Annotated in this window: 50 protein-coding genes and 1 tRNA gene (1 of these 51 running past the window's edge); 26 read left to right on the forward strand and 25 right to left on the reverse strand. The window is 71.9% G+C overall.

Features of this window, described 5'->3' with window-relative positions:
- Positions 1–5,459: type I polyketide synthase (locus tag MXD95_RS24695; protein WP_250643126.1), on the reverse strand; the 5,459-nt coding region annotated here is incomplete at its 3' end.
- A 2,172-nt stretch (positions 5,460–7,631) separates the two neighbouring features.
- Positions 7,632–8,417 (reverse strand): helix-turn-helix transcriptional regulator, encoded by a 786-nt coding sequence (locus tag MXD95_RS24700; RefSeq protein WP_248811344.1) that lies wholly within the window; start codon positions 8,415–8,417, stop codon positions 7,632–7,634.
- 1,013 nt (positions 8,418–9,430) lie between these two features.
- On the opposite strand from MXD95_RS24700, the gene MXD95_RS24705 reads away from it, so the two are divergent.
- Positions 9,431–10,129: a hypothetical protein gene (locus MXD95_RS24705; RefSeq protein ID WP_250643127.1), complete on the forward strand. Its 699-nt coding sequence runs from the start codon at positions 9,431–9,433 to the stop codon at positions 10,127–10,129.
- A 33-nt stretch (positions 10,130–10,162) separates the two neighbouring features.
- Here the strand turns inward: MXD95_RS24705 and MXD95_RS24710 are convergent, their stop codons facing one another.
- The 3 genes from MXD95_RS24710 to MXD95_RS24720 all read right to left on the reverse strand — a co-directional run bounded on the left by MXD95_RS24710 (position 10,163) and on the right by MXD95_RS24720 (position 15,395).
- On the reverse strand, positions 10,163–14,023 hold the full coding sequence (locus MXD95_RS24710) for a winged helix-turn-helix domain-containing protein (protein ID WP_250643128.1): 3,861 nt from the start codon (positions 14,021–14,023) through the stop codon (positions 10,163–10,165).
- Positions 14,024–14,238: 215 nt separating this feature from the next.
- Entirely contained in the window at positions 14,239–14,538 is a 300-nt protein-coding gene (locus MXD95_RS24715; protein WP_250643129.1) for a DUF4193 family protein, read from the reverse strand.
- Between the two features lie 464 nt (positions 14,539–15,002).
- Entirely contained in the window at positions 15,003–15,395 is a 393-nt protein-coding gene (locus MXD95_RS24720; protein ID WP_250643130.1) for a GroES family chaperonin, read from the reverse strand.
- Between the two features lie 460 nt (positions 15,396–15,855).
- Between MXD95_RS24720 and MXD95_RS24725 the strand changes: the two genes are divergently transcribed.
- From MXD95_RS24725 to MXD95_RS29750, 5 genes are all read left to right on the forward strand, one after another.
- Positions 15,856–16,515, forward strand: a complete 660-nt coding sequence (locus MXD95_RS24725; RefSeq protein WP_250643131.1) for a hypothetical protein — start codon at positions 15,856–15,858, stop codon at positions 16,513–16,515.
- 243 nt (positions 16,516–16,758) lie between these two features.
- Complete coding sequence (locus MXD95_RS24730; RefSeq protein ID WP_250643132.1) at positions 16,759–19,155, forward strand: hypothetical protein; 2,397 nt, start codon at positions 16,759–16,761, stop codon at positions 19,153–19,155.
- A 309-nt stretch (positions 19,156–19,464) separates the two neighbouring features.
- Positions 19,465–19,911: an ATP-binding protein gene (locus tag MXD95_RS24735; protein ID WP_250643133.1), complete on the forward strand. Its 447-nt coding sequence runs from the start codon at positions 19,465–19,467 to the stop codon at positions 19,909–19,911.
- A 426-nt stretch (positions 19,912–20,337) separates the two neighbouring features.
- Positions 20,338–21,384 (forward strand): lysylphosphatidylglycerol synthase transmembrane domain-containing protein, encoded by a 1,047-nt coding sequence (locus MXD95_RS24740; protein WP_250643134.1) that lies wholly within the window; start codon positions 20,338–20,340, stop codon positions 21,382–21,384.
- A 157-nt stretch (positions 21,385–21,541) separates the two neighbouring features.
- Entirely contained in the window at positions 21,542–21,721 is a 180-nt protein-coding gene (locus MXD95_RS29750; RefSeq protein WP_250643135.1) for a hypothetical protein, read from the forward strand.
- Positions 21,722–21,725: 4 nt separating this feature from the next.
- Here MXD95_RS29750 and MXD95_RS24750 read toward each other — a convergent pair whose 3' ends face one another.
- Both MXD95_RS24750 and MXD95_RS24755 read right to left on the reverse strand, forming a co-directional pair.
- Entirely contained in the window at positions 21,726–22,253 is a 528-nt protein-coding gene (locus MXD95_RS24750; RefSeq protein ID WP_250643136.1) for a cysteine hydrolase family protein, read from the reverse strand.
- A 247-nt stretch (positions 22,254–22,500) separates the two neighbouring features.
- Positions 22,501–22,584: transfer RNA gene (locus tag MXD95_RS24755), tRNA-Leu, on the reverse strand.
- Positions 22,585–22,893: 309 nt separating this feature from the next.
- On the opposite strand from MXD95_RS24755, the gene MXD95_RS24760 reads away from it, so the two are divergent.
- On the forward strand, positions 22,894–23,316 hold the full coding sequence (locus MXD95_RS24760) for a hypothetical protein (protein ID WP_250643137.1): 423 nt from the start codon (positions 22,894–22,896) through the stop codon (positions 23,314–23,316).
- Positions 23,317–23,382: 66 nt separating this feature from the next.
- Here MXD95_RS24760 and bcp read toward each other — a convergent pair whose 3' ends face one another.
- The 4 genes from bcp to MXD95_RS24780 form a co-directional block, all read right to left on the reverse strand.
- On the reverse strand, positions 23,383–23,874 hold the full coding sequence (bcp, locus tag MXD95_RS24765; protein ID WP_250643138.1) for a thioredoxin-dependent thiol peroxidase: 492 nt from the start codon (positions 23,872–23,874) through the stop codon (positions 23,383–23,385).
- Between the two features lie 92 nt (positions 23,875–23,966).
- Entirely contained in the window at positions 23,967–24,704 is a 738-nt protein-coding gene (locus MXD95_RS24770) for a DsbA family protein (RefSeq protein ID WP_250643139.1), read from the reverse strand.
- Positions 24,679–25,281: a MauE/DoxX family redox-associated membrane protein gene (locus MXD95_RS24775; protein ID WP_374122132.1), complete on the reverse strand. Its 603-nt coding sequence runs from the start codon at positions 25,279–25,281 to the stop codon at positions 24,679–24,681. Before MXD95_RS24775 ends, MXD95_RS24770 begins: the two co-directional genes overlap by 26 nt.
- A gap of 17 nt (positions 25,282–25,298) precedes the next feature.
- Complete coding sequence (locus tag MXD95_RS24780; protein ID WP_250643141.1) at positions 25,299–26,045, reverse strand: SCO family protein; 747 nt, start codon at positions 26,043–26,045, stop codon at positions 25,299–25,301.
- Between the two features lie 317 nt (positions 26,046–26,362).
- On the opposite strand from MXD95_RS24780, the gene MXD95_RS24785 reads away from it, so the two are divergent.
- Both MXD95_RS24785 and MXD95_RS24790 read left to right on the forward strand, forming a co-directional pair.
- Positions 26,363–26,731 carry a DUF3618 domain-containing protein gene (locus tag MXD95_RS24785; RefSeq protein WP_250643142.1) on the forward strand — a complete coding sequence of 123 codons (369 nt, stop codon included), beginning with the start codon at positions 26,363–26,365 and terminating at the stop codon, positions 26,729–26,731.
- A 7-nt stretch (positions 26,732–26,738) separates the two neighbouring features.
- Positions 26,739–27,341: a histidine phosphatase family protein gene (locus MXD95_RS24790; RefSeq protein WP_250643143.1), complete on the forward strand. Its 603-nt coding sequence runs from the start codon at positions 26,739–26,741 to the stop codon at positions 27,339–27,341.
- A gap of 90 nt (positions 27,342–27,431) precedes the next feature.
- Here MXD95_RS24790 and MXD95_RS24795 read toward each other — a convergent pair whose 3' ends face one another.
- Both MXD95_RS24795 and MXD95_RS24800 read right to left on the reverse strand, forming a co-directional pair.
- Positions 27,432–28,862: an esterase-like activity of phytase family protein gene (locus tag MXD95_RS24795; protein ID WP_250643144.1), complete on the reverse strand. Its 1,431-nt coding sequence runs from the start codon at positions 28,860–28,862 to the stop codon at positions 27,432–27,434.
- Positions 28,863–29,156: 294 nt separating this feature from the next.
- Positions 29,157–29,567: a winged helix-turn-helix transcriptional regulator gene (locus MXD95_RS24800; RefSeq protein WP_250643196.1), complete on the reverse strand. Its 411-nt coding sequence runs from the start codon at positions 29,565–29,567 to the stop codon at positions 29,157–29,159.
- A gap of 297 nt (positions 29,568–29,864) precedes the next feature.
- On the opposite strand from MXD95_RS24800, the gene MXD95_RS24805 reads away from it, so the two are divergent.
- From MXD95_RS24805 to MXD95_RS24815, 3 genes are read left to right on the forward strand one after another with little or no spacing between them, the layout of a single operon-like run.
- A complete protein-coding gene (locus MXD95_RS24805; protein WP_250643145.1) occupies positions 29,865–31,100 on the forward strand; it encodes a (4Fe-4S)-binding protein in 1,236 nt (411 codons plus the stop codon).
- Between the two features lie 38 nt (positions 31,101–31,138).
- Positions 31,139–31,663, forward strand: coding sequence for an NUDIX domain-containing protein (locus tag MXD95_RS24810; protein ID WP_250643146.1), 525 nt, complete (start codon positions 31,139–31,141; stop codon positions 31,661–31,663).
- Between the two features lie 43 nt (positions 31,664–31,706).
- Positions 31,707–32,636: an NAD(P)-dependent oxidoreductase gene (locus tag MXD95_RS24815; RefSeq protein WP_308301580.1), complete on the forward strand. Its 930-nt coding sequence runs from the start codon at positions 31,707–31,709 to the stop codon at positions 32,634–32,636.
- A gap of 57 nt (positions 32,637–32,693) precedes the next feature.
- Here the strand turns inward: MXD95_RS24815 and MXD95_RS24820 are convergent, their stop codons facing one another.
- Entirely contained in the window at positions 32,694–32,900 is a 207-nt protein-coding gene (locus MXD95_RS24820; protein ID WP_250643148.1) for a hypothetical protein, read from the reverse strand.
- A 702-nt stretch (positions 32,901–33,602) separates the two neighbouring features.
- On the opposite strand from MXD95_RS24820, the gene murI reads away from it, so the two are divergent.
- The 4 genes from murI to rdgB all read left to right on the forward strand — a co-directional run bounded on the left by murI (position 33,603) and on the right by rdgB (position 36,789).
- On the forward strand, positions 33,603–34,562 hold the full coding sequence (murI, locus tag MXD95_RS24825; protein ID WP_250643149.1) for a glutamate racemase: 960 nt from the start codon (positions 33,603–33,605) through the stop codon (positions 34,560–34,562).
- Entirely contained in the window at positions 34,559–35,305 is a 747-nt protein-coding gene (locus MXD95_RS24830; RefSeq protein WP_250643150.1) for an MBL fold metallo-hydrolase, read from the forward strand. Before murI ends, MXD95_RS24830 begins: the two co-directional genes overlap by 4 nt.
- A 96-nt stretch (positions 35,306–35,401) precedes the next feature.
- A complete protein-coding gene (gene rph, locus MXD95_RS24835; protein ID WP_250643151.1) occupies positions 35,402–36,160 on the forward strand; it encodes a ribonuclease PH in 759 nt (252 codons plus the stop codon).
- Positions 36,157–36,789 carry an RdgB/HAM1 family non-canonical purine NTP pyrophosphatase gene (rdgB, locus tag MXD95_RS24840; protein WP_250643152.1) on the forward strand — a complete coding sequence of 211 codons (633 nt, stop codon included), beginning with the start codon at positions 36,157–36,159 and terminating at the stop codon, positions 36,787–36,789. Before rph ends, rdgB begins: the two co-directional genes overlap by 4 nt.
- Before the next feature lie 28 nt (positions 36,790–36,817).
- Here the strand turns inward: rdgB and MXD95_RS24845 are convergent, their stop codons facing one another.
- The 7 genes from MXD95_RS24845 to MXD95_RS24875 all read right to left on the reverse strand — a co-directional run bounded on the left by MXD95_RS24845 (position 36,818) and on the right by MXD95_RS24875 (position 42,479).
- The gene (locus tag MXD95_RS24845) at positions 36,818–37,765 is read right to left on the reverse strand and encodes a PLP-dependent cysteine synthase family protein (protein WP_250643153.1); all 948 of its coding nucleotides are present in this window, start codon (positions 37,763–37,765) and stop codon (positions 36,818–36,820) included.
- A gap of 40 nt (positions 37,766–37,805) precedes the next feature.
- Complete coding sequence (locus MXD95_RS24850) at positions 37,806–38,093, reverse strand: MoaD family protein (protein WP_250643154.1); 288 nt, start codon at positions 38,091–38,093, stop codon at positions 37,806–37,808.
- Between the two features lie 164 nt (positions 38,094–38,257).
- Complete coding sequence (locus MXD95_RS24855; protein ID WP_250643155.1) at positions 38,258–38,662, reverse strand: M67 family metallopeptidase; 405 nt, start codon at positions 38,660–38,662, stop codon at positions 38,258–38,260.
- A 62-nt stretch (positions 38,663–38,724) separates the two neighbouring features.
- A complete protein-coding gene (locus MXD95_RS24860; RefSeq protein WP_250643156.1) occupies positions 38,725–39,264 on the reverse strand; it encodes a DUF2017 domain-containing protein in 540 nt (179 codons plus the stop codon).
- Between the two features lie 614 nt (positions 39,265–39,878).
- Positions 39,879–40,169: an ATP-dependent Clp protease adapter ClpS gene (gene clpS / locus MXD95_RS24865; RefSeq protein ID WP_250643157.1), complete on the reverse strand. Its 291-nt coding sequence runs from the start codon at positions 40,167–40,169 to the stop codon at positions 39,879–39,881.
- 219 nt (positions 40,170–40,388) lie between these two features.
- Positions 40,389–41,120: an NUDIX hydrolase gene (locus tag MXD95_RS24870; RefSeq protein ID WP_250643158.1), complete on the reverse strand. Its 732-nt coding sequence runs from the start codon at positions 41,118–41,120 to the stop codon at positions 40,389–40,391.
- A gap of 6 nt (positions 41,121–41,126) precedes the next feature.
- Positions 41,127–42,479 (reverse strand): nicotinate phosphoribosyltransferase, encoded by a 1,353-nt coding sequence (locus tag MXD95_RS24875; RefSeq protein ID WP_250643197.1) that lies wholly within the window; start codon positions 42,477–42,479, stop codon positions 41,127–41,129.
- A gap of 336 nt (positions 42,480–42,815) precedes the next feature.
- Between MXD95_RS24875 and MXD95_RS24880 the strand changes: the two genes are divergently transcribed.
- The 8 genes from MXD95_RS24880 (at position 42,816) to MXD95_RS24915 (ending at position 50,848) form a co-directional block, all read left to right on the forward strand.
- Complete coding sequence (locus tag MXD95_RS24880; protein WP_250643159.1) at positions 42,816–43,010, forward strand: hypothetical protein; 195 nt, start codon at positions 42,816–42,818, stop codon at positions 43,008–43,010.
- A 136-nt stretch (positions 43,011–43,146) separates the two neighbouring features.
- Entirely contained in the window at positions 43,147–44,643 is a 1,497-nt protein-coding gene (gene relB / locus MXD95_RS24885; RefSeq protein WP_250643160.1) for a type II toxin-antitoxin system RelB family anti-toxin, read from the forward strand.
- Between the two features lie 23 nt (positions 44,644–44,666).
- A complete protein-coding gene (locus MXD95_RS24890; protein WP_250643161.1) occupies positions 44,667–45,662 on the forward strand; it encodes an NAD-dependent epimerase/dehydratase family protein in 996 nt (331 codons plus the stop codon).
- Between the two features lie 27 nt (positions 45,663–45,689).
- Positions 45,690–46,016 carry a hypothetical protein gene (locus tag MXD95_RS24895; RefSeq protein ID WP_250643162.1) on the forward strand — a complete coding sequence of 109 codons (327 nt, stop codon included), beginning with the start codon at positions 45,690–45,692 and terminating at the stop codon, positions 46,014–46,016.
- Between the two features lie 514 nt (positions 46,017–46,530).
- Positions 46,531–46,956, forward strand: coding sequence for a transporter (locus tag MXD95_RS24900; protein ID WP_250643163.1), 426 nt, complete (start codon positions 46,531–46,533; stop codon positions 46,954–46,956).
- Between the two features lie 3 nt (positions 46,957–46,959).
- Positions 46,960–49,305, forward strand: a complete 2,346-nt coding sequence (locus tag MXD95_RS24905) for an ABC transporter permease (protein WP_250643164.1) — start codon at positions 46,960–46,962, stop codon at positions 49,303–49,305.
- Positions 49,302–50,150 (forward strand): ABC transporter ATP-binding protein, encoded by an 849-nt coding sequence (locus tag MXD95_RS24910; RefSeq protein ID WP_250643165.1) that lies wholly within the window; start codon positions 49,302–49,304, stop codon positions 50,148–50,150. Before MXD95_RS24905 ends, MXD95_RS24910 begins: the two co-directional genes overlap by 4 nt.
- Entirely contained in the window at positions 50,147–50,848 is a 702-nt protein-coding gene (locus tag MXD95_RS24915) for an ABC transporter ATP-binding protein (protein WP_250643166.1), read from the forward strand. Before MXD95_RS24910 ends, MXD95_RS24915 begins: the two co-directional genes overlap by 4 nt.
- A 756-nt stretch (positions 50,849–51,604) precedes the next feature.
- Here MXD95_RS24915 and MXD95_RS24920 read toward each other — a convergent pair.
- The 3 genes from MXD95_RS24920 to MXD95_RS24930 form a co-directional block, all read right to left on the reverse strand.
- The gene (locus MXD95_RS24920; RefSeq protein WP_250643198.1) at positions 51,605–52,951 is read right to left on the reverse strand and encodes an ABC transporter substrate-binding protein; all 1,347 of its coding nucleotides are present in this window, start codon (positions 52,949–52,951) and stop codon (positions 51,605–51,607) included.
- Positions 52,952–53,066: 115 nt separating this feature from the next.
- Positions 53,067–54,440 (reverse strand): hypothetical protein, encoded by a 1,374-nt coding sequence (locus tag MXD95_RS24925; RefSeq protein ID WP_250643167.1) that lies wholly within the window; start codon positions 54,438–54,440, stop codon positions 53,067–53,069.
- Between the two features lie 634 nt (positions 54,441–55,074).
- Positions 55,075–55,311 (reverse strand): hypothetical protein, encoded by a 237-nt coding sequence (locus tag MXD95_RS24930; RefSeq protein WP_250643168.1) that lies wholly within the window; start codon positions 55,309–55,311, stop codon positions 55,075–55,077.
- A gap of 472 nt (positions 55,312–55,783) precedes the next feature.
- On the opposite strand from MXD95_RS24930, the gene MXD95_RS24935 reads away from it, so the two are divergent.
- Both MXD95_RS24935 and MXD95_RS24940 read left to right on the forward strand, forming a co-directional pair.
- Positions 55,784–56,128 carry a hypothetical protein gene (locus MXD95_RS24935; RefSeq protein WP_250643169.1) on the forward strand — a complete coding sequence of 115 codons (345 nt, stop codon included), beginning with the start codon at positions 55,784–55,786 and terminating at the stop codon, positions 56,126–56,128.
- Between the two features lie 118 nt (positions 56,129–56,246).
- The gene (locus tag MXD95_RS24940; RefSeq protein ID WP_250643170.1) at positions 56,247–56,765 is read left to right on the forward strand and encodes a DUF2752 domain-containing protein; all 519 of its coding nucleotides are present in this window, start codon (positions 56,247–56,249) and stop codon (positions 56,763–56,765) included.
- A 40-nt stretch (positions 56,766–56,805) separates the two neighbouring features.
- On the opposite strand, the gene MXD95_RS24945 is transcribed toward MXD95_RS24940, so the two are convergent.
- Positions 56,806–57,671 carry the 3' portion of a TrmH family RNA methyltransferase gene (locus MXD95_RS24945; protein ID WP_251078973.1) on the reverse strand. It continues 148 nt past the right edge of the window, so 866 of the gene's 1,014 nt are visible here — the last part of the coding sequence; the start codon falls outside the window, past its right edge; its stop codon occupies positions 56,806–56,808.

Raw genomic sequence — 57,671 nt, forward strand, 5'->3', positions numbered from 1 at the left:
GTCCCCCCCTGCGCCCCCCCCCCGCCCCGGCCGCGCCCCCCGCCGGCCCCCCCCCGGTTCCCGGGGCGCCGCGCCCCCCGGGGGCCGGCAGGCCGGGAACCGGCGGCCACAACACCAGCAGCCACAGCACCGGAGGGCAGCGGGCGTGGCCTCGGCAGCGCCGGGGCGAGTTCATTGCCGTTGGACCGCGTCGCGGGCACATCCGCAGTTACCAGCGATCCCGCGACCCCTGTGCCCACGACCGGGGCGGGCGTCGCGCCCGCGGTCAGCGTGACCGTGGAGGTGAGCTGGCGCGGCGGGCGCAGGCCGCTGGCAATGGGCGTGCCGTCGGCGGTGCGTACGTATGCTCCGTCGATCAGCCAGCCGGGCCGGCGGGGCACATCCGCCGCCGAGACGACGCGGGCGTTCCGGCCGACGAACAGCGGGGCCGGGTCGACGTCAACGCCGGCGGCGGCGAGCTCCGCGACGGCGAGCAGCAGCCGGCGCACCCCGGACTCACCGGGGACGTCGGTGGCGACCGCCCGGTGCGGCCGCGAGCCGAGGATCTTCCCGACCAGCCCGGACAGCACCCGCCCGGGTCCGGCCTCCACGAAGGTGCGCACGCCGGCGGCGTACATCGCCTCGATCTGCTCGACGAAACGCACGGGCGCCGCGACCTGGCCGGCCAGGGTCGCGCGGACCTCATCCGGTTCCGTCGGGTACGGCGAGGCGGTGGTGTTGGACCAGGCTGTCAGCCGCGGCGGGGAGATCGCGGTCTCGGCGAGCCGCGCCGCCAGCGTGTCAGCGGCGCCGGCTACGACGGGGCTGTGGAAGGCGCAGGCCACCGGGATCCGCTTGGCGGACAGGCCGGCACGCCCGAGGGCCTCGACGGCCTGGGCCAGTGCCGCCGTCGGGCCGGAGATGACGCTCTGGCGGGGCGAGTTGTGGTTGGCGACGACCACCCCGGCGTCTGGGCCGAGCTCGGCCAGAGCCTCGCGGACCCGTTCGATCGGGGCGGACACGGCGGCCATGGCGCCGGGGTCGGCCCCGGCGGTGGCGAGGATCGCGCCGGCCCGGGCCTCGCTGAGCCCGATCAGCTCGGTGCGGTCGAGGGCACCCGCGGCGACCAGCGCGACGAGCTCCCCGTAGGAGTGTCCACCGACGTGGTCGGGCCGGATGCCCAGTCCGGTGAGCAGGTCGTGCACGGCGAGCCCACCGAGACCCAGGGTGGGCTGGGCGGCCCGGGTGTCGGTGATCGCCGCGGCCTGGGCGTCGCGCGCCGCGCGGGTGAAGGCGGCCGGTGGGAACATCGTGTCAACCCACCGCGGGGCGAGTTCGAGCACCTCGCGCAGCCGCGGGAACGCGACGAACAGGTCGGCGAGCATCCCGGTCCGCTGGCTGCCCTGGCCGGGGAACAGCATCGCGGTCGCGCCCGGCCCCTCGCCGCCCGCATCCCGGACGAACAGGCCGGCCTTCGGATTCGGCGTGAACGCGCGGGCCGCCTCGATCGCGGCGGGCAGGGCGTCGAGGCCGTCGACGACGAAGGCGAGCTGCACCACACCGCCGCCGGAGCTGACGGTCCGGGCAAGGTCACGCAGCCGGAACGGCCGACCGGCCCCCTCGTTGGCGCTGACCAGCGCGGACAGGCGGTCCAGCGCCCGCCCGGCCGCGGTCCGGTCCGCGCCGCGGATCACGAACAGCTCCGCCGGCCACTGGTCGAGACCGTGCGCGGGCTCTGGGCCACCGTCGTAGGCGGAGAGCACGACGTGGAAGTTCGTGCCGCCGAAGCCGAACGCGGACACGCCGGCGTGGCGCTGCGAGGCAGGCGCCGCCCACGGCTTCGCCGACTGGTCGAAGTAGAACGGGCTGGTCTCGGACTTCCAGTAGGCGTTGGGGGTCTCGAGGTGCAGCGTCGGGGGACGCACCCCGGTCTCGAGCGACTTCGCAACCTTGATCAGGCCGGCCAGGCCCGCGGCGCACTTGGTATGCCCGATCTGTGACTTCACCGAGCCCACCGCGCAGGCACCGGGTTCGGCGCCGTTGTCGGTGAACATGTCGGTCAGGGTCGCGAGCTCGGTACGGTCGCCGACCACGGTGCCGGTGGCATGTGCCTCGAGCAGGCCGACGTCACGCGGGGAGATCCCGGCCCGGTCGTAGGCCCGTTCCAACGCCCGGACCTGGCCATCCTTGCGCGGCGCGGTCAGGCCCAGCGCCCGCCCGTCGGACGAGCCGGCGACCGCGCGGATCACGGCGTGGATGCGGTCGCCGTCGCGCTCGGCGTCGACGAGGCGCTTGAGCACGACGACCGCGACGCCTTCCCCAAGGCTGGTGCCGTCGGCGCCGGAGTCGAAGCTGCGGCAGCGCCCGTTCGGCGACAGGGCGTGCACCGAGGCGAACAGCAGGAAGTCATGCGCGCCGGCATGGGTGTCCACGCCACCGGCCAGAACAAGGTCGGAGCTTCCGGCGACGAGCTCCTTCACGCCCGCGTCGAGCGCCGCCAGCGATGAGGCGCACGCGGCGTCGACGGTGAAGTTCACCCCGCCGAGATCGAGGCGGTTCGCGACCCTGCCGGCGATGACGTTCGCGAGCATGCCGGGGAAGGAGTCCTCGTCCAGCTCGGGCAGGAACGCCTCCAGCTCCGGCGGCAGCGCGCCGAGCAGCCCTGGCCACAGGGAGCGCATGCTGTAGGCGGCGGACAGGTCGGTGCCAGCCTCCGTGCCGAACACCACCGATGCCCGGGTCCGGTCGAACGGACGGCCGTCGCCGTGCCCCTTCTGGGCCGTGTCGTAGCCAGCGGCCCGCAGCGCCCGGGCGGAGGCCTCCAGAGCCAGCAGCTGGCTGGTCTCGATGCTGCGCAGCGCCCGCGGCGGGATGCCGTAGGCCAACGCGTCGAAGGGGATGCGCGGCAGGAACCCGCCCCACTTGGACGGGGTGTGCCGTCCGGCGTCCTTCGTGACCGCGTCGGGGCGGTAGTAGATGCTCGGGTCCCAGCGCTCGGCTGGCACCTCGTGGATCGAGTCGACCCCGGCGACGATGTTCGCCCAGTAGGCGTCCAGGTCCGGGGCGTCCGGGAAGATCGCCGACATGCCGACGATGGCGATGTCGAGCCCTCGTCCACCATCACCGACCGGCGATGACGTGGCCGGTGCGGTCCGGGGCCGGGGAACCTGCCCATCCACCCCGACGGCGCCCAACCCGCCGGTGCCGCCCTTCCCGCCGGTGCCGCGCGTCCTGCCGGTGAGTCCAAGCTCCGCCGCACGTGCGGCCAGGGCCTCACCCGCCCGGCTCGTCACGTCCTCGTGCAGGTCAGCGACCGTCGTGCGCGCGGAGCGCAGCGCCGCGACCTGTCCGATCATGAACATGCCCTCTCGAACCTGCGTCTGTGGGTCGACCGTGACGACCTGGTCGCCGTCGCGGCGCAGGCCCTTGCTGGCCACCCGCAGCCGGCCGAGGTTCAGCGACTCCAGTTCCTGCCACACCTGCTGACGCGGGGCGCCGGCGGCGACCAGCTCACGCTTGCGGTCGAGGAAGGCGTGCACGAAGTCGGACTCGACGCACCGGGTGGCGTGCCCGGGGGAGGTCTCCAGCAGGACGGTGCGCTCGCAGTCGATCGCGGCCTGCTGGAAGCCCGCCAGGATGGCGCCCGAGGCGACGGACTCGTCGGTGAACAGGTAGGCGGTGCCCATCAGCACGCCGATGCGGGCGCCGCGGGCGGCCAGGGGGCCGGCCGCGGCCGCGACCATCGCCGCCGAGCGGGCATCGTGCACACCCCCGGCGAACAGAAGGTGCAGCTCGCCGAAGAAGTCGGGGCCGGCCGCCTCGGACTCGCCGTAGGCGAGCAGGCCGGAGATCTGCGCCTCCCACAGGGGAAAGCTCGCCCGCGGGCCGACATGCCCGCCGCACTCACGGCCCTCGAAGATGAACTTGCGGGCGCCGTCGGCGAGGAACCGGCCGAGCAGTCCCGGCGAGGGCACGTGCAGGAACGTGTCGATGCCCGCGGCCTCCAGCGGAGCCGCCTGGGAGGGGCGCCCGCCGGCGATGATCGCGCACGGGGGACGGAACTCCCGGACGGCCTCCAGCTGGGCGGCCCGCAGCTCGGCCGGGGCGAACCCGAGGATGCCCACGCCCCACGGCGCGTCGCCGAGCAGCTCGGCGGTCCGGGCCAGCAGCTCGCGGGTGGCCGGCCCGCTCATCAGGGCGAGCGCGAGGAACGGCAGGCCGCCGCCGGCGGCCACCGCCCGGGCGAACTCGGCGGTGTCGCTGACCCGGGTCATCGGCCCCTGGACGACCGGGTAGCGCAGACGCCGCGCGGCGGCGAACGGCGAGCCGGCGTCGAGCGGACGCACCTGCTCGGCGGCGCTCAGGCCGTCCCGGATCGCCTGACGCACCGCGCGTACCACTGCGCCAGCGTGATGGTATCGGTCGGCGAGGCCAGCGGCGAAGGCGCCGTCCTGGCCGACCGGGAGGAACTGTTCGGCCAGGTCGCGAGCACCAAGCCGGGCCGCGACCGCCGCTGCCTGCGCCTGCGCGGCACGCGCCGCGGCCGCACCGGCCTCGCCACCGTGGTCGGCCCCGGCATCGGTGCTGACGGCGGGAGTCACCGCCAGCGCGCCGTCCGAGGCGATCTCGCCGCCGGTGTCCCGCAGGTCCGCCGGCGGGCCACCCGCGGTGACCAGCGCGGCGATGGGCAGGTCCGGGCGGGTGTAGAGCCGGTGGCCGCCGTGCAGAACGGTCTCGCTGCCGTCCATCGCCCGGATCGCGGCCGCCACCCGCTCGGGCAGCTCCATCTCCCGGACGAGGGCAAGCTGGGCGTCGAGCACGACGCCCGCCGCACCACCGGCGACCGCGGCCGCCGCGGTCGCGAGGCCGATCCCGCCAGCCGCGAACACCGGCACGGTCCGCCCGGCGGTGGCGCTCGGACCGTCGTCGGCGAGCAGGTGCTGCAGCAGCGTGAACGTGGTCAGATCGCCGACGGCACCACCGGACTCGTTGCCCCGCGCGAGCAGGCCGTCGGCGCCCGCCGCGAGGGCGGCCTCGGCGGCGGCCACCGAGGTGACCTCGACCCACACCCGACGGCCGGCCCGGGTCAGCTCGGCGACCGACCATCCCGGTGCCGGCCGTACGGTCGCGAGCACGACCAGGTCCACCGCATCCGGCAGCTCCTCGGGCGACAGCAGCTCCGCGGAGAATTCCTGCTCGGACGACGCCCGCTCGGATGGGGACGGCCAGCCGGCGCCGATCCGGACGCCGAAGCCGCCCGGTGTCCAACGGGCGGTGTCCCGCAGGGCCCGGCGCGCGACCGACGCCGAACGTCCCAGGTCAAGCACGCCGCGCCCGCCCGCCCGCGCGACGGCCGCGACAAGGGCCGGCACAGGCTGAGCAAAAGGCGTAATGACGACGACCAGCTCGGACGCGGCAAGCGGATCGGAGAAGTCGCGATCATTCGGAGGTGCGGTGGACGGCGGGACGGCAGTAGTCATCGGCAGGTCCTCCTGGCGGGTCGTGACCGGGGGCACAGCGAAGGGGGTGAGGTACTAGTCCGGTTCAGGGCATCGGCCACGCCGTGCTGCGGCCCCCTGCTCGCCCATCCTTCCCGGCTCACCCGTCCAGCACATAGCCAGATCCAGGACAACCAGATCCAGGACAATGGAAACACCCACCTTGCCAACGCGCAATGAAAACACCCATCTCGCCAACGCGATGGACACGTTTCGAAGGACGAGATCGCCCACCTCGTCGATGACCTCCTGGCCGGAGCCGCTGGGCGACAGACGTCCCGGGGAAGCTGCATGTACTGAAGTACGCGGAAAACGCACCGACCCCCAAGGAACTCTCGTAGAACTGACACGCCGAGCCCGGCAGAGCTCCGCACGCTTAGCCGTCGCGACATCGCAGGCGTGCGCGATACTAGTCCGCCCCGCGCGGCGCACCTGCACGGTGGCGGGTGATGGTTGCTGACCGGAGTCGCCGAGGCAGCCAGGTGGGAAACAGCAGGTGATGGCCGTCCGACATCGCCCGCGATGTCACCGGCCGGGATTGTCCGCCACCGCTCGCACTGCGCTACGGGGCGACTGCGGCGCTACCGTCGGAGTCGGCGGGTTCAGATAATCGAGGCAGACCGGCCGCAGCCACGTGATCCATATACACCAATTATTTCGACTCGATACCGACGAGTATTTCGTATCGAACTCCACAGCACTGCGTTTCTCATTTCCAGCCGCCATACCGAGGTCAGTGGAAAACGTCTGGAACATAGCGGCCCGGCCAGGACGGAACTACGGTCACAAAGCCGCCCGAAGGGTGACCGCACTACCGGCGGCGGGTCAGTAGCCGGGGCGATATGGCCCGAGCCGGTGGCACCGAACGGGCGCGGCACGACCAACCTAGCCACGGCGCGCCATCGATCGCAAGCCGGCATGACGAGCATGTCAGGCGCGGATCGGTGCGCATCTGCTCGAACCGGGCAGCCTGCGCCCCGCCACCCCTGACACAATCCGCGTACCACCCATATAGGGGCAATGCGGCGATTCGCCGGATTTTCGGGAGTACTACCCGACGCGCAGGCCATACAGGCGGACGCGGCCACCCTCCAACCCGTCGGGAGTTGGGCGAAACGTCGGAGATATGACTTATGAGCATGCCAACAGTCCGGCCAGGTGGCAGGGCGGCAGGGCCAACCAGAGGTCCAATGTGGTGGGGTGATTTTCACGCCCTCCCCAAAGGGGAGCTCTCGACCCGAGAAATCTGCACGCGACGTACCCGACCGGGCGCTCAACCACCACCGGACGGGTCGGGACCGCTCTGCGGCCACCTGGCCGGACCACTCACCGTGATCAGGTCGCCGCGCCGCGCCAGGCCCCGCCCTCCTGGCACGCACGGCGGGTTGGCCGCGTCTCGTGGGAATGGTGCCATCGCGGGAGTCGCCCGGTGGGAGTCGTCGGGTGGGAACGGCCGCACGGTGAAGAGGCCGCACGGTGGAGAGGCCGCCGGCGGGGAGGGGCGGCACCACGGGAGCATCGCGTGATCCCGATCGTGATCCCGATCGTGATCCCGATCGCGGGCGGCCCGGCCAGGTCGCCGGCCGCCCGCGATCGGCGAGCTGCGTGCGGGCGTGTGCCGCGCGGACGTGACGTCCGGGGGCACATCGCCCGTGTGGGCGGTATCCGGGGACGCGGCATTCGGGCGGGCGACCGTCCAGCGCGGGTGAGGTCACCGCGACCAGGAGCGGGCTGCACCTGTCCCGGTGGGTGCGCGGCCCGGATGAACGTATGACTGAGATACGTATAGCCCAAATGACGCATGGCTCGGATGGTGCTGGGCCCGCGGGCGCGGGCCAGATCGGGCCTGGCCCGGTTGCCGGCCGGCGATGACGAGGTGGGGCACCGCACGGTGCCGCGCCGCAGACCTCGCGGTGTCGGGCAGGGGCGTCGCCGCGCCGCGGCGCGGTCGCGGACTCACCCACGGGAGGGCGGCTCGCCGGCCAGAACGTCAGACGCGTCAGTACCTCGGGCCGTCGGAGCGCCAGAACATCACCGCTGTCCGAACGACGGGGCTGCCTGAGGATCAGGCCGCCAGGTAACCAGACCCTCCGGAGAGCAGGCCAAACCCTGGCCTGGCCGTTCGCCCGATCGTCCCTCGGGCCGTCGCGACTGTCACGGCCTGGGCGGGCTGGGCGGTGCGAACGCGCTGGTCTCCCGCTGCCAGGCGATGGCCAACTGGGTGCGGTTCGTGCATCCCGTCGCGACCAGCGCATGGGTGAGGTGGTGCTTGACCGTGTCGATGCTGATACACAGCGCCTCGGCGACCTGACGGTTCGACCGACCCTCGGCGACCAGCCGCACGACGTCCCGCTCACGCGCCGACAGCCGTCCCGCGACCGAGGGACCCGGGTCGGTGCGGATGTAGAACCGCAGCAGGTTGCCCAGATGCCGCCCGAGCACGGCACCGACAGCACGGTCACGCGGGCCGAACGCGCCGGGCCGCGAATCGAGCAGGGAGATCAGCGCACCGACGTTGGACGGGCCGAACAGGCGGACCAGTAGTTTCGCGTGGATCCCGTGGGCACGCAGGAAGCGTTCCAGGCGCATCCGCACCTCAGGGCGCTCCGGGACGCCGAGGTCGTCCAGGGTGGCGAGCCCCCGCTCGCGGACCGAACGCAGGCTCTCCGGGTTGCTCAGCGCCTCAAGTTCCCGGTAACGCTCCATGTAGGGGCCGGCGAGGCGTAGGGCGAGACCACGCCCGGTGGGCCGGGCATCCTGGAAGGCGGTCTCGATGGAGGAGCCGAGGAAGAACGCCGAGTGCCGGTAGCCGAGATGGCGAGCCATCCCGTCCAGCGCGAGCTCACGGAACGACGCGAGCGAGGAGGCACGCTCACAGTCCTCGACGACCCGCAGGATGCCGCGCAGTTCCGCGGCGCCGAGTGCCAGGTCACGGGGCATGGGAGCGCCTGCCCGACCGGCCACCGCGGCGGGGCGGGCCGGGGCGGCAGCGGCGGTCCGGGCGCCGATCGTGGGAGCTTCGCCCCGGCCCAAAGGGGCCCCTGACAGTGGCGTGGCGGCCCGGGTGTGAGACAGTGGTCGCGCGGCGGCACCTCCCGTACCCGTGGCCGGAGCGGGATGCCGTGGTGCAGCGGATCGGTGTGGTGAACTCGGCGGGCTCGCCGGGGCGTGCCTCACCATTCGTCCCACGACGCCGTGCTCAGTTGATGTGTCCACGGTCACGCCGATTCGCGGCCGGTGGGGTAGGTCCTCACCGATAGCATCAGTCGGGCGGGGGACTCGGTCGGTCACGCGTGCCTCCGGGGGTCATACTCAGATTCACAACCGGGCGGCGCCCAGTGGCGGCTACGTCACCGGGTGGATTTCCGGTGAAGATGGACATGTTAGGCAAGCGTAGGGCCCGCCTACCTTGCTACGCCAGCGCTCACCCGCGCCCCTCGGTCCTCATCTGTCCAAACCCACCACTCAGGTGGGAGAAACACGCCCCCAACCGGCCATGTCTTGTCTGGCTTACGTCGCGGGCCTCGTGGACCACTCATTTGAGTGACGCTCGACTCTTTCACCCCCATCTCCATCGGGCTACCTCCGTAGAGGCACGGGCGCCTGCCGTGATCGTCGCGTGGCCCCGCCGGGGGCCATCGATCCATGCCCGCACGGGCCGACACTCAGCTCCCAGTGCACGCCGGTACTCCCTCATCGTCCGGCCACCCTCCACGAAGGGTGATGCTTCGTTCTCGGCACGTCAAAGAGCATGCGCCATTGTCACTCAGGGAACACTTTTCATGGACCAATAGTGATCGCCAGGTGCCTTCCGGAGCTTTTCTGGGGAGCGCCTGGTCCACGCCGCGGACGCGCCGGATCCGGATCGACCGACGCGGCCACGCGCCACCGATTCCCTCTCCGGCCGAGCGGACGATCCCGCCACCGCGTCGGGATGAACGAGGTGAACCCTGATGACACTGGGACTGTCGGTCTTCCTGGTCGCGGTGGGCGCCACCCTGCGCTACGCCCTCACCTGGCACCCAGCCGGCATCGATCTTCAGGTTCTCGGCCTGATCCTCATGGTCGCCGGCATCGCCACCTGCGTCATCTGCGTGCTGCGCGCGGTGTTGCGGGCACCGGTCGGTGAGGGCCCGCTCCTGTCCACCGTTCCGCTTCTCGACCGGCAGGCCCGGGAGCACCGCGATGGGGCGCTCGGCGAGGAGCCTCGGGCGACCATCCCCAGTCCACTGCCCCATCCCTACCGCGTGCGGGGACCGTCACCGCTCTGCGAGCTCCCCGCGCCGACCGAGCCGACGGCGCCCAGCAGCGGCGCGGGCGCCACCGGCGCCGACACCGACGCCGTGGACCTGGACGCCGTGACGGTCGTCGCCGCAGCCGCGGACATTCCGGCCACGCCCGCCACCGTCGCGGGCGCCGGGCTCACCGATTCGGGGTGCACCGATACCGGATGCACCGACGATGGATACACCGACGGTGGATTCGCCGACACGGCATTCGTCGACACGGCATTCGTCGATGCCCGGTTCACCGACGCTGGATTCGCCGACACCGCGCTGTGCGAGGACGAGCTCGCCGACGACGAACGTCCGACACAGCCCGGCGCCGCCGGGCCGGTCTGGCCGAGCAGCCGACACCGCCAGCCCAGCTGACCGGGCCACCACCGACCGGGGGCGTCAACCGGGTCACAGCAGATGCAGCTCGCGCGCACGATGGACGGCGTCCCGGCGGCGCGGGACATCGAGCTTGCGATAAATGCTTTTCAGGTGCGTCTTCACCGTGTTCACCGAGACGTAGAGTTCCCCCGCGATCTCGGCGGTGGTCAGCATCGTCGGGAGGTAGCTGAGCACCGCCAGCTCGCGATCGCTGAGCCGGCCGCCCGCCGCAGGAGCCCTGCCCCGGCGGCGGGCGGCCGGATCACCGGCTCCGCGGGTGACGGGCCCTGCCGCCGGGGCGGCACTCCCCGCCGGACGCCGTAGGACGGCGGAATCCGGCCCGGCCTGGATCCCCGGCCCGGCCTGGATCCCCGGCCCGGCGACGGTGTCGGGATCCGCGGGTTTCCTCGGGACGGCGGGCATGCGGGTGCCCGGCCCGACTCCCGGCCCGTCGGCAGGACGAGGCCCGGGACCGGGCAGGCCGACGGGCGCACCGGGCCCAACGGGCCCAGACGGGGCGAGTAGCTGCACGATTGCGGCGTGCCGCGGCCCACCCGGCTCGCTCGGGGGCACGGCTCGCGTCCCACCTCTCGTCCCGAGGCCCGGCATGCCTCTCGGCGCCGGCTCGCCGCGTTGCCCGGTCCCCGGGTGCGGCCGGGGTGACGCCGGCCGTCCGGTCGCCGGGACCTGGGGATGCACCGCAGGCCCGGCGGTGCGCGCCGGGCCGTCCGGGCGGTACGCCCCCGGCCGGCCGTCCGGACGTGGCGGCATGTTCGCCCCTGGCGGCACGTTCGCCGGCCGCGCGGGATCGGCCCGGCCCGGCCCGGCCCGGTCGGCCAGGGAGCGGGCAGCCGCGGACCCGACGCCCGGTTCACGCGCTGCCGCCGTCCGCAGTTCGCCGACGAATCGGGGATGCACGGCGAACAGCCCGGGGTGCGCGTCCAGCAGCGCGGTCAGCTCCTCCCCGAGCTCGAGGAACGGTCCGGCGAAGCCCTCGTCCTCGGCGAGGGCGAGGCCCCGAGAGAGCAGCTCGGTTGCCCGGGCGTGGTCTCCCCGTCGTAGCGCCACGACTGCGGCCAGCGCGCAGGCCGCCACGACCGGCCCACCGCCCCCACCGCCGCGCAGCAGCGCCGACACTGCCTGATCCGCCGCGGCCAGATCCGCACAGGCGAGATCGACGCGGACGCGGGCCAGCGTCAGAACCGGGTCGGTCCGACGCGACTCGACTGACCGTTCGAGCACCTGCCGGGCGGCCTGCGCGTTACCGGTGGCCAACAGCAGATCGGCTTCGATGGCGCACCACAGCGACTCGACCAGCGGCGGACCGCTCGGGCGGCCCCGTCCGCCGAGCAGGCGGCGGGCGGCCCGCACATCGTCGGGATGTCCGAGCCAGTGCAGCAGCCGAGCCTGCCAGATGGTGACCAGGTCAATGACTGCGCAGGGATGCGCACTGCCACAGCCGGCCCGGGCGGCCCGCAGATGCCAGGCCGCCCGCTCCCGGTCAGCCCGGCCGAGCGCAACCACCACCAATGCGAGCCGGGCCTCGACGACCCCCGCGGCTGCCCCGGCTGACCGGGACCCCACCAGGTCGCCCGCCGCCGCGCCGGCCGTGGTCAGCCCCACCGCGCCGGGCGCCATCGCGGCGGGCATCGGCGCAGCTGGCATGGGTGCGGGGGGCACAGGCGCGGCGGGCACGGTCGGGGCTGGGACATCCGCGGCGCAGGCAGCCGTGGCGGACCCAGGCGTACCAGGCGAATCCCGACCGCCCGTCCAGGCGAGCACCTCGAACGCACGCGCCTCGGCCAGGCGAAGGCGTCCGCGCAGCGCCAGGGCGAGCGCCAGCGCGCCGGCGGCGGACATCCCGACCGCCGCGGACCCGGCCTGCCGAGCCGCGTCGAGTGCCGCGGACAGCAGGTCGATCGCGGGTTCGGGCCGGCCGAGCCACAGCTCCGCCCGTCCACGCCCACACCGGGCCAGGGCGACGACGAGCTCGTCGCTGACCCTCGGGCCGGGCGGGCGTGCCGCCCTTGCCAGAGCACTGTGCATCGATCGGACCGCGTCGGCACCATCGTCCGCCGAGCCAGTCGCCCCAGGAGCGCAGGGCGCCTCCCGCCCATCCGCTGCCAGCCTCAGCCCCTGGTCCAGGCGAAGCAGTCGGCGAGCCAGACCGTGCATCTCCTGGGCCGCTCCACACAGCTCGGCCCGGCTCAGATCGATCAGATCGGCCTGGACACCAAGCCAGCGCCGCCGCGTCACCGGGGCGGCGGCGATCGCTTCCCGGGCGATCCGCAGGGCCACGTGCGCCTGGTCCGCCCGCCCACGACGCAGCTGCCTCACCGCGACGACAAGTGCCCACTCAGGGCAGTGCGCGGCGGGTGCCACCGGCATTGCCGCCAGGGTGGCGTCGAGTACGTGGGTCGGGCCGAGCAGCGCTCCCACGATGCCGACCTGGTCCGGCCCGACCTGGTCCGGCGGCCCGGACCAGGTCGGCGGCTCGATCCGATCTGACGGCCCGGCTCCGTCCAGCAGCAGGCAGGCGGCGTACCACCAGTCGCCGGCCTGCGCGGCATGCCGCATCGCGTCGATGGGCCGGCGCTGCGTCGCGAACCACAGCGCCGCGCGCAGATGCAGTTCGTCGACGTCCTCGGTGCGGTCGCGGACGAGGTCCGCCCGCAGTACAGCGGCAAGCAGCCGGTGGTAGCGGTACCACGGGCCGCCGGCGAGCTCGACGACGAAACCGTCCCGCTCGGCAAGGTCCGCGAGGGTGCCCGTCCCAGGCGGGTGTTCGGCGACCACGGCATCGGCGAGCGGACCGGTGACCTCGTCGAGCAGGCTGGTCCGGAGCAGGAAACGGCGCACCGCGGGTGGGTGCCGGGCGAGCACCTCCGCCCGCAGGAAGTCGGCGATCTCAGGCGCCTGGGTGAGCACGGCCTGCGACACCGCCGAGGCCTCCCGCGGGTCGGGTGCTCTGCCCCCCTCGGACGGTTTCTGCCCGTCGGATGGCTTCCGTTGTTCTTCCCGCGTTCCCTGTCCCGCCCGCGCCCTGTGCCCGGCGGCCACCAGGCGCAGTCCCGCCGGCCATCCCTCGGTCGCATGCACGAGGTCCGCGACCGACGCGGAAGGCCCACCTGCCGCGTGCAGGTGCAGCAGCTCGGCGGCCTCTCCCTCGGAGAAGGCGAGATCCTGCCGGCCGAACTCGGTCACCCGGCCCTCGGCCCGCAGCCGGTGCATCGCCATGGTGATCGATCGCCCGGCCGCCACCACTCGCACTCCGTCTCCCGCGTGCTGCAGGAGCAGCTCGAGCCCGTCGAGGTCGGCGCGCCGTCGCACCAGGTGGACGTCGTCGAGCACGATCACCACCGGCTTCGTCCGGGCGGCGAGCTGGTTGGCCAGCGGCCGGTATCCCCCCTCGCCAAGCGGCTGGACTGCCGGAAACCGGGCTTCCGGAGGCTCGGCTTCCGGGGGCTGGACTTCCGGAAAAATGCCAACGAGGCGAAGCCCGTGCACGAGCTGGGGCCACAGCGGTATGCCCGGCTCACCCGCGGACGACGGTCGCGTCGCCGGATCGAGGCGGATCCACACCAGGGGCGGGCGGCTGGTCCGGCCGACCGACCAGGAGGCGAGCAGGGTGGTCTTGCCCCATCCCGCCGGGGCGAGCAGGACGGTGAGCGGCCGGGCCAGCGCCGCGTCAAGATCTGCCCGTAGCCGGGGCCGGTCGACGAACCCGGACGGAGCGGAGGGGACGACGAAGTTGCCATGAACGAGCGGCAGGTCGCCACGCGCGGTCGTGCCGAGCCACTCGTCGGTGCCGGGTGGGTCAGTCGGAGCGACCGCGGGCAGGGCGGGACGGGACGGGACGGGACCGGATGTCGGTGACTGTTCGTCGAGCATTCCACACCACCCCCACGGCAACCTTGCCCTGGGTAGTGGTACAGCTACTTAGGCGAAGGGGCAACCCGTGTCGGCCCGCGGCCGCCGCACCTGCCGGCCGTCACCGGAGCAACGCGGGCGCCGCGGGACGAGCACCCCATCGACACGTCAACCAGCGAAACTGGCCCGGCCGAACCAGACGGCCGAGCCAGGCGGCCCGAACCAGGCGGCCCGAACTAGGCGGCGCAGTCCGAGCAGACCACCCGCCGCGGGTCCGCGAGCTGGCTACGGTGCTGTACGAGAAAGCACCGGGTGCAGGTGAACTCGTCGGCCTGCCGCGGCAGGACCCGCAGGGACAACTCGTCGTCACGCAGCTCGGCATCCGGCAGGTCGAGCTCGGACTCGAGGGCGTCCATGTCGTCCCCGAGATCCGCTGCCGCGCCCGCCCGCTGCGCCTTAAGTGTCTCCAGACTCTGTTCCTGGAGTTCGTCATCCTCCACGTCCGCGCTTCGCCGAGCGTCGAAGTCCCGCGCCATGCGTCTGCTTCCCTTCCCTTTCTGTTCTGTGTCATCGCACGCCCACTGGCCATACCCATGGGGACCAGAACCACCGGACACGAGGAGCCCATCTACCCGACACCCGAAGACGTCGGCTGACTACCGTAAGCAGCTAACCCAGAGATGGGAGATGCCGGATCTTATGTCCGCATTCCCGGTGCCTCCGCCACATCCAAGGGTCCCGGCCGGAACGCGGATCTCCAAAGCCGAGCGAAGGATACGGGTCGCAACCGCGTCAGGCCAGACAGGGGGCCAGCCGGCGCGGTGTCTGTCCCACCACATTCACGACTGGACGCCACGGCCCGGGCGGCGTACTCGTATGCCGATCGATGCGGCACCGTACACCATTGCGGCGCAGGGGTGGTGGCGGGTGGTCGCGCCCGTGTGCGCCGCGGGGTGTCCTCGTCGCTCAGGCCCGCTCTCAGGCCCGCTCTCCGGCCCGCTCAGAGGTACAGGCCGGTAAGCCCGTCATCGAGCCGCTGGGCGGCCACCGCATGCACATCCCGCTCGCGCAGCAGAACATAGGTGGCCGAGTGCAGCTCGACCTCGGCCCGCTCCTCGGGGTCGTACAACACCCGGTCACCCACCTGGATGGTGCGCACCGCCGTGCCCGCGGCAACGACGTCGGCCCAGGCCAGGCGTTTACCCATCTGCGCTGTTGCCGGAATGACGATGCCGGCCTTGGACCGCCGGTCCGCCGCGTCCTCCTTGGGCTGTACCAGCACGCGGTCGTGCAGAAGCCTGATCGGCAGTCCGCCGGCCTGGGTGACACTCGCCGGGGTGTCCACCCCGGCCGACCCGCGGGCCCCGTTGACTTCGCCGGACACAACGCTCACAGGTCTGGACACTACCCGCCCGCGAAGGAACCGATGCGGCCCCCCCGCACACCAGCGGGACACAGATTCGGCGTCTCCGGCGCCTCTGCCACCATTCCTTCCCGCTCCAGCCCGCCGTTCCCGCTCCTGACCAGGCTCGGCTCCGCTCCCGGCGGCCACCGGATCCCGGCCCGCCTTCGGCCCGCTCCCGCACGGTGACCGCACCGACAGCAGATGGCCGCATCGAGGACGCCTGATGCGGGCAGAACGCCGGTCGACACCGTTTCGACGTATGACCGCAATCAGCGCAGAGAGCGCTCAACCCTCCCAGAGACGGAATGGTCTCCCAACGGGGTATAAGCTGCCGCCCATCGCCGCCCGGGCTGGCGCTGACGGGCGGCGTGCCGTGGCACCTCTGGATCGTCCGTTGGCGCCCTCCGAAACTGTCGGCCCGTAACGAACCTCAGGATGGGGCACCACCATGGCATTGCGCATCAGTGTCGACCTCGACGGTCTGCGCTGGGCCGATCTGTTCCGGTTCGTCGATCTCGCCCGGAACGGCGGGATCGGCGCGGAGGATCAGGTCGACGTCATCACCTACGGCAGCGATCCGATGTCGGTGAGCCTCTCCGCCCGCATCTACCCGGCAACCGAGGGTTTCCTGTCGACCGAGCAGGCGGACACCTCCGGTGACAGCATGCACGGCGCCCCGCTGTCGATCGCACCCGGCGCGAACGGTTCCAGCGGCTACGGATACGAGGCGAACGGCACCGAGCGGCCCGCGTCCCCGAACGGAGCCCACTACCCGGCGTTCGACAACAGCCAGGACCGATCGGCCGCGCCGGCCGCCCCGGCCATGCCGCCCTACGGGCCGGGCTACGACGCCGCCGGGGACCGCGGCGCGCCGCCGGCCGGCACCCACTACCCCGCCTTCGACGGCCAGCCGGACCGGATGCCGCCGGCGAACGGCGCCGGCCAGTTCGCGGGTTTCGAGTCCTTCGACCGCCAGGCGCCCGGAGAGAAGCCCGGAGGTGCCCCCGGTCAGGTAGAAAGTCCCTACATTGAGGAGTTTGCCCGGCTTCAGGAGGGTCTGATGCGTCAGGTGCGCCGCACCGACGAGGTCCGGCCAGACCGCTCCTGATCAGCGGCGGACCACAACGCCAGGAATGCCGACGAAACCGGGCCGGCGCGTGCGGGCGGCGGGCATCACGCGGACCAGGGATCCCCGCACCCCTTCGACGGTCACGACAAGTAATCTCGACAAGACCGTCAGCACCGGCTTTCACTGGTTTTCGGACGCAGAACGTAAGGCACCCGTAACAACACCCTCTTTCGTTCTACACCGTTCGCGCCTTGTCGGCCGCTATGGTGCATGCTGCGTCTGATGGACGATCCGCGGCTAGGCGACGTCGAGCACTATCACGGGCGACTGCGCTCGGAGCTCGACGTCATTGCGCGTGGGCCGGTGCTGGTCGGACCAAAGATCATTGAGCACATCAACTCCCTGATCACCCTGATCGATCTTCACCAGCCCAACGAGTTCGATCTCTGCCTGAGCTGCGACCGCCTCTGGCCATGCTCCTCGATCGTGGCGATCACCGGTGTCTCGCCCGACGAACCGGGCCTGGCGGACGAGGCCGAGCCGGCCGATCTCGAAATCCCCGGCGATGTCCTGAACCACGCCCAGCTCGGTGAGCTCCCAGCGCCGATTCCCCCCGTGGGCCGTATTCTCCCCCCCGCGTCAGCAGGGGCCCCGGCACCAATGCCGTCCGTGCCGATGACGCCGGCAGCCCTCGCGCCGGTGCCTGCCGTGCCGGCAACCACAGCACCCGCTCCGGCGATGCGGACGCCAGCCGCCGCGGGGCCCGCGGTCCCAGCCATGGCCGCTCTGGCACCGAGCGCTGGCGGCGGGCTGCCCCGCGAGGATCGCAGTCACGACCCGGCGGGCTATGCCCCGTCCGGCTACGAGGCCGGCCAGCGCGACCGTGGCCATGGCCCACGGCCCGGTCCGGACTCCCCCCGCCCCACGGCCGGGCGTCCCGAGCAGGGCCGACTCGCCGACGGGCCCCGTCACGGCGAGGCCGCGCGTCACGCCTACGACCCGCGCTACTCCGGACCGCCGCACCATCGGCCAGAGCCCAGGCCGGGCGAGATCCACCGGTACGAGGACATGCCTGGACCCGCCGGTGCGCCTCGTCAGGGCGGCGGGCCGCCGCGGTATCGCGACGAACCCCGCCGTGACCAGGCGCCCCGTCACGGTCAGGAGCCTCGTCACGGTGGCGAACCCCGTTACGGCAGCGAGCCGCGTTACGGCGATGAGCTCCACTACGACAACGAGCCCAGTTACCGCGGTGAGCGTGCCGCTGTGGACCGGCGGCTCGGCGAGCCCCGCCGTGAGGGGGCCCACGACCTGCGCGAGACCCTCGGGTCCCATGCCTCCCGCAGCCCCCGCGCCGCCGGCCCGGAGCAGCATCGCCCGGAGCAGCATCGCCCGGACCAGCGCGGCGAGCAGTACGCGGCCGGTCCGCCGCTGCCCGCCGGCGGGCGTCCCGGCCCGCTGCCCGCAGCGCCTTTCGACGCCGATATCCCGTTCCCACCCGCACCCGTGCGTCAGCAGCCGCCGGGCCAACCGCGTCCCACCGGCGCGGTCCCCCGGCTGCCCGGTATCGCCGCCCCGGGTATGACCCCGGCGCCGCCGGATCCCGCCCCAACGCCGGCACAGGCACCCACCGCCCGCCGGGACGGACGCCACTACGCCGCGCCGACCGGTGCGCACACCGGTGCGCCGCGGCAGGAGCGGCCGCCCCACCTTCCTGGCCTGGCCCCGCCCGCCCCGGGTGAGCGCACCAGCCAGGTCCCCGGCCAGCCCGAGGACGCTCGTCCCGCACGCCGGACGGCGCCCGCCGGGGTACCCGGTGGACCGGCGCGGCGCCCGGACGACCGCATCGAGGGAATGCCGACCTCAGCTCGCCCGGCGGACCAGGCTGCCCTGCCCCGATATCCGGACGGGATCGCGGTACCAGCCTCGCGCCCGGCGCCACCGATCTCCGGCCCGGTCGAGATCGCCGGCCGCGCCGAACTGGCCGCCGCCCGGGCCGGTGATGGACCGCCACCGCGGCAGCTGGGTGAGTCCCGCCCCAGCGCCGGATGGCAGGCCGGCGAGGCCGGCTTCCTCGCCGCACCGGACGGCTCCACCCCAGCGGCGGGGCGGCCCGCCCCCACCGGGGGTTTCGGCCGAGACCATCTCGCCGGTGGAACCGGTGGGTCACGTGGCCCTGACGGTTCCCGCGGCGTCGGCGGGCCCGGACCGACCGGCGGCGCAGACCGGGGGCTGCGCGGGCAGGGCAGCGGTGGGCAGGGCAGCGGTGGGTTCGCCGTCGACGGTCGTGCATCCGGCCCGCCGCCCGTGGATCGTCTCGGCCTGCCCCGGCACCCGCAGTCCGAGGCCGGACGAACCGGACGAGGCCCGATCGGAGCTGGACCCACCGGGCTCCCGCATTCCCGCCATGGCGCCGACCACCGGTCGGCCCGAGCCGCCCACCACCCGCCCGGCCGCGCCGCCTCGACGTCTGCCGATGACCGGGCGCCGTCCGCCTTCCGTGGCCCGGCAGCGTCGCCGGACGGGACCGGGCCAGACGCCCCCGCCGGCCCGGCGGCTCAGACCGGCAGGGGCGGGCTGACGGCCGCGGCCGCCCAGATCGACCAGGCCCAGGTCGACGAGGTCACCAGGGCCTGGCTGGCCCGGCGCGAATCGGTGCTGGACGGCATCGACGTGATCTGAGCTGGTGGCCGGTCGCGTGAGCCGGTCACGGTGAGACCAGTCGCAGTGAGCAGCCTGCGCACGGGTCCGCGCCCTCCCGGGTCGGCACAGCCTCGGACGGTAAGGCATGCGCGGCGCGTCGCCCTGCGCCGCATGGTCCCGCACGGTATCCAGGAGCAGCCCGGTGCGGACGAGACGACCGGCGGCCACGAACGGTGCATGTTTGAGGTGCCGGACGGTGTGGCAGGTACGCGTCGCCGGGCAGCGCGTCCGGCGCGAGGGCGGCGCCGTGTGCCGGACCGCCTCGCTCGACCCCACGGAAGGTGAGGCGTGGCAGGAGCCCTGACCGCACGCTTCGACCTGCCCGCCGATTCCCGGACGGCCGGACGGGCCCGTCGGCTTGTCGCCGAACTGCTGGCGGCCTGGAACCGGGCCGAGACCGTCGAGGTCGCACAGCTGCTCGTCAGCGAGGTCGTGACGAACGCGGTGCGGTTCATCGGCGACCGGGATGCCCTGTGCCTGACCGTCGCGCTGCGCGTCGACCGAATCCGCATCGCGGTCGACGACGGAAGCTCGCTGCGTCCCGCGTTGCGGACGGCCGCGGACGACGACGAGTCGGGGCGGGGCATGCACCTGGTCGCGGCGCTGGCCCTGCAGTGGGGGGTCGTCGACCGGCCAGAAGAGCAGGGTACCGGCAAGCAGGTCTGGTTCGATCTGCCCCGCCAGCCCGAACCCCCGCGCCAGGAAGGGTCCCTGGAAGCCGCCTGCGGCACCTGACTCCAGCGTGGCGGACCCGAACCGCGGGAACCTTGACGGTGCTGGCCCCGTCGCGGGAAGGCCAGCTCGAAGCAGGTCTCCATCACACAGAAGTCGACCGAAATATCACTTTTTATGGGCAGATAGGAATGCAGCTCGGCAATCCGCTCGAACCGACCGAGCAGGAGGTCGCGTGACGTCGCAGAGAGCAGGCGGCGTGCCGCCGATGGCAAACATGCCCGACCCCTGCATGCTGGCCGAGCAGTCGTCAGCCCAACGGTGTGGATACTTCAGCCGCTGTTCAGGCAACTCGCGTACCGTGATCGCAGCTCACCGTGCAATTGTCATCGCCGCGGCACCAACCCAACGGGGGTTGTCATCGAGTTTCCGGTCGTCCTCGGCGCGCATGGCAACGAAGGCGTCACGGCTGTCCGCGAGCCGGCCATGATGACCTCCGCGGCGCAGGTACCCGACACGGTCGACCCGCATCGCCACGTCTTCGCCGAGCCGCTGGCCTTGGCGCTGGATGCCGGCGCCGCCCGGGCGCGCTCCCGCCGACGGACGGTCGCCTACGTGGTCGCCGCCATCGTCCTGCTCGCCGTCCTGGGGGTGCGTTTCCGTGGGGACGCGGCGTCCCGGCTGTCCGGGGTGCCGGCGCCCCACTGGCACTGGCTGGCCGCCTGCGCGGGCTCCACGGCGCTGTTCTACGTCGCCAACGGCGTCTCCCTGCGCTCGGCCAGTGGCCTGCGGATGCCGCTGCGCACTGTGACGGCGGTCCAGCTCGCCGCCGCCGCGACCAACCGGATCGTCCCCGCCGGCCTCGGCGCGATCGCCGTCCACCTGCGCTTCCTGCAACGGCGTGGGATGACCCGGCCCGCGGCGCTGGCCGCCATCGCGTCGGTCAAGGGCGCGGGCGCGATAGGTCATCTGGTGGGCCTCGCGATCGTGGCGGGCACGCTCAACGGCTCCGGGATCGGCACGGCGGTCGTCAGCCCCATGCGTTCCACCGTCGAAGACCTCGGTGCCGGCCCGACCATGCTCGCCTGCGTGGTCGTGGGGGCGCTGGCGACCGGCACCATCGCCCATCCGCGGGTGCGGGTGATCATTCGGCCGGCGGCCCGGGTGTTCCGCGGCCACCTGTCGGTACTGGCGCATTCGCCCTGCCGCGCGGCGTCGCTGCTGGTCTCCCAGGCCGGCACCCGGCTGTTCCAGATCCTCGCGCTCGCCAGCGCCGTCTGGGCGTTCGGCGCCAGCGTGTCGCTGATGTCGGTCGCGACCGTATACCTCGTCGGTTCGCTGGTCGCGGGGGCGGCACCGACCGCGGGTGGCGTCGGCGCTCTGGAGCCGGCGCTCGCGTTCGGCCTCACCGCGGCCGGCGGCAGCGCGGGGACGATGCTTGCCGCCGTCCTCGTCTACCGCGTGATCAGCTTCTGGCTGCCGGTCGTGCCCGGCGCCCTAGCGCTCGCCGGCCTGCGCCGCAGCGGAAATCTCTGAGCGCCGGACAGCGTCGCGGCGCTGCCGATCCGCCCCCAGAGCGCCGATACTGATCCCGTCCCGGCGCGCGCTGAGTTCGGCCGGCGAGTCCCGGGCGGACCTGGTGGTGCTGGCGACCAGCACGCCGGATCACCCGTGTCCGGCGACGGCTCCCGAAGTGGCTGGCAGACTCGGTCTCGGGGAGGCGCCGGCCTTCGACATCGCGGCGGTGTGCAGCGGCTTCGTCTATTTCATGACGCTGGCCGACCGCTATGCGATGGCGCTGGACGGCCCGCCGCCGGACGCCCAGCACCGGGTCGTCTACGTCGTCCGGCCCACGGGCAGTAGCAGCCAGTGACTCCTCACTGCGCGAGGACGTCCGCCATCGAGCAGATCGCCGCGCCTGCGCGCGCGAGCTCATCGAGCGCCCGGGTGTGCTCCGCCACCGTTACGCTCGCGGTGGCATCGGACACGACAGAAACGTCAAAGCCCGACGCCACCGCCGTGCCGGCGGTGGCGGACACGCCGTGCGCGGTGGACAGCCCCGCGATCACCAGGCTGGTGCGGCACTGTTCACGCAGCAGCTCGGCAAGGCCGGTGCCCGCGAAGGCGTCCAGGCCGTCCTTGGTGACGAGAAGGTCGCCGGGCTGCGGCGCCAGGGCGGCGACGAGCTGGTTCGGTGCGGCCTGGGGCCCACCGTCGCGGCCGTCGGCACGCAGATAGCGCACGATCACCGTCGTCGCCGTCGTTTCGGTCAGGCCGGCACGCAGCCGGGCACAGGCGTCGACGACCTGCGTGCCCGAGATCGGCGCCCACGGCATGTCGACGATCCAGTGCTGCAGATCGACCAGGACCAGGGCTGTCGTCTCGCCACGCCGGTTACCGGCCATCGCCGCCGCCTCCACACGTGACCCATCGGAATCGTCAGACACGCGCACGCTAGAAGAGAGACGCAGATGGAACGGTTTGTGCGGACACGAGACGATCTTAGCGCCCGTTGGATCCGCCCGCGGCGTGATGGGGAACAGCCCGCTCCAGCGCGGGATGCGGGCCGCCTGATCACCCTATTGGATCTTGAATGGGCGATGGCCCCGGTTCCGGTCGTGTCCGTGTCGAGGTGGCTGAGCGCACACCAGGTGGTGCGGGAGGGGGGACTTGAACCCCCACGCCCTAGGGCGGCAGGACCTAAACCTGCTGCGTCTGCCATTCCGCCACTCCCGCGTGGCACCAGCGTAGCGAGCGAGCGCCGGACGCTCACGGGCCGGTTCTTCTCGGCTCTGAACAGCCGTTACGCAGCGCGGAGGCATGAGTCCGGATACGGCTCAAATGGTTCGCACAGGTTTGCCGGGCAGGATCCGGGAGAGATGACACTGCGTGCACTGGGGTCGGATGTCGGATGGCCGATCCGCACGGCCGGCTGGCTCGCGGCACTGTGGTAGCAGCACCGGTCGCCCGCGCAGTACGCGGCCGCGCGGTCGGTACTGGCCGGGAACCCGAGGACGGGAACCCGAGAACGGGGAGACGACGCCGATGACCAACCCGAACGTCCGCGACGGCGCCGTACCGCCCGGCCTCCCCGACTCCCCCGACCCGGCCGCGACCGCGGCTCTCGCCGATCAGCCGGTGTCACGGGCCCAGCAAGCGCTGACCGAACGTAACCGGGCGTTGCAGCTGATCCACAGCGGCCGGCCCGCGACGGCGACCGTCGACGCCCTGCACGACACCGGTGCACGGGTGAACGGGCGAGCCGTGACGGAGGTCCGACTCCTGGTCGACCGGCCGGATGGCGGCGCCTACCCGGTGGTACGCGCCGCGCTCGCCCCGGCCCCGGACGCCGATCTGGCGACGATGGCGGTCGCGTCCTCCGGGCGGCCGCGGCGCATACCGGTCCTCGTCGACCCAGGACGGCCCCACAACGTGCTGCTTCGCTGGGACCTACGCCCGGCGAGCTGACCCCGGGCCCCTGACATTCGCCGGGGGGCGCCCCGGGCCCGCCGCCGGTCTCAGCGTCGGCGAGGCTCAGGCGTCGGCGAGGCTCAGGTCGCGCAGGAGTTTGGCAACGTGTCCGGTGGCACGCACGTTGTACTGCGCCACCTCGATCGCGCCGTCGGCACCGATGACGAACGTCGAGCGGATCACACCGACGGTCTTCTTTCCGTACATCGTCTTCTCACCGAACGCGCCGTAGGCCTGCAACACCGCCCGGTCCGGGTCGGACAGCAGCGGGAACGTCAGCGACTGCGCGTCGCGGAACTTCGCGAGCTTCGCTGGCTTGTCCGGGGAGATGCCGACGACGTCGATGTCGGCGCCGCCGAGCAGGGCCAGGTTGTCGCGGAAGTCGCAGGCCTGCTTCGTGCAGCCTGGCGTGGATGCGGCCGGGTAGAAGTAGACCACCACACGACGGCCGCGGTAGGAGGCCAGCGACACCTCGTTGCCATCGGCGTCGGGCAGGGTGAACGGGGGCGCGGGGTCGCCGACGGACAGGCGGGTGGCGGTGGCGGTCTCGGTCATGGGCAGACAAGCTAGTCGTGGTCCGCGCGCGACGGCAAACCCAGGGGTTCGGCGGCCCGCGCGGACCACAGGGCGAGAGGTGACCAGCCCGCTCAGGCCGCCGCGTTGACGGCGGCGGTGAAGCCCTCGGGCGTGAGCTGATCGTTGGCGAGGGTCCTGCCCGCGATCTTCATTGTGGGGGTGCCGTTCACGCCGGCCTTCGAGGCGTCGTCCTCGACCTTGTCGACATAGCCGTCATAGGTGCCCTTGTTCACCGCGTCCTTGAAAGCCTGCGAGGTCAGGCCCGCCTTGGCGCCGAGCGAGATCAGGGTGGCGTTGGTGAACCCGCCGGTCCTCTCCTCGGGCTGATTGGCGTACAGGAGGTCATGCAGCTGCTCGAACTTGCCCTCGTTCGCCGCCGCGGCACCCGCGTTCGCCGCCCGCACCGACTCGGGGCCCAGGAACGACATCATGTGGTACGTGATCTTGATCTTCCCGCTGTCGACCAGGCTCGTGACCGTCGAGCCCGTCTCAGTCTCGAACTGCTTGCAGACGGGGCACTGGAAGTCCTCGTACATGTCGACCGTGACGGGGGCGCTGGCCTTGCCGACCACGAGGCCATGATCAAGGCCGGTGGCCGTCGTCGGCAGCACGACGGGCTTCGAGCTCTGCCGTGAGTTCTGCACGACGAAGCCGATCACGCCGACGAGGACGAGGACTCCGACGACCACGCCCGCGATGATCAGATTGCGCCGCTTTCGTTCCGCCGCCGCCGCGGCGGCCCGGACGGCTGCGGCCTTCTGGCGCCGCTCCTCGGCGCTGGTGCTACTTTTTGATGCTTTCGAGGCCATCTGCGTCACTCCTGGGGCCGTCATCGGTCAGCGTGTCGTCGCCTTCCGGGGCGGCGTCACTGCCGTCGGGCAGATCACCGTCCGCCGGAATGCCGAGGTCGACCGGTCTGTCGAGCAGGCGGTCCGCGGCGAGGTAGCCGCTGGGCCGCCAGGCGAGCAGCACCGCGACGAGCAGCAGCAGGCTGTCGCGGATCAGCTCGGAGGTGTAATGAGTGGGGGCGCCCGCACCGAGGTCGCCGCCGGAGGAGAAACAGCCACAGTCGATGTGCAGGCCGCGGGCGGCCGCCGAGGCGATGGCCGCGATGTACATCGCGAGCATCAGCGCGGACACCGAGGCCGTGACCCGCACGGCGAGGCCGACGAGCAACAGCACGCCGAGTGAGATCTCCAGGAACGGCACGCCGTAGGCGACCGGATGGACCAGCGCCTCGGGCAGGATCCGGAAGGCGCGCACGGAGCGCACCATCCCCGCCGGGTCGCCGATCTTGAGCAGCCCGGCGGCGAGCCAGACGGCGGCGAGCACGAGGCGCAGGACGGTGGAGACGATGCGGCTCGCCGGCTGCGACGGCAAGCTCAAGCGGTGGGCGATCGTGGTCATGTCCGTTCCGGTCCGGCCGGCTCGGCCGCTAGTCTGGGAAGATCGTCGATGTAGTTCTGGATGCTCGTGCCCGCCAGGTACAGCGCGCGGACCCGATCGTCACGAGCGAAGGCGATCACCTGCGAGCCATGGGTGACCAGCACGGAGCCGTCAGCCTGCACCCGCGGCCTCGCCAGCGGGACGCCGAGCGCCTCGGCCTGTCCCTGGACCTGGTCGAACGGCCCGCGGACCCCGATGAAGCTCGCGTCGAACTGTCTGAGCCAACGAGCGAGAACCGGCCCGCTATCCCGATCCGGGTCGGTCGTCGCGAACACGACCGCGATCTGTGTCCGAATGTTCGGTTTCATCTCCCCCAGGGCCGCGGCGAGGTCGGCCATCGTGGTGGGGCAGACGTCCGGGCAGCGCGTGTAGCCGAAGAACAGCAGGACAATCTTGCCCTCGGTGCGGGCCCGGAGGTCGAACGGTGCCCCGGCGGTGTCGGTCAGGTTCAGCGCGGGCTTGGCGAGCCGGCGCTCGGGCACGATGCCGTGCAGCCCATCGCCACCGGCGACACCCCCGCCACCAGACGCATCGACGCCCCCGGCGTCGGCCAACCGCACCGTGTCGTCGGTACCGGAACCGGCGCAGGCGCCGACCAGCAGCACCGACGCCAGCGCCAGCGCCGAACCGGCCGCCGCGAGTCGTCGCCGCGACCGGGGCGGAACCGGACCAGCTCCATCCGACTCCCGCGGGCCGTCACGCACAAGCCAAGCCTAGTCCGCACCACCCCCGTCCCCCGGGCGCCGAAACGCCCGCCGTCGACAGGTCCACCGGCCCGTTTCGGCCCTGTCCCGGTTCGTCGGGTACCGGCCGCGGGGACCGGGTCGCCGTGGCGCGGCAGGTGAACGCGGTGGCGGAGCGGGTGAGCGCGGCGACGAGTCAGATGAGAGGTATGTCCCGACGTCCGCGTCGACGTTTCGTCTCGCCGGTGGGTGGTGGGTCTGGCACGATCGGAACAGGCTGGCCACACCCGACGCGGGTCGTCGCGCCGCCATCCGTACCGGACGAGAGGGCAACATTCGTGCCGCAGGACCCGGCCGCCATCCAGCAGCAGATCGAACAGACCCGCGCCGAGCTCGCCGAGACCATCGACGCCATCGCGGAGATCGTCAGCCCGCGCCGCGTCGCCGAGCGGGCCCAGGATCAGCTGCGAGCCCGGACCGCCGAGCTGCGCCAGCGGTACGGACCCGCCTTGGGCCTCGCCGCGGCGCCGTCGGCGGCCCTCGAGCCTGGGTCGCAGGAACCGGACCTGTCCGGCGCGCCCGCGGGGCCGTCGGCGGTGGTTCGGGTGGTTCGCTGGGAGCGGGTCGTGCTCGCTGGCGGCACCCTGCTGGTGTTCGTGGGCGGGGTGCGCCGTCGCCGTCGGCGGCGGGCGGGCCGGCGCGGATGAGCCGCCGATGAGCCCCGCCGCTCCCGCCGGCCGAGTGGTGCTCCTGCGGCACGGCCAGACGGCCTGGAGCCGCGATGGCCGGCACACCGGGCGCACCGACGTACCGCTGACCAAGGAGGGCGAGCGACAGGCCGAGGCTCAGGCCGCGCACCTGGCCGAGCTGTCGTTCGCCCTGGTGGCGACCAGCCCGCGGCGCCGGGCGCGGCACACGGCCGACCTCGCCGGGCTGGTCGCCCCGCCGGTGGCCGAGCGGGTGGTCTGGGACGACCTCGCCGAATGGGATTATGGCGACTACGAGGGCATCACCACCGCCACGATCCGCCAGACCGTCCCCGGTTGGACGGTCTGGGGCGCGCCGGTGCCCGGCGGCGAGCGTGCCGACCAGGTCGGGGCCCGCGCCGACGCGGTGCTTGCCCGGATGCGGCCATCACTGGAGCGCGGCGACGTGGCCCTCGTCGGCCACGGGCACATGCTGCGGGTCCTCATCGCCCGCTGGCTGGGCCTGCCGGCCCGCGAAGGCGCGCACTTCATCCTCGGTGCCGGGAGCCTGTCGATGCTCGGCCACGAGCACGAGTCCCGTGTGATCGAGCTGCTCAACCTGCCCGGCTGACGGAGGACGGCCGGATCCGGGTGATGGACGGGACGGGCGCCGCCGCCGAGCCCGACAGGCAGCTCGCCGGCGGCGCCACGCTGCTGGCGCTCAGCCCAGAGGTCGGTTCAGCCGGAGCAGGAGGATGCGGCTCTTCACGCCGGAGTCCACCAGGCGGCCGGAGGCGTCGAAGGTACCGAGGCCGAAGTCGTTGTCATTGGCCACCGCGATGCTGCGCGGGCCGAGGACGGCCACGCCCTCGATCTTGTCGGGCATCCCGGGGACGGCCTCGAGGTCGACGGCCAGCGTCTTGGGCAACCCGGTGACGCCGGCGCTCGCCGGGTCCGCCAACGATTCCAGGGATGGCGAGGTCGTGGCCGTGTCCCACTTCGTGCCGAGGATGTTCGTGGCCTTGCGCAGGTCGACGGTGTAGAGGCGGGCCACCGGGTCGGTGCGCTCGTCGACCAGCAGGGTGTGGTCGTTCACGGCCGCGAGCGAGGAGATCTTCAGCTCGGACGGGTCGCCCTCGGCGCTCGGGTCGAAGGTCGTGACGTCCTGGAGACGGTAGACGTACTCGCCGGTGACCTTCTTCGAGGCGGTGTCAAAGCGCAGGATGCGGGTGTTGCGCGAGGCGTCACCGGTGTCGGAGTCCGGCACCTGCAGCGGGCTCTGCACGGCCAGGTAGAGGGTGCGGCCGTCGGGGGCGAGTGCGACGCCCTCGAACCCGCGGTTGGTCTTGCGGCTGCCGAGGATGGCGGGCAGCGACGCGATCACCGGGTAGTCCGAGCCGGTCAGCTTCACGCCGGCCGGGATGTACCGGGCCAGCACCTTGCCGGTGGCACTGATCCGCAGTAGCGACGGGCTGTACTCGTCGACCACCCAGAAGTCACCGTCCCGGGTCCGGACGAGGCCCTCGGTGTCCAGGCCGTTCGGATTGAACGCGAGTTTGGTGGTGGCGTCCCAGGCGTAAGGCGTCTCGTCGTAGCCGTCGATGTTGGACAGGCCGGTGACGGGCTTGCCAGGTGTGGTCGTGATCGGCACTGCGGACAGCACCTTGATGGCCGCGCCCTCGACCCGGACCCGCAGGATCGCCGGGTCGAACCCGGGCACCGGGAAGGTGCGCCGGTTCTTCCCATCCACCTTGATCTGGCCGTTGGGACCGCGGTCGGTGATGGTCCAGAACTCGTTCGGTCGACCCGCGGGATACAGGTCGCTGCCGATCCCGCCGAGCCTGACCCCGTGGTCGTCGTCGACGGACCCTGGGATCAGGCGGCTGGCGAAGTCCTTCAGATTGACGTCCGGCAGTGTCGCCGTCGCGGTCACCGTCGGCACGGTCGAACCGCCGCGGATACCGGATCCGGCGCCGGGTGCCGCGACCGCCGTTCCCTGCCCGGCCACGAGGCCCACCGGCAGGGCCAGGGCGACCGCCGCGACCGCCAGCCCGCCGCGACGCCCGACCACCCGTCGCCACGCCGCGTTCCCCCGAGATGCCGCGTTCCCCCGCATTGACGCCGCGCGCCCGGCGCTTCCCCCGCTGCTCATCGACCAGCTCCTGTCACGTCCCTGTACGGCCGCCGAAAGACGACCGAGACGGGACGTTAGGAGCCGGCGATGGACGGACGATGAACCCCGGTTGACCAGAGCCGCTCCGTGGTGCGACCGACCGCGCGCGCAGACGACCGATCCGGACTGCTCAGAGGCCATTCCTCCGAACAGGCAGCCCACCAATGGGCAGGGCCCGCAGTGCACGGCCCTCGCAGCGCACAGTCCTCGCAGCGCACAGTCCTCGCAGCGCACAGTCCTCGCAGCGGACGGTCCTCGCAGCGGACGGTCCGCTCAGCCGACGGAGCCGAGGCGCAGCAGCCGGGTCGAGCCGGCGGTGACCCGCGCATGGCAGTGCCGGCAGGCCAGCTCCGGCTCCAGCTCGGCACCGCAGTCGTGCTCGAAGCGGGTCGGCGGCGGGCCCTCGGTGACGTGCCGGTCTCCCCAGTCCATGAGCGCGAGCAGGATCGGCGCGAGTTCCCGGCCGGCCTGTGTGGGGACGTACTCGTCGCGCGGCGGACGCTGCTCGTACTGCCGGCGGGCCAGCACACCGCGCTCGACGAGGCCACGCAGACGGGCGGCGAGGATGTCGCGGCTCGCGCCGGTGTTGCGGGCGATCTGGTCGAACCGCCGCTCCCCGAGCAGCACCTCCCGCAACACCAGCAGGCTCCACTTCTCCCCGACGACGCCCAGCGCGCCCGCGATGGAGCAGTCCCGCCCGACGGTCTTGTCCCGCTCACCGCCGGTCCGCTGCCCACCGCCGGTCCGCTGCCCGTCAGCCGTCACGGTCCAGTCCTCCTCGCCGAACGCCCGCCCCACCCGGGGCGAACCGATCCGTCTGCCACCCGATCCGTCTGCCGCCGTCGGTGTCGGTCTGCCCGCCTGGTCGTTCCACCCACCGCGTCGGTCCGTCTTTCCAACCTACCGGTTGACCCAGGCCCGCCCACCTCCAATAGTCAGTTGGAAAATCCAACTATGCTGGATCCAACCCCGGAGTGCCCCATGGATCGCCAGGACGACCGGAACCGTCGACCTGACCAGGACCGCCCGGACTCACCGGCACGACGGTCCGCTCTGCCGGCGCGGCTCGCGGCACACCCGTCGGTGCGCACGGTTCTCGCCCGTCAGACCGATTCCGCCGCGCCGGGCCGGGCCGCCGCCGACCCGGCGCGGCGCGGCGATCCGGCCAGGCAGGGTGAGCCGCCGATCGTCGATGCCGGCTGGCTGCGCGAGGTGGCGCTGCGGGCCGGCGCCGACGACGTGGCCGCCGTCCCACTCGGCCGCCCCGAGCTCGAGTCCGAGCGCCCGCACGTCGAGCGGGCCCTGCCGGGCACCCGCAGCCTGGTCTCGATCGTCGTCCGGATGAACCGGGACAACGTGCGATCGCCGGAACGCAGCGTCGCCAACCAGGAGTTCCACCACAGCGGCGAGATCGTCAACACGGCCGCCCGGCGGATCGTCCGGGAGCTGCAGGACGCCGGGTACCGGGCGGTGAACCCCTCGGCCACCTTCCCGATGGAGATGGACCGCTATCCGGGCCGGATCTGGGTGGTGGCGCACAAGACGGTGGCGGTGGCGGCCGGGCTCGGCGCGATGGGCATCCACCGCAACGTCATCCATCCCCGGTTCGGGAACTTCGTCCTGCTCGCCACCCTGCTACTCGACGCGGAGGTCAGCGAGTACGGCGCGCCCATCGAGTACAACCCCTGCCTCGAGTGCAAACTGTGCGTCGCCGCCTGCCCGGTCGGCGCCATCGAGCGGGACGGCACGTTTCATCCGATGGCGTGTTTCACCCACAACTACCGGGAGTTCATGTCCGGTTTCACCGACTGGGCCGAGACCGTCGCGGACAGCACGGACGGTGCGGACTTCCGAGCCCGGGTCAGTGACGCGGAGAACGCCTCGATGTGGCAGAGCCTGTCCTTCCGGGCGAACTACAAGGCCGCCTACTGCATGGCCGTGTGCCCCGCCGGCGAGGATGTTCTCGAGCCGTATCTCGCGGACCGGCGCGCGTTTCTGGATCTCGTTCTGCGCCCCCTGCAGGACAAGGTCGAACCGCTCTACGTCACCGCGGGCTCCCCCGCCGCCGAGTACGCCCACCGGCGTTTCCCGCACAAGGAGATCCGCCTGGTCGGCGACGCCGGACGGTCCCGCCGCCGCATGGACCCGGACGAGGGGAAGGACAAAGGGCGGGACGGACCCGCGAAGGAACGAGGGACCGGTGCGAGCGAGCGGTAGAGCGAACAGATGGCAGAGCGAGCGGTAGGTTTGTCCGGATGGACATCACGGGAGCCGACCGCCGCCCGGTCCGGCCGGGTGAACCTGGTGGGACGGATGCGTCCGGGGCCCGCTCGACGCGTCTCACCCTCCTCGGCCCGGCCGCCGACCCGCCGTTCGACCGAGTGACGAGTGTCGCGGTGGTGGCGGTCACCGACGGCGACCAGCTCGTCGTCGCCGAACTCGACCGCGGCCTGGACATCCCCGGCGGGCACGTCCAGCAGGGCGAGACCTCCCTCGCCCAGACGGTGCGCCGGGAGGCCTGGGAGGAGATCCGGGCCCGGCTCGGCGACCTGCACCCCGTCGAGGTCATCGAATCGGACTATTTCGGCCCGGACGACCTCTCGTACATGGTGATCCTGACCGCCCGGGTACGTGAGCTCGGCGCCTGGGCGGCCACCCATGAGTCCCACGGGCGCCAGGTGCTCGGACCGCAGGAGTTCCTCGCCCGCTACCGCGGCGACGACCCGGCGCTCATGCGGCACCTGGTGACGTCCGCCCTCGCTGTCCTGCCGACGGTCTGACACCCTGGGCCCGCCCGGCACCGGCCACCGGCAGAACCAGTCCATCGGCGGAACCTGCCCATCGGCGGAGCCGGCCCACCAGCAGAGGGAGTGTGACCAGATGCGGATCGGATTCATCGGTCTGGGCGGTATGGGCAGCGCGATGGCCCGCACCCTGCTCGACGCAGGCCACACCGTGCTGGTGTGGAACCGCTCCCCCGGGCCGGTCGAACAACTCGCGAAGGCCGGCGCCGTCCCGGCGAGCATCGACGAGGCCTTCGCGACCGGCCTCGTGCTCAGCATGCTCGCCGACGACCAGGCGGTCACCGTGCGCCTGCTCGATCCGGCCGTGCTGGACGCCGCCCCGGCCGGGGCACTGCACGTCAACATGGCCACGGTCAGCACGGCGCTCGCCGAGCGTGCGCTGGACGCGCACACCGAGCGGGGCCTGCGCTACGTTGCCGCCCCCGTCTTCGGCCGCACCGACGCGGCCGCCGCGGGGAACCTGGTGGTCGTCGCCGCGGGCGAGGCGACGGCGCTCGACGAGGTGCGGCCGCTGTTCGACGTGGTCGGCCGGCGGACCTGGACGGTCGGGGACACCCCGGCCGCCGCGAACCTCGTGAAGATCTTCGGCAACTACCTCATCGCCTGCTCGATCGAGGCGATGGCCGAGGCGACGGCCGCGGTCGAGGCCGGCGGTCTCGACCCGGCGCAGTTCATCGAACTGCTGACCGAGAGTCTGTTCACCGGGCCGGTCTTCGCCGGCTACGGCGCAATGATCGGGAACCGCGACTACGAGCCGGTGAACTTCCGCCTGCCGCTGGGGTTCAAGGACGTCCGGCTGGCACTGGCCGCCGGGCGGGAGCGCAACGTGCCGCTGCCCTTCGGCGGGGTGCTTCGCGACGCGTTCATCGACGCCCTCGCGCACGGCCAGTCCGACGATGACTGGGCCGCCATCGCCGAGACCGCTCGGCGCCGCGCCGGCCTGGCCTGACCTGACCCAGCACGGATCCGGCACGGGGGTCGGGTCCGGCGCACATCCGGCGCAGCCTCAGATTGCCCACCGGTCGGCGGTGGCGGCCGTCTCCCACGGTTCGCCGCCGCCCGCGCCGACGTGCCCCGGGCCAGCGGCATAGGTGGACCTGGCCTCGTCCGGGCCTGCGCCGTCATCCGCGCCCGCCACATAGTCCGAGTCCGCGTAGTCCCAGCTCGGGGACCACTCTTCCGCGTGCGGTTCTACCGCGAGACGCGGGATCACGAGCCAAGCAGTGATGTCAACCCCCACGACGATGGGACCCGATGTGGGTCGGGTTCAGTGAGCGTGCCACCTACCCCCCGTTCCTATCCCCGGTATCCGAGTTACGGCGCCGATCGACGCCAACCCGACAGACGGGATGCCACCGTGGTCCGAAGGCCATGGCCCGACGGTGCCGGCCGGAGCCTCCCCGGGGATACAGCCTCCCTGGGGATGCCCGGCCGGACACCGCCCGGACCGAGGAGCGACTGGGCATCACGAGTCGGGGACGGATGGGAACGACCCTGACACCACAGCCGCGACCTCAACCTACCTGCTCGATAGCGTGTAGTCACTGATCGATTACAGGCAGTTCGAGCGTACACCCTCTTTGCGATCCTTCAACCCGTATGCCGACGGCGAGGCCACCGCGTGCCGCGCACCCCTTCCGCAGGCACTTCCAAGAGCCCACCCGACATCTCCACCTGGTCCCGGGTTTTCGCATTCGCCGGCCCACCCGCAGCCGCGATGTCGACCGAGCCACACATCGTCCGGACGCGGCACACCGAGGGGTCTGCGCGGGTAGCAACCGAGCATGACCGCAGCGGAACACACCGGACAGACCGGTACGATCCATGACTTGAGCGAGCTGTCCGGCATTGGACAAAGGTTTCGTGATGACAGCCACAGGGTGAGCGCAGGGTTTCCGGCTTAGTCTGATCCCTCATGAGTGGCGCGCCGGTCGGAGTGTTCGACAGCGGGGTCGGCGGTCTCACCGTGGCTCGCGCGATTCTCGACCAGCTCCCGCACGAGCCGCTGGTCTATCTCGGTGACACCGCCCGGGCACCATATGGGCCACGCCCGCTGGCCGAGGTCCGCCGGCACGCCCTCGAATGCCTGGACCGTCTGGTCGCCGAGGGGGTGAAGGTGCTCGTCATCGCGTGCAACACCGCCAGCGCCGCCTGCCTTCGCGATGCCCGGGAGCGTTATGACGTCCCGGTCATTGAGGTGATCATGCCGGCGACCCGGCGGGCGGCCGCGGCCACTCGCAGTGGCCGCGTCGGTGTCATCGGCACGGTCGCGACAGTCACCAGTCGTGCCTACGACGACGCGTTCACCGCGGCCTCGGCGGTAGCACTCACCAGCGTCGCCTGCCCGGCGTTCGTGGACTTCGTGGAACGGGGTATCACCGCAGGGCGCCAACTGCTGGGATTGACCGAGGCGTACCTCGCACCCCTGCAGGAAGCGGACGTGGACACGGTGATCCTGGGGTGTACGCATTATCCGCTGCTGACCGGTGTGATTGGCCTTGTCATGGGGGAAGGCGTAACACTGGTGAGTAGCGCCGAAGAGACAGCGAAGGACACCTACCGGGTACTGGCGCGCGAAGGCCTCTTCCGTGATCCCGAGCTTCCACCGCCGAGTCACCGCTTCCTGACGACTGGCGATCCGACGGCGTTCTCCCGGGTGGGCCGAAGATTCCTCGGTCCCGAGCTCGGCAGCGTCCGCGGGGTGCCGCCGAGCCCGGCACCGCACACGTCGCTGCCCGACACCTCGCTGCCCGCCCTGCCACGCACCACGAGCGCCCAGCCCAGCGCCTCAGTCCAGCCCAGTCCCTCAGTCCAGCCCAGTCCCTCAGTCCAGCAGAGCCCTCCCGTCCAGCAGAGTCCGGTGGTGCCACGGTGAAACTGACCATTCTCGGCTGTTCCGGCACGTATCCCGGGCCAGCCTCGGCCTGTTCGTCGTACCTGATCGAATCGGACGGTTTCCGGCTCGTCATCGATGCCGGCAACGGCTCCATGGGCGAGCTGCAGAAGCACTGCGATCTGCGGGACATCGACGCCGTCCTGCTCAGCCACCTGCACGGCGACCACTGTCTGGACCTGGTGGCGAACTCCTATGCCCGCCGTTACCACCCCGAGGGCACGCCGCCCAAACTCCCCGTCTACGGACCGATCAACACACAGGAACGTCTGTGCGGCGCATTCGAGAAGTGGCCGGACGACAGTCTGGCCGACATCTACGATTTCCGCACCATCGGGGCCGGATGCCTGCATATCGGGCCATTCCGCATCGATCTCACCCGGGTCGCCCATCCGGTCGAGGCCTATGGTGCGCGGGTCACGGCCGGAAACCGGGTGCTGACCTATTCGGGCGACACCGGGGCGTGTGACCGGCTCGTCCGGCTGGCTCGCGACAGCGACCTGTTCCTCTGCGAGGCGTCCTTCCTGGACGACGAGGACAACCCGCCCGACCTGCACCTGACCGGCCGTGAAGCCGGTGAGCACGCCCGACGCTCCGATGTCGGGCATCTGGTGCTCACCCATCTTGTCCCCTGGGGCAACGCCGCCCAGTCGGAGGAGGAGGCAAGCGCGGCGTTCGACGGCACGCTGACGGTCGCCACCCCTGGCGCCACCTTCGAGATCTGACCGGCTGCGGCTGACCGGCCCGCTCGATGGGGCTCCGCTCTCCCCTCGGGCATGTGGCCTGATCGGCCGGATGGCGACGGCCGGTAGGGTCACGGAGTGACTCGAGTCGATGGCAGGAAGCCGGACGAGCTGCGCCCGGTGACCATTGCGCGCGGATGGCAGGAACACGCCGAGGGCTCCGCCCTCATCACTGCTGGCCGCACCCGCGTGTTGTGCGCCGCGTCGGTGACCACAGGCGTTCCCCGCTGGCGCAAGGGCAGCGGGTTGGGCTGGGTCACCGCAGAGTACTCGATGCTGCCCCGATCCACGAACACTCGCAACGACCGGGAGTCGGTCCGCGGCCGGGTCGGCGGGCGCACCCACGAGATCTCCAGGCTGATCGGACGCAGCCTGCGGGCCTGCATCGACCTGTCGGCGCTGGGCGAGAACACCATCGCCATCGACTGTGACGTCCTGCTTGCCGACGGCGGCACCCGCACCGCCGCGATCACCGGCGCGTATGTCGCCCTGGTCGATGCCACCCGCTGGCTCGGCCGGCCCGCGGCCATCACTACGAGCATCGCCGCGGTAAGCGTCGGCGTCGTCGGCGGTGCGGCGATGCTTGACCTCGCCTACGCCGAGGACTCCACTGCCGACACCGACATGAACGTGGTGTGCACCGGCGCGGAGGGCTTCGTCGAGGTGCAGGGCACCGCCGAGCGCACGCCATTCGACCGTGCCATGCTCGACAACCTGCTCGACCTGGCCGTGCGCGGCTGCGCGCGGCTGACCGCGATCCAGACCGAGGCCCTGCAGGGCCCGCCGCCCGCCGGTCCGCCCCCGGCCAGGAACCCGGCATCGTCGGGTGCCCGGTGAGCCGCCCGACCGGGCCGACCCGACTGGTCCTCGCCAGCCGCAACACTGGCAAACTCGTCGAGCTACGGCGGATTCTCGCGGCCAGCGGCCTCACGGTGGAACTGGTGGGCCTGCCGGCCGGCGAGGAGGTCGCCGAGACCGGCACCACCTTCGCCGAGAATGCGCTGATCAAGGCGCGTGCCGCCGCCGCCCTGACCGGCCTTCCCGCCGTCGCCGACGATTCGGGCCTCGCCGTCGACGAGCTGTCGGGCATGCCCGGCGTGCGCTCGGCCCGCTGGTCGGGATGCCGCGACGGCGCCCGCGAGCAGCGCGACGAGGCCAACAACGCACTGTTGCTCGCCCAGCTCGACGACGTCCCACCGCCACGGCGCGGCGCCGCGTTCATCTGCGCGGCGGCCCTGGTCACCCCGGAAGGCATCGAGCGGGTCACTCACGGTGAGTTGCGCGGGGTGCTGCTCACCGCCCCCCGCGGCGACGGCGGTTTCGGCTACGACCCGCTGTTCCTCGCCGACGGCCAGACCCGCACCAACGCCGAGCTGACCGCCGACGAGAAGGATGCCATCAGCCACCGCGGCCGCGCCTTCCGCGACCTCGCCCTACAGATAGGCCAGGTCCTCGCCACCGTCTAGCACTGCCACCGAGACGCGAGCGAAACCCCTAGGCCCAGAGCTGCCCTTCCAGGGCTGCCTCGGCTTCCTCCAGGGTGCCGGCGTAGGCGCCGGTGGACAGGTACTTCCAGCCGCCGTCGCAGACGATGAGGGCGATCTCGGCCGGGCGGCCCTCGCGGACGGCCCGGTCGGCCTGGCCCAGAGCCGCGTGCAGGATGGCGCCGGTGGAAATGCCGGCGAAGATGCCCTCTTCCTGGACCAGCTCGCGGGTGCGGCGCAGCGCCTCCTTCGGGCCGACCGAATAGCGCGAGGTCAGCACCGACGGGTCGTACAGCTCGGGGACGAAGCCCTCGTCGATGTTGCGCAGGCCGTACACCAGCTCGCCGTAGCGCGGCTCGGCGGCGACGATCGCGATTCCGGGCACCCGTTCCTTGAGGTACCGGCCGGTGCCCATCAGGGTGCCGGTGGTACCCAGACCGGCGACGAAGTGGGTGATCTCCGGCAGGTCCTCGAGGATCTCCGGACCGGTCGTCTCGTAGTGGGCCTGGGCATTGGCGGGGTTGCCGTACTGGTAGAGCATGACCCAGTCGGGGTTCTCCGCCGCGAGGCGTTTCGCCACGGCGACGGCCTCGTTCGATCCGCCGGCGGCCGGCGAATACCTGATCTCGGCGCCCCACATCCGCAGCAGCTGGCGCCGCTCCACCGAGGTGTTCTCCGGCATGACGCAGACCAGCCGGTAGCCCCGCTGGCGACAGACCATCGCCAACGAGATACCGGTGTTACCGGAGGTCGGCTCCAGCACGGTTGCTCCCGGGGTGAGCAGCCCGCGCTTCTCCCCGTCGGCAATCATCCACAGCGCCGCTCGGTCCTTGATCGAACCGGTCGGATTGTCCTGTTCCAGCTTCGCCCACAGCCGAACCTCCGGCGACGGCGAGAGTCGCGGAAGCCCGACCAGCGGGGTCCGGCCGACCGAGTCGGCCAGGGAGTCAAATCGCACGTGTCGGGCCTGCCGCTCGAATCCCGCCGGCTCAGCCGGCTCAGCCGGCCCCGCCGGCGACCGCCGGCAGGATGGTGACCTCGTCGCCGTCCTGGAGCTTCGCGTCGAGCCCGCCGAGGAAACGCACATCTTCGTCGTTGACGTAGATGTTGACGAACCGGTGCAGCTCGGCGCCGTCGTCCCCGGTCACCAGTCGGCCGCGCAGCCCGCTGTAGCGGGTGTCGAGGTCGCGGAACAGGTCGGCGACGGTGGCGCCCGCGCCCTCGACCAGCTTCGCACCTCCCGTGTGGGTACGCAGGATCGTCGGCACACGGACCTGGACTGCCATGATGTTCCTTTCGCGCTGCGGTGACGGCTTACTGCTGGGACGCCCGGACGGCCCCGGACGCGGTGGGAGGGCACCAAGGCGCCCGATACGAGGATGCCTGAGGCGACCCTGCGGGGAAGGCCCGAGGACGGCTTCGGCTTCCCGGGAGACAACGCCCGGGAGGTTCAGACGATTTCCACCGGTTCCTCGGTGACCACTCCATCGAGGATCCGGAACGAACGGAACTCGGTGCGGTCGGGCTCGCGGGTCGACGCCAGGACGTAGTGGGCCTCGGGGATGGAGGCCTGCGCGACGTCGGTCCGCGACGGATAGGCCTCGGTCGCGGTGTGCGAGTGGTAGATCACGACTGGCTCCTCGTCGCGATCATCCATCTCCCGGAAGACCTTCAGCTTCTCTGCCGCGTCGAACTCGTAGTAGGTCGGCGAGCGCTGGGCGTTCTCCATCGGGATGAACCGCTCCGGACGGCCCGACCCCAGGGCGCCGGCGACCACACCGCAAGCCTCGTCCGGGTGGTCACGCCGGGCATGGGCGACAATTGCCTCATAACAGGCGCGGTCGATTCGCAGCACTGACCCACCGTACGACGCGGACGGGCCGGAAGGCCCGGAGCTCGGATAATAGGCCTGAGCGATCAGCCGAGGGCCCGGGTGAGATCGTCGAGCAGCTCGGTGAGAAAGCCGTACACCGCCGCGAGCGGCCGGCGCGGATCATCGGTGTCGAGGTGCTCCAGCCCGTCGGTCGAGTCGTCGTCGGTCAGGTCCAGCCGGGTGCCCAGCACGAGGCGTAGATCATTGAGGGTGGTCAGCCAGTCCTGCGCGGCATCCTCGTCGAGGAGCAGCACCCGCCCCGGCCCCGGCATGGCGGCCAGCACCCGGCGGGCGGCCTCCCGCTTGCGGGCCAGCAGATCGTCGGTGCGGCGGCGACGGAAATCTCCGGACGCCATCGGATCGTCCGGGTAGGGATCGGGCAGCAGCCGGGACAGAGCCGGGTCATCCGGCGGCGGGGGGGCGGTGTCCCGCAGGCCGACGAGCGCCTCGAGCGGGTCCTCGACCGGCGGCGGCTCGAGCATCACGTCGATCTGGCCGACGAGCTCGCCGAGCAGTGCGGCCTCAAGCTCCGGCAGGCGCAGCTCGATGCCGGCCCTGGTGCGACGGAAACCGTCTGCGGCCACGTCATCACGTCCTCATCGTCCTGCGCGCGTCCGGTCGCCAGCCTAGTGGATGTCTCCGCGGGTTCGTCGGCGGCGGCGGCGGACGGGCAACGACTGACAGCGCACGCCGACAGACCCAAGCCCCGCCCGGTGGGCAACCGAACCGGCTACCTGCCCAGCCGGCGCCCGAAGGGCTCATACACGCCCGGATCCGGTCATCCGCGGCGGATTTCGCGAAGCCGGGGCCGGATCCCTCGGCTCACACCGCGGGATCCCAAAAAGGGGTAGCCCGGACGAAGGACCCACGAACCGACAGATTGGGCGTCACGAAATACACCCGGCATGACACTGAGCGCAACCACGCGGACTTCGGCTCGGAGCCCCGACAGGCCGGGCCCCGAACGCCCCGAACGCCCTGGACGCCCCGAACCGGCCGACGTCTCTTCGCCCAGACAATGCAGGCGGCCGATACCCAGGAAATGACGCGGGATAAGGCCAACGACAGCCATCCGGTCACGCCCCGGATCGCACGCCGGGATCCAGCGCAATGGCGCCCGAGAAATACCGTGGACGGAACGACCCGAGATATCCCGGGCCCGGTGGACGAACCCGGGATATCTGGCCGACGGCCGCGGTCAGTCCTGCGCGATGGTTGCCCACAGCCCGTAGGCATGCAGGCGCGTAGCGTCCGCTTCCATCTCCTCCCTGGTGCCGGAGGCCACCGAGGCCCGGCCCTTGTGATGGACGTCGAGCATCAGCTCGTGAGCCTTCGTCCGGCTATAGCCGAACAGCTTCTGAAACACGTACGTCACATACGACATCAGGTTGATCGGATCGTTCCAGACGATCGCGACCCACGGCCGATCGTCGTCGACGGACTCGTCGACCTCCTCGACATCGAGAGGCGACACGGCGGTAACAGACACGGGTCCTATTGTTACCCGTTCTCCGGCGCAGGCAATCGGACGGACGACCCGAGTCGGCGGATCCGCACGTCAGACCAGGTGACGGGCGCGTCGCACCCGACACCCCACACCCAGCCGCGCACCCGACCGCGGGCACTGTCGCCCCCACAGGCCAGGCTGGACTGCGAGCACAGGCACAGGCGCGGGGCCGCGGGGGCGGGCGCAGGCACAGGGCGCAGGTCAGACGGAGCGGCGCAGCAGCGGCGGATGCAGGGCGGTCGCCATTCCCCGGCGGTACAGCTCGGCAGGCCGCCCGCCGCCACGCGTCGAGGTGCGCCGACCCAGCGCAACGACGAAGCCGGGAGTGGACAGCACCTTGCGGCGGAAGTTCGGCGGATCCAGGGCCACTCCCCACGCCGCCTCATAGACCCGCCGCAGGTCAGCAAGGGTGAACTCGTCCTCGCAGAAGGCCGCGGCAAGCGGTGTGTACTCGAGCTTCGCCCGGGCTCGCTCGACGCCGTCCGCCACGATGCGCCTGTGGTCCGGCGCCAGATCCTGCTCGGATCGCCGGCTCCGGCCAGTCCCCGCGTCCCCGTCGAGCTCCACCTCGTCGACCGGCCGCCACCAGACTGGACCGGCCTGCGACGGCACGGTCCCCGGCAGGTCGGGCAGCAGGGCAAGATAGGCCACGCTGACCCCGGAGACCCGCGGGCCACGGTGCGGGCCACCGTAGGTGCGCAGCTGCTCGAGATGACCGGTGCTGGTCACGCCGGTCAGGCGGGTGAGCTGCCGGGCGGCGGCGCGATCGAGGTCCTCGTCGCCGTCGACGAACCCCCCGGGCAACGTCCAGACCTCGGCGTCCGGCCGCCCGGTCAGCAGCACGCACAGCCGACCCGCACGCAGGGTCAGCAGGACCAGGTCCACGCTGACGGCGACGGCGGGCGGCGGCACGTCCCCAGTGTGGCCGGTCAAAAACGATCAAGACTGGCCGGTGTGGGCGACGGGCAGGCAGGGCTGGCCGAACCGCACATCGCCAGCGCCGCGTGGCAGGGCGGCGAACGCGCGGGCGTGGTGCTCGCGGGCCCGCTCGGTGCCGGTGCGCCCGGTCAGGCCCTCGTCCGCGAGCTTTCCGCCGACGACGAGGTGACGTAGCAGCTCCCGGTCCCGGCCGCTCTCCGTCACCCCGCCGGCCACCGGCCCGCCCGCACCGCCTGGCCCGGTCGCGCTGCCGGGCGCGGTCGCGTCGAGCGCCACCGTCGGCGCCACCGGAAGCACGATGTCGGCCACCGCACGCCCGGCGGGGTCGTGACGGCGCAGCACCCGCTTGCGGCCACCGCGGGTCCCCTTGCCCACCGACCGTTTCGCCACCGGGGCGCCATCCACCTCGACGAGCTTGTAGACGAAGCCCGCCGTGGGCGCACCCGACCCGGTGACCAGGTTCGTCCCGATGCCGTAGCCGTCGAGGGGAGCGGCGGCGAGCCGGGACAGGGCGTGCTCGTCAAGGTCGCCGGTGGCGACGATCCGGGCGCCCGGCGCGCCGAGACGATCGAGCTGGCCGCGGGCGGCGTGCGCGAGCGAGGCCACGTCGCCGCTGTCGATGCGCACCGCTCCCAGGTTCGGGCCGGCTGCCGCCACCGCCGCGGCGATGCCCTCGGTGACGTCGTAGGTGTCCACGAGCAGGGTCGTCCCGGCGCCGAGCGCGCTGACCTGGGCGGCGAACGCGTCGGGTTCGCTGGGATGGACGAGGGTGAACGCGTGGGCGCTGGTGCCGACCCCGGGCACGCCGTAGCTGCGGCCCGCCTCCAGGTTGGAAGTGGCGGCGAACCCCGCGACATACGCCGCGCGGGCGGCGGCGACGGCGGCCGCCTCGTGGGTGCGGCGGGAGCCCATCTCCAGACAGGGCCGCCCACCTGCGGCGGCGACCATCCGGGCGGCTGCCGCGGCGATCGCGCTGTCGTGGTTGAGGATCGACAGCACCAGCGTCTCCAGCAGCACCGACTCGCCGAAGGTTCCCTCGACGACCAGGACGGGAGCGTCAGCGAAGAACGGCTCGCCCTCAGCGAAGGCGTGGATGTCGCCGCGGAAACGGTAGTCGGCCAGCCACGCGGCCGTGGCCTCGTCGACCACGCCGTCCGCCTGCAGAACCGCAAGCTCCGCCGGGCCGAAGCGGAAGTCGGCGAGGGCCTCGAGCAGCCGTCCCGTCCCGGCGAACACGCCGAACCGGCGCCCGGGGGGCAGAGCACGGGTGAAGACCTCGAAGACCACATGTCGATGGGCCGCGCCGGACCGCAGTGCGGCCCGAAGCATGGTCAGCTCATAGCGATCGGTCATAAGCGCCGTGGACACCCGAACAGGGTAGGGACCCCACCCGGCCAGATGCGCGCCGAACGGCGGCCGGGGATGCCCGCCGCCGGCGGCGCAGCGGCGGCAGGCGACTGCGCAACGTGACGTTCGCGCCGCGACGGCAGGGTCGGCGCCGAGTAGCGGCAAGGCGGGGAGCAGGACGGCCCGATGAGGGCGAACGGCCCGATGAGGGCGAGAAGATGAGGGCGAGAAGCGGAGAAGGGCGTTGAGAGGGCCCAGATCGGCCGCACCGAGAACGGAGGCAGTAGGTGGATTGCACGGGGCAGTAAGGGCGCCGCGGGTCGCTATGCGATCGTCTTCACTGTGGACCACAGCAATGCCGGCATCTTCCTCGTCGTCGTCGGCGGCGCGTTGCTTGCGCTGCTGGTGTTCGGCGCACGCGCGGGGCGCGGCATCGCCGGGGATGTCTGGGGACGCATCCGCTTCCTGCGGTGGATACTCGCGGCGATCATCATTGTGATCATCTGGGATCTTCACGATGGTCTGCCAAACCAGTGAGGCCGGCCGGTGGGGGTCACAGGACGCCACCAGACCGCCCCGAAGGGGAGTGGTCGATTTATGTCACTGCGCTCGCAGATGCCCGACTCGTTATGCTCACTTCGCGTAACACTTTTGTCGGACGAGAGGACAGCAGGTGACTGGTCACACCTGGCTCTGGACACCGCCGCGGTCCGCTCCCGCCAGCGTCGGCGTCGGCCAGCTCCTGAGGGCCTATCGGCAGGCCCACGGGCTGACGCAGCAGCAGTTGGCCGATCGGCTGGGCTTCGACCAGTCGTACGTGTCCAAGGTCGAGAGCGGCCGGCGGGCAATCCATGACATCTCGACGCTGCGTCACATCGCCCGGAATCTGGCGCTCTCCCCCGAGGACGTCGGGCTTGCCCCCGGTGCGATGGCCGACCGCCGCCGGGAGACCGCCCCGCGCAGCGCCGCCGCCGAACAGGTCGCCGCGAGTCAGCGCGCCTGGCGGCTGACCCGCGACCATCTCAACCACCACCGGATCAGCCTGGCCCGGGCCGCGGTGCGGCTCTACCCGGAGACCGATCGGCTCGGCAGCGGGTTGCTGTCCCGCCCGGGCTGGGTGTGGGACCGGCCGGTGAACATCGACGACGTCGTGCTGCGCTGGCGGGACGACGTCGTCGCACCGCTGATCAGGGGCGACGAGCCGGAGACCGCCGGCAGCCGTCCCCTGCTCGCCGGTGCGGGCCCGCAGTCCCGCTACCAGCGCTACACCCGGGCGATGCGGGACCTGGACCGGCCGACCCTGTTCGAGAACCGGCTGAGCTTCCGGCTGCTCGACATCGGCGGTGACGGAACGGCGGCCGCGGGCGCCACCAACCGCCCGACCCTCGACTTCGGCCACACCACCTACTTCGACGCGGTCGACGTGTGCGAGACCGTGGCGCACGAGGCGGCCGCGGCGATGGCGAGCTCCGGGCTGTCCTGGCCGGCGTTGCCGTTTCGGGCCCGCATCGGCAGCCCGTTCGACTTCGCCCGCCGGGTGGCACTGCCCTCCATCAACACCCTCACGATCCGGCACGACCGCGGCGGGCAGGCCAGCTTCTTCCTGCACCGGCGCAGCGCCGGCTCCGTGGCCACCGCGGGTGGGGTCTACCACGTGATTCCCGCCGGGGTGTTCCAGCCGTCCGGAATCACCGCCGTGCACCATGAGGCCGACTTCGACCTGTGGCACAACATCATGCGGGAGCTCAGCGAGGAGCTGCTCGGCAACCCCGAGCACGACGGCAGCTCGTCGAACCCGATCATCTACGAGACGGACGAGCCGTTCCGCTCCTTCGAGCAGGCCCGCCGCGCCGGAACGATGCGCGTGTCGTACTTCGGCCTCGGCCTCGACGCGTTGACCTTGTTCGGCGAGATACTCACGGTCGTGGTCATCGACGCGGACGCCTTCGACAAGCTCTTCGGCGGCATGGTGCAGAGCAATCCGGAGGGCTCCGTCGTCACCGCCGGGCCCAACCGGGCCGTGACCGAGGGCATCCCGTTCACCCACGCGGCGCTGCGCCGACTCATCGACACCGAGCCGATCGCCCCCTCGGCGGCGGCCTGCCTCGAGCTCGCCTGGCGCCACCGGGAGACCCTGCTGCCCGGCCTGCGGGTGCGGGCCGGCGCCTGATCCAGGACGGGCTGATCCGGAAGATGCGCGTACTTGTCACCGGCGCGTCCGGGTTCATCGGCGCGGTGGTCACGGATGCCCTGGCCGTCGCCGGCCACACGGTGACGGCGATGGTCCGCGACCCGGCCGCGGCACCGGCATTCGCGCCGCAGGTCGAGGTCGTGCGCGCGGACCTGCTCGACCCCCGGCAGCTCGCCGCGGCCGGCATCGCCCGTGGGTTCGACGGGGTCTGCCATCTCGCCGCCCTGACCCGGGTGCGGGAGTCGCGCACCGCTCCGCTGCGTTACTTCCAGGCGAACCTGACCGGCACCGCCAACCTGCTCACCGCGCTGGAAGCCGGCACCGAACGCACGGGCGTGGCACCCGCGTTCGTGTTCGGCTCCAGCTGTGCCGTCTATGGCAACATGGACCTCACCGGCGTGCCGGAGAGCCGGCGGCCGGACCCATCCAACCCATACGGCGCCTCCAAACTCGCCGCCGAGCGTCTACTCGGTCACCAGGCCGGCACGGGGCTCATCGGTGCGGTGGTTCTGCGTTCGTTCAATGTGGCCGGTGCGGTCGAGGGCCACTTCGATGCCGACGACAGCCGGATCGTCCCGGCGGCGATCGCGGTGGCCAGCGGACGGCGCGACGTGTTCCGCGTCAACGGCGACGGGCGGGCGCTGCGCGAGTACGTCCATGTCGACGACATGGCCGCCGCTTACCTCACGGCGCTGCAGCGGGCCGCGCCCGGCCGCTGCGCGATCTACAACGTCGGCAGCGGCGTGGGGGTGAGCGTCATCGATGTGCTCGCCGCCGTCGGCCGGGTCAGTGGGCGCCCGGTCCGCCGGGTGCACTGCCCGCCGGTCGCCGAGCCCAGGGCGCTCATCGGCGACAGCCGGCGCATCCGGGCCGAGTTCGGCTGGAGCTCGCCCCGGTCGAGCATCGAGCGGATCGTCGCCGACGCCTGGCGCCATGGCCGGGCCGCCGGAGGCATCGGTGTGCCCCCGCGCCAGCGCAACGTGCCGATCATCACCTGATCGACCCGCCCGTCCGACTATATGATCATGACTGGCTTCCCCGACCCCGAAGGGCTGGCTGTGATGAGGGCGGCTGACGAACCTGGGGGCCCACGGCCCTGCCACGTCTATGACTACGACGGCGACTATCTGGGCTCGTTCACGAGCTGGTCAGCGGCGCACGAGTGGGCGCACCTGCAGGCGGCGATGGGCGGCGTCCTGGGGCCACTGGAGGTCGAGGACCGGCGGGTGGGGCAGCGCCGGCGGGTCTGGGTGGACCGCTGCGCGAGCCTCGGCGCCGCGGCCACCGCCGTGCTGTGTGACGTGCTCGACACCCCCGCCCACGTTCCCGCCCAAACCCGCCGCCCCGGCTGAACCCGCAGCTCAGGCCGGCGTGGGCCGGCGGCTCGCACCAGCGCGGCGTGGGCGGTCCAGGCCGACACGGGCAGTCACAGGCGCTGTTCAGGCCACCCCGCGAGTTCGGTGCCACGCGGCCCGAATCACACCGGCCCGCGGTCACGGTGGCCGGGAGCCGATCAGACCCCTGTGCACGGTGCGCTCCGGGCTGCGCCGGCCACGCGGCCGGTGCCCGGGCCGAGGCCCATCCGGCCTGGGTCGACATCACGGCAGATCCCCCGCAGACTGTCCGTGAGCGGACATAGCGTCCGGCTCACCGCGCAGGTTGATTTATCCTCTGAAACCGAATGCGACGAAGCTTCCCGTGCCGCCGGAGCTCGCCGAGAACATCCGTGAGCCACCCGACGACATGCCCGTGCAGCTCCGCGCACTAATCTGACGTCTGCCGTGACCCGGATCATCTCCCGGGACGGGCGGTCAGCGGGGGAACGCCCGCACGGCCGACGACGAGACGCTCCTGGGGGAGACGAAAGTGGACGAGCAGACCGCTGGGACCGGCAATTCGCGGCCCACCACGCGCCTGGTGGTCGACGTGGTCCGTGCGCTGCGGGGATGGGTGGTGGCGGCGGCCGGCGGTGTACTCCTCCTCGGCTGCTACCTCGGCGTGTCCAAGCAGACCGACGTTGCCATGCAGCTACCCTACGTGGTTTCCGGCGGATTCGGCGGGCTGGCTCTCGTGTTCATCGGCAGCGCGCTGCTGATCGCCGACCGGGTCGAGGCGACCCACTCCGCCCAGGCCCGCGTCGCCGGCCAGGTCGACGACCTGCACTCGCTGATCATCGCCGCGGCCACCTCCGGCCTGGAGGCTGAGACCACCGCCAAGCCGGGGATCGAGGCCTACCCGCAGCAGAACGCCTACGCGGGCACCCCCGGCACCGCGCCCAGCCGGCACGGCTGATCGGTGACCAGCATCGACCTGGGGCTCGCCGGCATCTCCCTCGGCGCGATCGCCGCGCTGTCCGGCATCGGCCTGCTGGTGACCTACCGCACCAACGGGGTGCTCAACCTCGCCCAGGGCGGCATCGCCACGCTGGTCGCCTACATCTTCCGGGAGATGGTCGTCGAGTGGGGCCTGCCGATCTGGCTGGCCGCCATCCTCGCTCTGGCCGTCGTCTCCCCCGGCATCGGCCTGCTGCTCGAGCGGCTGGTCTTCCGTCCGCTGGCCCGCAGGCGCGCCTCGGCCGCGGAGTCGTTGGTCGCAAGCCTCGGCGTGCTGGTCCTCATCCTGGGCATCACCGCGGGGATCTGGGGGCTGGGCTCGCGCAGTGACGCCCCGAGCCTCTTCCCGGCGCACTCGGTGCGGCTGTTCGGCGACACCCGGATCGGGGTCGACGCGCTCGCCGAGCTGATCATGGTCGTCGTGTTCTCGGTCGTGATCGGCCTGATCGCCGCGCGCACCGCGTTCGGCCGCCAGATCCGCGCCGTCGTGGACGATCGCCAGCTCGCCGAGCTCTCCGGGGTGCCCGCCGACCGCGTGGCCGCCGCCGGCTGGGCCGCCGGCACCACGATGGCGGGCCTGACCGGCGTCCTGCTCGCGCCCCGCTTCCAGCTCACCCCCTACGGCCTCACCCTGCTGGTGCTGGAGACGTTCGCGGTCGTCGTGGCCGCCCGGCTGTCCAGCCTGCCGGTGGCGATACTCACCGCGCTGGGGATCTCCATCCTGCAGAGCGAGCTGCGCCAGTTCACCCTGGACGGCGACGCCGGGCAGATCCTCACCGTCCTGCAGTCCAACCTGTTCATCGTCGCGCTGTTGATCCTGCTGTTGGCCGTGCCGAAGCTGCGCGAACTCGGCAGCGGGGACTCCGGGGCGACGAGCAGCTTCTCCAGCCGCGGCGCCCCACCGTCCGGGCGGGTCGGTCAGGCCCGGTTCCGCCGCGACTACCTCGGCAAGCTCGGCGGGTTCGCGCTGCTGCTCGCGCCGCTCACGTTCGCCCCGTCCGACCTGCGGTCGGCCTTCCAGGTGCCGGCCCTGGCCCTGATCTTCCTGTCGATGGTGATCATCACCGGATACAGCGGCCAGATCTCGCTCGGCGCGGCGGGTTTCGCCGGGCTCGGTGCCCTGCTCTCCCTCAAGCTCGCGAACGGTGACCTGTTCGGGCTGCCCGCGCTGCCGGGCATCTGGGCGATTCTGGTCGGCGCCCTGCTCGTCGCCCCGGTCGGGCTGATCACCGGCTACCCGGCGATCCGCCGCAAGGGGCTCACCCTGGCATTGACCACCTTCGCGGTCGGCGCGGTGGTGAGCCGGTTCGTCTTCGAGCAGCCGACGTTCGCCAGCCGCCTTTACATCGACCCGCTGACGTTCTTCGGCCACGCGCTGAACGACAAGGCGTTCTACGTCCTCGAGCTGCTGTGCCTGGGCCTGGGGCTGCTCCTCGTGCGCAACCTGCACCACGGGCGCCTCGGCCGGGCGCTGCTCGCCCTGCGGGACAACTCCGGCGGTGCGGCGGCCGTCGGCGTCGACGTGCGCAACCTCAAGCTGCTCGCCTTCACCGTCTCCTCGGTGGTCGCCGGGCTCGGCGGGGCGCTGCTGGTGCACTCCAGCTACACGTTCTCCGCCGACGATTTCGCCCCGCTGCAGAGCCTGCTGTGGTTCACCGCGGTGGTGGTGTTCGGCGCCGACAGCTCCGCGGGTGCGATCGTCGCCGCCGCCTTCATCGTCACGATCGACGTCCTGGCCCCGGACGGCTCCTCCACGCTCGCGGTCGGCATCCTGGCGCTGGCGCTCGGCTGGATGCCCGGCGGCCTCGCGTCCGCCGTGCGCGGCGTGCTGCGGCTGCTCGCCCAGTACCTCGCCGACAGCTTCGTCGACCCGAACCAACGGGCGCCCCGGCCGGTGCCGGTACGCATCTCGGCGGTCGGCTACCTGCCGGCGACCACTGGCATCGTCGGCAACACCGGGCTGCCCGGCATCGGGGCGACCCTGGGCGCGGCCCGGTCGGGTCACAACCCGGCCTGGCCGACACCCGCGCGCCCGTTCGCCCGGACCGCGGGCGTGCCGGCGCCGACCCCGTTCGGTGCCGCCCTGGTGTCCGCCGTCCAGCAGTACGCGGCGGCTCGGGCGGCCCAGGTCAGCGCCAGGGCGGGAGCGGGGTCGACGACCGCCACCGGGCCGGCCGCCCTCAGCGGGCCGCTGGCTGACGCTGGTTCAGGGACACGAGGTCCGCTGGGCGCCGCTGCGACCCATACAGCCCGGGCGGACTCGGCGCCGTATGGGCCGGGCTCGCCCACCCAGGGAGGTCGGCGATGAGCCGCGGTGTGCTGCAGGGAGTGGGCCTGGTGCGCCGCTACGGCGGCCTGACGGCGGTCGACCACGTCGACCTCGTCGCCCCACCCGGGATGATCACCGGCCTGATCGGGCCGAACGGCGCCGGCAAGTCGACGCTGTTCAGCCTGCTCACCGGGGTGGAACAGCCCGACGAGGGCCAGGTGCTCCTGGGCACGACCGACATCTCCACGATGCGCCCGGACATCCGCTCGCGGCGTGGCCTGGTGCAGACCTTCCAGGTTCCCTCCCTGTTCACGAGCCTCACGGTGGCCGACAATCTGCTGGTCGGCGCCGAGAACCGCCGCCGGGACTATGCCGGCGGCCTGCTCGGCCTGTCGGCGCAGGGCCGGAGCCGGGTCAGCCGGACGGTGGCCGGTGTACTCGAACGCACCGGCCTCGCTCCCAAGGGACCGGTCGACCGGGTCGTCGAGGAGGTGCTCTCGTCCCTCGGTCTGTCCGACATCCGGGACACGATCGCCGGCACCCTGCCGACCGGGGCGCTGCGGCTGGTGGAGTTCGCCCGGGCGCTGTGCGCCCAGCCGGACATCCTGCTGCTCGACGAGCCGGCCAGCGGCCTGGACAACGCCGAGACCGCCAAGCTCTCCGAGCTGCTGCGCCAGACCGCCGCCCGCGGGGTCGGCATCCTCATCGTCGACCACGACGTCGATCTGATCTTCTCCGTCGCCGACCAGGTCTACGCGATGGTTGGTGGTCGGGTCGTCGCCTCGGGCGACCCGGGGACGGTCCGCGACGACCCGACCGTACGGTCGGTGTATCTCGCCCAGGCGCCGCTCGCCGCCGCCGGGCACGCTCGGGAGGGATCATGACCGCGGTCACCGCGGAGCTCGAACTGTCCGGCGCCCGCGCCGGCTACGGCACCGTCGAGGTGCTGCACGGCATTGACCTGGCCCTGCCCGCCGGGAAGGTGACGGCCCTGCTGGGCACCAACGGCGCCGGCAAGTCCACCACCCTGCGGGTGCTGGCCGGCCTCATCCCGCTGCGGTCGGGCACCCTGACCTGGCGTGGCGAGGACATCACCCGGATGTCCACCGTCGACCGGGCCCGGCGCGGGCTCATGCTCGTCCCCGACGAGCGGGCCGTCTTCGCCACCCTCTCCGTCCGGGACAACCTGCAGATCATCGCGGAGACCAGCGGACATCCCGACATCAGCCCGGCGCTGGAGTCGTTCCCCCGCCTGAAGGAACGGCTCTCCCAGCGCGCCGGGTCGATGTCCGGCGGTGAACGCCGCATGCTGGCACTGGCCCGGGCCCTGCTGGCCCGCCCGTCCGTGCTCATGGTGGACGAGCTGTCCCTCGGCCTGTCCCCCAAGGTCGCCGCCGAACTGTTCGACTGGCTCGCGACGGTGGCCGCCTCCGGCACGACCGTCCTGCTCGCCGACCAGTACACCGAGCAGGCACTGGCCATGGCCGACCTGGTCTACGTCCTGCACCGCGGCGAACGCTCCTTCGTCGGCGCCCCCGCCGAGTTCACCACGTCGGCCTCCACCACCGCCGCGCCAGTCTGACGGCCGCCCTCAGCCTGACGGCAGCCGCTCGGGTTGGCGGCCACCCTTGGGCTGACGGCCGTCTCGGATCGAGGGCCGCCTCTTCCTGGTGGCCGCCTCGGACTGACCACCGCCTCGAACCAACTGACCACCGCCTCGAACCAGCAGCCGCCTGCCTCAGCATGGGCGGCTTCGCATGATGGTTGATCATGCGAAGGGCGGCGCGAGGAGTGGGCCGCTACCCGCCGTGGCCGGCAGGGGCGAGGCTGATGGCGCGTCAGTTCAACACGCCTAGCGCGCCCGACCACGAACGTTGGCGGTGGTGAAACGACCGGCGTCACCGCCGGTGTTCACCCTCGACCCTGTTGATCACATCTCGGGTCGCTGATGGGTCGTTCTGGTAGAGCAAATCGGACACGAAACCGGTAACTCGGACCATGCTGGTCCTCTGTCACGCAGATATCCAACAAATCAGACACAAAGGTCGGTCCCTCTGAGTGATTGCAACGACCGTTACGGATCGTGGTCAGCGCACTCATGCGCTGACCACCCCCGGCCGCACACTGCGGCGCTACGGCCTGCATCCCGAGATGTGCCTGGCGCACGACAACGGGCCCCGATCGGGAACCGGCGCACGGGGGGCCGGGGTCCGAGCGGGGCCCTGTCAGCCCAGGCGGATGCTGGGCCGGATGGTGCTGTACTCGTGGTGCGGGGGTGCGGGGGTGCCGTGCGGGGGTGCTGCCGTGCCGAAATCAGCCGCTGCCGGTGGAGTGCGCGTCAGCCGGCGGAGTAGGGCAGGTTCGGGACGTCGAAGCAGTTGGTGTTCATGTCCTTGACCTGGCTGACCCAGCCGCCCTTGCCACCGTTGGCCGAGTCCTGCCAGCGGGTGACGTTCAGGCAGTTACGTTCGTGCGTCGGAGGGGTGGGGGCGTGGACGAACACGCGGTTGGTCGGGATGAGCAGGCCGCCCGCGCTGTAGCCCTTGCCGTTGTTCATGAACGCCTCGACGCACTTGCGGGTGACGTCCGCCCCGCAGGACCGGATGGCGTCGGTCAGCCACTCGGCCGACGTGTAGCCCTCCATCATCCACAGGTTCTCCTTGGCCACCCGGTCGGGCGCCGCGGCCTGCAGGTCCTTCTGGTACTGAGCGACGGCCGGGATCGACGTGTCCGAGTAGTTCGCGGACCCGTTGGTCGAGTAGATCAGATTACGGCAGGTCGGCGACGCGCTGTAGATCTGGTCGATGTTGTTCGCCATGCCCTGCGCGGTGGCCACCTTGGCCTGCAGCGGCATCTTCTGGCTCTCGATCGAGTTGCACAGCTGCGCGTTGCCGCCGTCGTCCATCGCGTCGAAGACCAGTTGCACGCCGCGGCGCTTCAGGTCGAGCACGGCGGAGTCCCACGCCGGAGCGCCGAGGTTGATCTCTTCCTTGACGACCGTGTAGCCCTCCTTCTGCAGGCCATTGATGATTGAGTTGGCGTACCGCTGCGACTGGGCGACGTTGTAATAGACGACGCCGGCCACGTTCGAGTGCAGGTTTTCCTTGAACCAGCGGTCGGTCTCGGTCCCCGCGTACAGCGTCCCGTTGTAGCCAGGCCGCCCGCCGTCCCGCGGGTAATAGCTACCGTAGATCGAATACAGGTGCGGGTACTGGTCGTAGGAGTTGTCGATCGGCTGGCCGCCGATATCCGGGACGCCCTTGGAGTTGATGTACTGGGCACCCGAGTAGACGAAGCTGGTCACGCCCGCCAGCGCGAAAACCTTCTGGTCGTCGACGAGCTTGTGGGCGCAGTTGACGTTTTCGTCGCCCGAGCCCTTGTCGTCACACTCGACAAAATTGATCTTGCGGCCATTGACTCCGCCGGCAGCGTTGACCGCCTGGAAGTAGGCCCGCGCGCCGTACAGCGACGCCGAGAACGTGTCAGGGCCGAAGGTGCTGCTCAGACCAGCGATCGACCCGACCTTGATCTCGGCGGGGGTGACCCCCGTGTCGGAGGCGGTGTTGTTCGACGCGCTCGTGGGCGCGTTCGATGCCGTCGAGCCGGAGCTCCCGGCCCGGCTGCCGCAGGCGACCAGCGCCAACGACGACAGGACGACGACAGCGACGAGCGACTTCGCTCGCATGGACATGATCTCCCCTGATAGATCGGTGACGCTCGACCTGCACAACCGGGTCGACGTCCTCGACACGTCGTCCTGACGGCGGCGCCAATGCCACCGCAGACTACGCACAGTTACATCATCCTGTGTTGCGGACAAACATCCGGCGCCACCAACGTCGACGCACCGGCGGCACGCTGCCGTTGTCGTCCGCCGCGCCCTCGGCTGTCCGAACGCTCACGCCGGTATCTGCCGCCCCGTCGTCCCCCGTTTCGACGCCCCCGGTTCCGGCCTTCCCGAACCGCCCGTCATCCACCGTGACCCCGCAGGCATCCACCGTGACGTCGGACGGCCCGCCGGCACTCGGCCCGGCAACACTTGGCGCCTTGCCACTCGGCGCCTTGTCGCTCGGCGCCTTGCCACTCGGCCCCATGTCACTCGACCGGGCGCCGGTCGACCCGACGCTCTGTGGCCCGATGCCGATCCGGCCGACCTCGACCGACCCAACCTCCACCGGACCGACGTCGCTGTCGGTAGCCGATGACCTCACCCCGGACCTGGCCGTCCGGACGGCGGGCTCGGACACCGTACCGCCGGCGTCGGCCGTCTGTGCTGCCGCAACACCCGACGGTGCCGCGACCACGGACGCCACGGAGACGACGGGGTCGGCGGGCTCGGCGATCGGTGCGAACGTGCCGAGCGTCGCCATCGCCTCGTCGAGCGCCGCCAAGGCCTGGCCGATCGCGGCGACAGTGTTCTCCGAGGCCTCAGGATCCACTGCCACCGGCTCGACCAGGACGGCTGTGGTGGCAATGTCCACCACCTCGATTATCTCCTCGAGCGCCTCCGCCGTCGCTGCCTCGGTCCCTGGAGGGTTGATCGACGGCCGGCCGTGCGGACGGGTCGACACCTCAGAGGTCTCAGGCGCCTCTGGGGCCTCAGGCGCCTCAGGCGTCTCAGGCGTCTCGGTCCCCCCAAGCGCTCCGGGCTCCCCGACTGCTCCGGACTCCGCAATCCGCTGAAGCTCCCCGATCTGGCTGGCCTCCCCGGATGCCGCGGCCTGACCGCTCCCTCCAGGCTTCCCGGCCAGCTCCGACTCGCCGATGACCTTGGCCTGTCCGGTTCCCTCGGGGTCCTGGTGCTCGGGGGTCAGGTCGTCGCCGGCCTTCTCTAGGGCCTCGGCCAAGGCGAGCGCCTCGGGCACCTCGGGCACCTCGGGCCCGGGCGCCACAGGTATCTCGGACACCGCCGGCTCCCCGGACGCTGCCAGCTCCCCAGACGCTGCCGGCTCCTGGGACGCTGCCGGCTCCTGGGACGCTGCCGGCTCGTGGGGCACCGCCAGCTCCTCGAGCACCGCCGCGATCTCGGCGCCCATCTGCGTCGCCGCGGGTTCAACCGCCGGGACAGGAACTGCTTCGGCGAGGGCGGCGGAATGCGCGCCGGTAGCGGGCGCGCCGCTGGCAGCCATGTCAGCGGCAGTTACGTCGGCGCCCGGCATGTCAGCGGCAGCCACTACGCCAGCCGCAGGAACCAGGCCGGTCGCGGGCACGACGCCAGCCGCGGGTACATCGGCCGAGCCAAGGGGCGCGGGAGCCGCTGCCAGGCGGTTCACGATCCGACCGGCTTCACCGGGAGCGCGGCTGAGCTGCCCCGACTGAGCAAGTCGGCGGCAGACCTGATTCACCGTGCCCCGACTCGCTCCAACCGCGGCGGCCAGCCTGCCATCGTCCATTCCCTCGGGGACCTGGGCAAGCTGGTCGAGTATCCGCTCAGCAACAGTAGCCACAAAACGGGACGCTATACGTCATCTGACGATCGGCGGCAAGCGGGGTCGCTCCATCGCGCCTACGTGTCCGTCCCACTGCGGTTGGCATCCGCTACTCCCGGCCAGCACTTACCCCGACATCGTTCACATACGATGATCAATGGAACACGGAGAGTTATATTAGGCCGAGGGCTGGTGTCGTCCGCCAGATGCCTCGACCGACTCCGCCGAGATCGCCCAGATCGCCCAGATCGCCCAGGGGATGCCCGTATGACCATCTGTGATCAGCGGCCCACGCTCGGGTCGACGTTCGACCCGCGGTCCAACAATTAGCGCGTATCCGCGGAACGGTCAGCACCTCATCCGAGCCAGGGCCGGCTGCTCAGGACATATTGCCATGCCTGTACGGACGCGCCGACGGAATGGAAATCGGCACCCCGCACAGCAGGAAGATCTTCGACATGCTCAGCACCCCGCCGACCAGAATGGGTCCCGCGGCGAGAGCCAGGAGCACCGGACGGTCGTTCCAGCCAGGCCGGGCGAACAGGTAGACGACGACGAAGAGGGCGAGCCAGTAGGCAACTCCGGCCTCCACCGGCTGGTTGAGGACTCCCGACAACCGCCCGTTGTTCAGGGCCAGCAGGCGTGATCACAAGATGGTACGGAGAAAGACCACGAAACATTCCTCCGGCCGGCAAAAAGAGAAGAATTCCGCCGTACACGACGACCTGCTCGGTTCGCATTCCACCGGCCAAATACGGACCGAATCCGGCAATGACCGCCGGGTAAATCCAGGCTTTCGCGGTGCTGGTTGGAGCAACATTCAATGGCTGGGACACCGCAGCACCATGGCACACGACCAGAGCGATTCCCCACGATTTCCAGCCCGGCGAGGAGGGCACCGCGGTCCACCCACCGCCGTTCGATTCCTCGACTGCCGGCCGGCCGAGCACCGTGCTAACCGGCCGGCTGGCGTGGTGATTGGCCGGGCCGACCACGGGAAGGTGGAGCACGGAGGCGTACCGGGAACGGCCCGGGACGCACAGACGCCGCTGCCGGACCCGCTGTGGGTGCCGGCCAAGGAGGCCGCCATGACACAGCCAGCCCCGGAACCCGGGTCGTGGAGCGTGGACGACGCTCCCCTGGAGCCCGCGGAGATCCTGGACAGTGACGAGCTGGGTTCGACCGAGGCTGGCCGGGATCCGCTCGACGACGCCTGGGACGCACCTGACCGGCCGAGCCAGAACCTGCGTTTCCCGAACACGCCGAGGGAGGAACGCGCGGGCGCCTCCCTCGATCGGCTGCTCGCCGCGGAGCTACCCGACCCGGACCCCTACCGGGAGGCCGAGCAACAGCAGAGCGCCCCCGATGGCCCCCGGGATGACCACACCCGCCGGGACGGCTCCGCCGAGGAGAGCGCTCTGCATCTGGAGTAGCCGCATCTGGAGTAGCCGCATCTCGAGCAGCCGCATCTCGAGCAGCCGCGCCTCGAGCAGCCGCGCCTCGAGCAACTGCACCCGGAGCCGGTCCCATACGTGGACTACCCTCCTCAGCGTGGCATCCGACCTCGGCGGCGTGGGCACCACGAGCCGCGCACTCGACCCGGATGGCAGGTCTGCGGCGCCGCGGGCGCGGGCGCGGACCCTGCGGATGGGGACGCAGGGGCAGTGGACGCCGCGGGCGAGGCTGGCCGGCTTCGCTGTCGTGGGCGCGGTCGCGGTACTCGCCGCCATCCGGGTGTATGCCGTCGATCCGGCACATCCAGGGCACTACCCGGCGTGCCCATTTCGCTGGGCGACGTCGCTGGACTGCCCGGGATGCGGCACCTTGCGCGCCGCCCACCAGGTGCTGCACGGTCATCTGGGGGAAGCGGCGAACTACAACCTGTTCTTCGTCGTGGTCGCGCCTATCCTCGTCGTCGGCTGGCTGACGGCGGTCGCCCGCGCCGCGGGGTGGCGACGTCCCCTGCCCCGCGTTCCGGCCCGGATGCTGCCCGCGATCCCGATTCTGGTGATCGCCTTCTGGGTCCTGCGCAACCTGCCACTACCCGGCTGCACCTGGCTCGCGGCCTGACAACCGGCGGCGCGGGCATGCGGGCAGCGGCTGGGCCAGGTCAGCGGCGGCCGAGCAGGTAGCAGGCGATGGCGGCGGTGGCAGCGACGTTCAGTGAGTCGACCCCGTGGGCCATGGGGATCCGCACCCGGGCGCTCGCCGCCGCCTGGGCCGGCGGGGACAGGCCCGGGCCCTCGGTGCCGAGCAGCAGCGCGACCCGCGCCGCCGAGCCGTCGCGGTCATCCGCGCCACCAGGCCTGTTCGAGCCGGCGGATATGCGGGCGGCGAAGGCGCCCAGGTCGTCCGCGTCCGAAGCCGGGGTGAGGGCGAGCAGGTCGAAGCCGGCCGTGCGCAGCTCACCGAGCGCGGTCGGCCACGGGTCGAGCCGGGCATATGGCACGGCGAAGACCTCGCCCATCGACACCCGGACCGACCGGCGGTACAGCGGGTCGGCACTGCGCGGACTGAGCAGCACCGCATCCATCCCGAGCCCGGCCGCCGACCGAAAGATCGCACCCAGGTTGGTGTGGCTGACGATGTCCTCGCAGACCAGAACCCGGCGGGAAGTGATGAGCAGGTCCGCCGCGGCCAGCGGTGGGCGCCGGCACATCGACGCGAGCGCCCCCCGGTGCACCTCGAAGCCGGTGATGGCGGCGAGCACGTCCGGGCCCGCGACGTAGACCGGCACGTCCCCGGGAAGCCCCGCCGGCACCGCGCCGAGCCGCGCTGGCGAGACCAGCACCGAACGCGGCCGATAACCGGCGCGCAGGGCACGGTCGATGACCCGCTCGCCCTCGGCGATGAACAGCCCATCGGCCGGTTCCCGCCGACGACGCAGCGCAACGTCGGTGAGAGCGACGAAATCGCCGACCCGCGGGTCGGCCGGATCCTCGATCTGGATGGGGCCGGGGCCCGGGCCCGAGCCGG

The organism is Frankia sp. AiPa1 (assembly GCF_023243075.1).
Taxonomy (GTDB): domain Bacteria; phylum Actinomycetota; class Actinomycetes; order Frankiales; family Frankiaceae; genus Frankia.

What these genes read in the sequence shown, in the direction of transcription:
- MXD95_RS24805 (WP_250643145.1), top strand. Translation starts at nt 29,865, where the DNA reads ATGGATCGCCAGGACGACCGGAACCGTCGACCTGACCAGGACCGCCCG.
- murI (WP_250643149.1), top strand. Translation starts at nt 33,603, where the DNA reads ATGAGTGGCGCGCCGGTCGGAGTGTTCGACAGCGGGGTCGGCGGTCTC.
- MXD95_RS24700 (WP_248811344.1), bottom strand. Translation starts at nt 8,417, where the DNA reads ATGCCCCGTGACCTGGCACTCGGCGCCGCGGAACTGCGCGGCATCCTG.
- MXD95_RS24715 (WP_250643129.1), bottom strand. Translation starts at nt 14,538, where the DNA reads ATGGCGCGGGACTTCGACGCTCGGCGAAGCGCGGACGTGGAGGATGAC.
- MXD95_RS24790 (WP_250643143.1), top strand. Translation starts at nt 26,739, where the DNA reads ATGAGCCCCGCCGCTCCCGCCGGCCGAGTGGTGCTCCTGCGGCACGGC.
- MXD95_RS24795 (WP_250643144.1), bottom strand. Translation starts at nt 28,862, where the DNA reads ATGAGCAGCGGGGGAAGCGCCGGGCGCGCGGCGTCAATGCGGGGGAAC.
- MXD95_RS24770 (WP_250643139.1), bottom strand. Translation starts at nt 24,704, where the DNA reads ATGGCCTCGAAAGCATCAAAAAGTAGCACCAGCGCCGAGGAGCGGCGC.
- MXD95_RS24750 (WP_250643136.1), bottom strand. Translation starts at nt 22,253, where the DNA reads ATGGCCGGTAACCGGCGTGGCGAGACGACAGCCCTGGTCCTGGTCGAT.
- MXD95_RS24710 (WP_250643128.1), bottom strand. Translation starts at nt 14,023, where the DNA reads ATGCTCGACGAACAGTCACCGACATCCGGTCCCGTCCCGTCCCGTCCC.
- MXD95_RS24890 (WP_250643161.1), top strand. Translation starts at nt 44,667, where the DNA reads ATGCGCGTACTTGTCACCGGCGCGTCCGGGTTCATCGGCGCGGTGGTC.
- MXD95_RS24850 (WP_250643154.1), bottom strand. Translation starts at nt 38,093, where the DNA reads ATGGCAGTCCAGGTCCGTGTGCCGACGATCCTGCGTACCCACACGGGA.
- MXD95_RS24915 (WP_250643166.1), top strand. Translation starts at nt 50,147, where the DNA reads ATGACCGCGGTCACCGCGGAGCTCGAACTGTCCGGCGCCCGCGCCGGC.
- MXD95_RS24760 (WP_250643137.1), top strand. Translation starts at nt 22,894, where the DNA reads ATGACCAACCCGAACGTCCGCGACGGCGCCGTACCGCCCGGCCTCCCC.
- MXD95_RS24740 (WP_250643134.1), top strand. Translation starts at nt 20,338, where the DNA reads ATGACCTCCGCGGCGCAGGTACCCGACACGGTCGACCCGCATCGCCAC.
- MXD95_RS24705 (WP_250643127.1), top strand. Translation starts at nt 9,431, where the DNA reads ATGACACTGGGACTGTCGGTCTTCCTGGTCGCGGTGGGCGCCACCCTG.
- MXD95_RS24910 (WP_250643165.1), top strand. Translation starts at nt 49,302, where the DNA reads ATGAGCCGCGGTGTGCTGCAGGGAGTGGGCCTGGTGCGCCGCTACGGC.
- MXD95_RS24875 (WP_250643197.1), bottom strand. Translation starts at nt 42,479, where the DNA reads ATGACCGATCGCTATGAGCTGACCATGCTTCGGGCCGCACTGCGGTCC.
- MXD95_RS24935 (WP_250643169.1), top strand. Translation starts at nt 55,784, where the DNA reads ATGACACAGCCAGCCCCGGAACCCGGGTCGTGGAGCGTGGACGACGCT.
- MXD95_RS24920 (WP_250643198.1), bottom strand. Translation starts at nt 52,951, where the DNA reads ATGCGAGCGAAGTCGCTCGTCGCTGTCGTCGTCCTGTCGTCGTTGGCG.
- MXD95_RS24810 (WP_250643146.1), top strand. Translation starts at nt 31,139, where the DNA reads ATGGACATCACGGGAGCCGACCGCCGCCCGGTCCGGCCGGGTGAACCT.
- MXD95_RS24895 (WP_250643162.1), top strand. Translation starts at nt 45,690, where the DNA reads ATGACTGGCTTCCCCGACCCCGAAGGGCTGGCTGTGATGAGGGCGGCT.
- MXD95_RS24725 (WP_250643131.1), top strand. Translation starts at nt 15,856, where the DNA reads ATGGCATTGCGCATCAGTGTCGACCTCGACGGTCTGCGCTGGGCCGAT.
- bcp (WP_250643138.1), bottom strand. Translation starts at nt 23,874, where the DNA reads ATGACCGAGACCGCCACCGCCACCCGCCTGTCCGTCGGCGACCCCGCG.
- MXD95_RS24730 (WP_250643132.1), top strand. Translation starts at nt 16,759, where the DNA reads ATGGACGATCCGCGGCTAGGCGACGTCGAGCACTATCACGGGCGACTG.